The sequence below is a fragment of the Rhizobium sp. rho-13.1 genome (assembly GCF_007000305.1).
Classification (GTDB): Bacteria; Pseudomonadota; Alphaproteobacteria; order Rhizobiales; family Rhizobiaceae; genus Rhizobium; species Rhizobium rhododendri.
The window spans coordinates 1-57,671 of record NZ_SCFL01000007.1; the positions used below are offsets into that span (position 1 = coordinate 1).

Below are 57,671 nucleotides of genomic sequence, written 5' to 3' on the forward strand. Positions count from 1 at the left end.
ATTCGACACCCTCGAGGATCACCCACCCGTCAAGCCGCAGGCAATAGGCAAACCATACCGTAAGTACACAAAGGCTGGAGTCGACCAGGAGTGCAAAGGCGCGCTTTGTTACGCGCGGCAAAGCCAAAAAGGGCATAACGAGCCGATCGGCAGGTACCATCAACAATTTCCTCAGGCGCCGGTCATCCCAGTCCGCAATTGCATTTCTTCCGGGCGTATTCGCCCGTCTCCAGCACACCTAGTATGTCTTGCTGCTTCCAACAGCAAAAGGCAATTGCGCGAGACAGCCGCGCTGCGTCTTTCGCAACGCTATAGCGCAAATTCACCACTCGCGGCAAAAGGAAAACCTCTGGCGCGATTATTGTTTTGAAAGGGATAATCCCAAGTCCTTAAACGGGTGGCAGATCTGCGGCTGCCTATCTCTGGACCTGCCGTGAACCTGTCTGTATGCAGAGAGTATAAACGCGCGGCGAGACCGCTAACCCGTGGGCGACTGATATGAAAATCTCGATCGCTGGCATGGCGCGCAGGTTTGCGATGCTATCGACGGCCCTCATAGGGCTCGTGACCTTCGCCGGCAGCGGCGAGGCAGCGGGGCTTTGCTATCGCGGGATCAATCTTTCGGGCGCTGAGTACGGTGATCGCGATGGCGTCGCAGGTACGGACTACATCTACCCTACGGAAGCAACCGTGCATTACTTTGCCGGCAAGGGCATGAATGTCGTCCGCCTGCCCTTCCTCTGGGAGCGGCTGCAGCCCGAGTTGAACGAGAAACTCGATGACGAAGAACTTTCGCGCCTGAAGGCGGCCGTCGACCGGATCCACAAGAACGGGATGACAGTCGTTCTCGACCCGCACAACTACGCCCGTTACGACAAGGTGACGATTTCGCAGGATCCGGTCACCGATGATGCATTCGGTGATTTCTGGTCGCGGCTTGCCGGGGCCTTCGCCAACCAGCCGAGCACAGTCTTTGGCCTGATGAACGAGCCGCACGATATCAAGGCACCGGATTGGCTTAAAGCGGCGAATACCGCGATCGGCAGGATCCGCGCGATCGGTGCCCGTAATCTCATCCTCGTTCCCGGGACGATCTGGACCGGTGCCCACTCATGGAGCGAGGAAAGGCTCGGCGGCGGCTCGAACGCCGAGATCATGCTTGGCGTAACGGACCCGCTCAATTTCTACGCCTATGAATTTCACCAGTATCTAGACGCTGACTGGTCAGGAACCCACGCTCTCTGCGAAGGCACCGAGAAGGCACGCACCGGTATCACTGACGTCACCAACTGGCTGAGGCAGAACCATAAACGGGGATTTCTGGGCGAGTTCGGCGCCGCCGGCAATCAGCCCTGCCTTGACGGGCTTCAGAGTATGCTCGACATCCTCGGCAAGAACAGCGATGTCTGGCTCGGCTGGAGCTACTGGGCGGCGGGCGACTGGTGGCCGGAGAGCGAGCCGCTCAACGTGCAACCGCGCAAGACACCGGACCGGCCGCAGATGGCGCTGCTGGCAACTGCGGCCAAGAACCAGCGTATGGCGAAAGCATGCAGCGCGACCGTAAAATAAGCGAGAGCAAAGACCGGCGATGGTCCGCAGGGACACGACTTCTCTTTCACGGACCGCGCTTCCACTCCGTATCCCTATGGGCGACCGGCTTGGGGCAAACGTGATGCGCGATAGCGAAAGCAGCAATGTCCAGGAAATTGGCTTCATCCTGATCCCAGGCTTTGCGCTGATGTGCTACGCCTCGGCGGTGGAGCCGCTGAGGGCGGCCAATCTCCTCGCCGGTCGGGAAATCTATCGCTTTCGCGTGTTCTCACCGCAAGGTGTATTCGCAGTCGCCTCGAATGGCGTGCAGGTTCCCGCAGAACCTCTGCCGGGTCGCGGTGAACGGCTGCACACGGTCTTCGTGGTTGCCGGCGGCCACCCTGACGAATGGAACTGGCCGGGCGTCTATAGCGCGCTCCGGGCCCTCGATCGCGACGGGGTACGCATCGGCGGCATCTCTGGTGGGCCGTACCTGCTGGCCGCAGCCGGACTTCTCTCCGGCGAGCGCTTCACCATCCACTGGGAGCATGCCCCGGCGCTAATCGAGGATTTTCCCGGCATGACGCCGTTGCAGGCGCGCTACATCATCGACGGCAAGCGGTTGACCTGCGGCGGTGGCGTTGCGCCGCTGGACATGCTGCACGCGATCATTGCGGCCCGCATGGGTGCAGATTTTGCCCGCCGGGTTAGCGACTGGTACCTGCACCGGCATGTCAGTTCGGCCGCAGAGCCGCAGCGGGCTTCCGAGGCCGAACGCCATGGCACGCACCATCCTATCCTGCTTGCGGTGATCGAGAAGATGGAGACGACGATCGAGCAGCCGCTCGATCGCAAGGCGATGGCGACCTTCGCGCGGATCACGCCACGCCATCTCGACCGGCTATTTGCAACCAGGCTAAACTCGACATTCCTGGCAGAATACCACCGAATAAGGCTGGCCCATGCGCGAAAGCTGCTGCAGCAAAGCAGCCTATCCATCTCCGAAATCGCCTTTGCCTGCGGCTTCTCCAACCCCGGACATTTTTCTCGCTGCTATCGGCAGGCTTATGGCGGACCTCCGAAAACTGCCCGTAAAACAAACTGACACGATCAGACAATCTTTCTTTAAGGGAAATTTATTTTCTTCCTAGTTGAAGTATTCCAAGATTCTTGCTAGGCCTTTTTCGCAACGATCATTCGGAGGATTTCATCATGTGCGGCATTGTCGGCCTGTTCCTCAAGGACAAAAGCCTGGAACCCCAGTTGGGCGCGATGCTGTCCACGATGCTGGTGACGATGACCGACCGTGGGCCGGATTCGGCTGGTATCGCGATCTACGGGGGCTCTCAAGGGCGCGACGCCAAGATCACCGTGCAATCCGCGACGCCTGCGAAGGATTTTGCCGGACTTCAGGCAGAGCTGGAAGAGGCGCTGGGACAGACGATTGCGGTCGAGATCAAAAGCAGCCATGCCGTCATTACGCTCCCGAAAGACAAGCTGGATGATGCCCGCTCGGCGCTAGGCGAAATTCGCCCGGATATCCGCGTGATGAGCAGCGGCGATTCGATCGAGATTTATAAGGAAACCGGCCTGCCGCGCGATGTCGTGGCGCGCTTCGGCGTCGCCGACATGTCCGGCACGCACGGCATCGGCCACACCCGCATGGCGACGGAGTCTGCGGTCACCACGCTCGGCGCCCATCCGTTTTCCACAGGCTCGGACCAGTGCCTGGTGCACAACGGCTCGCTCTCCAACCACAACAACCTGCGCCGCACGCTGAAGCATCAGGGCATGCGCTTCGAGACAGAGAACGATTCCGAAGTCGCGGCCGCCTACCTGACGGCCGAAATGGCAAAGGGCAAAAACCTTGGAGCGGCACTGGAAGGTGCTGTCGACGATCTCGACGGCTTCTTCACCTTCGTCGTCGGCACCAAATCCGGTTTCGGCGTGCTGCGCGATGCCATCGCCTGCAAGCCCGCCGTGATGGCCGAGACCGACCAGTATGTCGCCTTCGGTTCGGAATACCGGGCGTTGGTCAGCCTGCCCGGTATCGAGGCTGCGCGTGTCTGGGAGCCGGAGCCGGCGACCGTTTATTTCTGGGAGCACTAAACTGGCTCTACGCCGGATGCCTCTATCCCCTTCCAAGTTACCAATTGCAGGACAGAACATGCCCACCTTCGATCTGGCGATCACGCCGCTCCGCGATCTCAATCAGGCCCTGCATGACATTGCGCCGGGATCCAACGATCTGCATTTCGAGGTGATCAACCCGCGCGGCAGCCATGCCGTCGCTTGCGGCGTGCATGCGCCGGTTGCCATCGATGTGCAGGGCAATGTCGGCTATTATTGCGGCGGCATGAACGAAGACGCCACCATCACCATCCACGGATCGGCCGGCCCCGGTGTCGGCGAAAACATGATGTCCGGGACGATTGTCGTCAAAGGCGACGCTTCGCAATATGCCGGCGCGACGGCCTGCGGCGGCATGCTGGTCATCGAGGGTAACGCCTCGTCGCGCTGCGGCATCTCGATGAAGGGCGTCGATATCGTCGTGCGCGGCAGCATCGGCCATATGTCGGCCTTCATGGCGCAGGCGGGTAACCTGGTGGTGCTCGGCGATGCCGGCGATGCCTTGGGCGACTCGCTCTACGAAGCGAAGATTTTCGTGCGCGGTACGGTGAAAAGCCTGGGCGCGGACTGCATCGCCAAGGAGATGAAGCCAGAACACCTGAGGTTGCTGGCCGAACTGCTCGAAAAGGCCGGCATCACAGACGTCAAGCCGGAGGAATTCAACCGCTACGGCTCGGCGCGCAAGCTCTATACTTTCAATGTCGACAATGCGGACGCCTATTGAGCGTCAGACCAAGGCAGTCAGCGGGGACTTTCCGCTGCGACAAAAAAACAATGCGATCAATCGAGGTCCGCCATGAGCTACCAGAACCCGCCGACCACGCCACGTTCCTCGGCAACCTTCGACGAATATACGATGTCGGAAATCCGCCGGGCTGCGGCAACCGGCATCTATGATATCAGAGGCGGCGGCGCCAAGCGCAAGCTGCCGCATTTCGACGACCTGCTGTTTCTCGGCGCTTCGATCTCGCGCTATCCGCTGGAAGGCTACCGCGAAAAGTGTGAGACCAATGTCGTGCTTGGCAGCCGCTTCGCCAAGAAGCCGATCGAACTCAAGATCCCGATCACCATTGCCGGCATGAGCTTCGGATCGCTATCAGGCCCGGCCAAGGAAGCGCTCGGACGTGGCGCGACGATCGCCGGGACTTCGACCACAACCGGCGACGGCGGTATGACGGAGGAAGAGCGCGGCCATTCGCAGATCCTCGTCTACCAGTACCTGCCATCGCGCTACGGCATGAACCCCAAGGACCTGCGCCGCGCCGACGCCATTGAGATCGTCATCGGACAAGGCGCCAAGCCCGGCGGTGGCGGGATGCTGCTCGGCCAGAAGATATCGGACCGGGTCGCCGACATGCGCACCCTTCCGAAGGGCATCGACCAGCGCTCTGCCTCGCGCCACCCCGATTGGACCGGGCCCGACGATCTTGAGATCAAGATCATGGAGTTGCGCGAAATCACCAACTGGGAAAAGCCGATCTATGTGAAGGTCGGCGGCGCCCGTCCCTACTATGACACGGCACTTGCGGTAAAAGCCGGCGCCGATGTCGTGGTCCTCGACGGCATGCAGGGCGGCACGGCGGCAACGCAGGAAGTCTTTATCGAGAATGTGGGCATGCCGACGCTCGCCTGCATCCGTCCCGCAGTACAGGCGCTGCAGGATCTCGGCATGCATCGCAAGGTGCAGCTGATCATCTCCGGCGGCATCCGCAATGGTGCCGATGTTGCAAAGGCTCTGGCGCTCGGCGCCGATGCCGTCTCGATCGGTACGGCAGCGCTGGTTGCCATTGGCGAAAACGACCCGCGCTGGGCAGCAGAATATGCGGCGCTCGGCACGACAGCCGAAGCCTATGACGATTGGCACGAAGGCAAGGACCCGGCGGGCATCACCACCCAGGATCCGGAACTGATGAAGCGCGTCGACCCGGTTGCTGCCGGGCGCCGGCTTGCCAATTATCTGAAGGTGATGACGCTGGAAGCGCAAACCATCGCCAGGGCCTGCGGAAAGAACCACGTACACAATCTGGAGCCGGAAGATCTGTGCGCGTTGACGATCGAGGCGTCGGGCATGGCGCAGGTGCCGCTGGCCGGCACCTCCTGGATCCCCGGCAAGGGCGGCTTCTGACATGGCCGTCTATACTGCGACCATCTTGTGGGAGCGGGGCGCGGCAGAGCCGTTCACCGACAATCGCTATGGTCGCGGACATTTCTGGTCGTTCGACGGCGGCGTCAGCGTTCGCGCCTCGTCCTCGCCGCACGTGGTACCGCGCTACTCGGATCCATCCGGCGTCGATCCGGAGGAAGCCTTTATTGCCAGCCTTTCGTCCTGCCATATGCTGACGTTTCTCTACCTCGTGGCCAAGCGCGGCTTCGTGGTCAACCGCTACGAAGATGTCGCCGAAGGCGTGATGGCAAAGAACGAGAGCGGTCGCATGTGGGTCGCCAAAGTCGTGCTGCGTCCGCGCATTGTCTGGGAGGGCAATGGTCCGGACGCGAAGGCGGCTGCCGAACTGCATCACCTGGCCCATGACGAATGCTTTATCGCGAATTCGGTGCGCACGGAAGTGGCCTGCGAACCCGTAGACTGACAGGCCGGAAAGGCCGCAGCAAAAACCAAATGGGGAACTGAACGATGACGATCAATCTCGAGACGTGGGCGAAGGAACGCGGCGTCAAATACTTTATGATCAGCTACACTGACCTGTTCGGCGGCCAGCGGGCAAAGCTCGTACCAAGCCAGGCGATTGCAGGCATGCAGGCCGATGGTGCCGGTTTCGCTGGCTTTGCCACCTGGCTCGACATGACGCCGGCGCATCCGGATCTGTTTGCAGTGCCCGATGCCTCGTCGGCCATCCAGCTGCCGTGGAAGAAGGATGTTGCTTGGGTTGCAGCCGATTGTGTGATGGAGGGCAAGCTGGTCGAGCAGGCGCCGCGCAACGTGCTGAAGAAGCTGATTGCCGAGGCCAAGGCGCTTGGAAAGCGCGTCAAGACGGGTGTGGAGGCCGAGTTCTTCCTGATCACGGCGGACGGCGAACAGATCTCCGACAAATACGATACGGCCGACAAGCCCTGCTACGACCAGCAGGCGGTCATGCGCCGCTATGACGTCATCACCGAGATCTGCGACTACATGCTGGAACTCGGCTGGGGCCCGTACCAGAACGACCACGAGGATGCCAACGGCCAGTTCGAGATGAACTGGGAGTTCGACGACGCGCTCATCACCGCCGACAAGCATTCCTTCTTCAAGTTCATGGTCAAATCCGTTGCAGAAAAGCACGGGCTGCGCGCTACGTTCATGCCCAAGCCCTTCAAGGGCCTGACCGGCAACGGCTGCCATTGCCACATCTCGGTCTGGGATACCGACGGCAAGACCAACGTCTTTGCCGACAAGAGCATGGATTTCGGGCTATCGTCCGAGGGCCGCCAGTTTCTCGGCGGTATCATGAAGCATGCCTCGGCGCTGGCGGCGATCACCAATCCGACCGTGAATTCCTACAAGCGCATCAATGCGCCGCGCACGACCTCCGGCGCCACCTGGTCGCCGAACACGGTGACATGGACCGGCAACAACCGCACCCACATGGTGCGCGTACCCGGGCCGGGTCGCTTCGAGCTGCGGCTGCCCGATGGCGCGGTCAATCCGTACCTGCTGCAGGCGGTAATCATCGCTGCCGGCCTCGACGGGCTCAACACCAATGCCGATCCCGGCAGGCATTACGACATCGACATGTATGCCGAAGGCCATCTCGTGAAGGACGCGCCGCGCCTGCCGCTGAACCTTCTCGATGCCTTGCGCGAATACGACAAGGACGAGGGACTGAAGCAGGCGATGGGCCTCGAATTCTCCGCCGCCTTTGTCAAGCTCAAGCACCAGGAATGGAATAGCTATGCCTCGCACTTCACGCAGTGGGAGCGCGATACGACGCTGGACATCTAGGACGGCGGCATTTGGAAATCCCGCGCAAGCACTTCCCTGCCAACGGCGGGGATACGCGTTCCGACGACGCAATGGGAACGGGATTTTCGCTTGCCTGCCGTAATCTGCAAGCGAATGGGCTGCGGGCTTGCAAGGTGATCTAGGCGCCGGTAGGCCCTGGCTTTGCGGATTGCGCTGCGCATCCGGCTATCCGGCGCCCATGCTTTGATTTATGCAGGTCCAAAACCTGCGAATGAGGGAACAGACATGAAGAGCTACGTGCTGACGGTATCCTGCCAATCAACGCGCGGGATCGTTGCTGCCATTTCAACCTATCTGGCCGCCCAGGGTTGCAACATAGTCGATTCATCGCAATTCGACGACCTCGATACCGGCAAGTTCTTCATGCGCGTCAGTTTCATGTCCGAGGAAGGCATCGCGCAGGAGGCGCTGGTCGAGGGCTTCAAGCCGATAGCCGCGACCTTCAAGATGGATGCCGAAATCCACGATGCGACGAAGCGCATGAAAGTACTGCTGATGGTGTCGCGCTTCGGCCATTGTCTCAACGACCTGCTCTATCGCTGGAAGATCGGCGCTCTACCGATCGACATTGTCGGCGTCGTATCCAACCATTTCGAATACCAGAAGGTCGTCGTCAACCATGACATTCCCTTTCACCACATCAAGGTGACCAAGGAAAACAAGGTGAAGGCCGAAGCGGAGATCATGGACGTGGCCGAGCAGACCGGCACGGAGCTGATCGTGCTTGCCCGCTATATGCAGATCCTGTCGGATGACATGTGCCGCAAGATGTCGGGGCGGATCATCAATATCCACCACTCCTTCCTGCCTAGCTTCAAGGGCGCCAACCCCTACAAGCAAGCCTATGAGCGCGGCGTCAAGCTGATCGGCGCCACGGCGCATTATGTCACTGCCGATCTCGACGAAGGCCCGATCATCGAGCAGGATACGGCACGGGTCACCCACGCGCAGAGCGCCGAGGACTATGTGTCCATCGGTCGCGACGTCGAGAGCCAGGTGCTCGCCCGCGCCATCCACGCCCATATCCATCACCGGACCTTCATCAACGGCAACCGAACAGTCGTCTTCCCGGCAAGCCCCGGCAGCTATGCTTCGGAGCGCATGGGTTAGCCGGACATAACGGCGAGCAAAATCGACATTCTCGGCGTTTGCGCCCCGGCGGATTGCATCTTTGTCTTGTGGCTGCCAGGATTTGCCGTATCTGCTTCTTGCAGTAAGTGATCCGGGGGGTGTCATGACCGACCAAGCGCTCGTCAACCGCATGCAATTGCCGAGGCCCGAAGTCACGGTGGCAGACGCTGCCGAAATTGCAGCGACCTATTATGGTCTCTCGGGCGAGTTCATCGAACTCGGCAGCCAGCAGGACCGGAACTTCCGGCTCGATACCGGCGAAGCGCGCTACGTGCTGAAAATCTGCTATGCGGATTATGCCACCGTCGAGCTCGAAGCACAGAATGCCGCGCTTCGCTATCTTCGCGCGATGGACGGGGCACCGCGCGTTCCGGAGATCATCCCGACAGTCGGCGGTGCCGAGATCGTCGCTTTGAGCATCAACGACCAGGACCTCCAGATCCGGCTCCTGAGCTATGTCGAGGGCCAGGGCCTGACGCGCCGCAAGCATCTGCCGACAGCGACGGTGGCAGCGCTCGGGTCGCTTTGTGCCAGGTTGGCAAAGTCGCTTTCCGGTTTCGACCATCACGGGCTCGACCGTACCCTGCAGTGGGATCTGCGCCGGGCCGGCCCGGTGGCGGTGCATTTGTTGTCTGCGATCACAAATCACGAGGCCCGCGACCGCATCGCCAAGGCCATGGTGACGGCAGTCAAGCGCATCCAGCCGCTGGCGGCGCATCTGCGCGTGCAGCCGGTGCACCACGACATCACCGGCGACAATGTCGTGGCGCGGCCGGATGGTCATGGCAATCTCATTCCCGATGGGGTGATCGACTTCGGCGACATCATCAAGGGCTGGGTGGTCGGCGACCTCGCCGTGACATGCGCCTCCCTTCTGCATCATGCGGATGGCGATCCGCTGTTTATCCTGCCGGCGGTTGCCGCCTACCATGCCGTGATGCCGCTGAGCGGGGTCGAGTTGCAGGCTCTGTGGCCGCTGATCGTCGCGCGCGCCGTGATCCTGGTGGCGAGCAGCGAGCAGCAGCTGGCGATCGATCCCGACAATAGTTATGTCCGTGACAACATTGTCCTCGAGCGCGAGATCTTCGAGGTCGCGACGTCCACCAATGCCGATTTCATGGACGCTGCCATTCTGAGGGCGGTCGGCATCGATCCGCAGCCCATCGACACCTCGGCGTGGATGCCGCTGCTTGCAGGCATCGACACTGCGGATATTCTTTCGCTCGATCTGTCGACAACGAGCCCGCTGCTGGACGATGGCAACTGGCTGGAGCCTGATATCGATTGGCGACTGCTGGCGAAGGCAGCCAGCGAGACGGGATTGGCAGCGACGCGGTACGGAGAGTTCCGCCTGTCGCTGACGGAACCGCTTGCCCTGCAACCGCCAAAGAATTTTGCCCTGCACTGCGACGTCTGCCTGCCCGCCGGCACCATCGTCAACGCGCCCTTTGCCGGCAGCATCATCAACGACGCCCAGCATCTGGTGCTGGTAGGACAGGATGTCTGCCTGCACCTCGACGGCATCGCCTGCAGCCTGGAAGACGGCGCCGAGATTGCTGCCGGCCACGTTCTCGGATCGATAGCCGGAGAAGAAGGCGCGGTCGGCGGGTTGCGGGTGCAGCTTTGCCGCAGTCCCGCGCTGGTGCCGCCGCTGCTGTGTGCCCGCCATGCGGCCCCGGCCTGGTCGGCGCTTTGCCCTTCACCGTCTGCGTTGCTCGGGCCCGGGATCGAAGCCCCCAAGGCAAGCGGCGCCGAAAGGCTGGCCTGCCGGATGCGCCATCTTGCGGCCTCGCAGAAGCACTATTACGCAAACCCGCCACAGATCGAGCGCGGGTGGCGCGAATATCTCTTCGACGTCGAAGGCCGCACCTATATCGACATGATCAACAACGTCACGATCCTCGGCCATGCCCATCCACGCCTCAACGCGGCGATTGGCCGGCAGTGGTCGCTGCTCAATACCAACTCGCGTTTTCACTATGCGGCAATCGCAGATTTTTCAGAGCGGCTGGCCGCACTTGCGCCGAAGGGCCTCGACTGCGTGTTCCTGGTCAACAGCGGTTCGGAGGCGAACGATCTCGCCCTGCGGCTTGCCTGGGCCTATACCGGCGCCCGCAACATGCTCTGCCTGAAGGAGGGCTATCATGGCTGGTCGGTCGCCAGCGACGCGGTCTCGACTTCGCTTGCCGACAACCCGCAAGCCCTGACAACGCGGCCAGACTGGGTGCATGCAGCACCGGCGCCGAACAGCTTTCGTGGGCAGTTTCGCGGACCCGACGCAGGCAACGCCTATCTCGAAGCAACGAGGCCATTGATCGATGCCGTCCGTGAAAGTGGCGAGGGCCTGGCTGGCGTGATTGCAGAATCACTCTGCGGCAATGCCGGCGGTATCGTGCCGCCCGAGGGCTACCTCAGCCAGATCTATGCGCTCGTGCGCGACGCTGGCGGCCTCTGCATCGCCGACGAGGTGCAGATCGGTTATGGCCGGCTCGGGGATTTTTTCTGGGGGTTCGAGCAGCAGGGCGTGGTCCCCGACATCATTACGATCGCCAAGGGCATGGGCAACGGCCACCCTCTCGGTGCTGTCATCACCAGCAGGCCGATTGCCGATGCGCTGGAACGGCAAGGCTATTTCTTCTCCTCGACAGGTGGAAGTCCGGTGAGTTCGATCGTCGGCATGACCGTGCTCGACATCCTGGAGGACGAGGCGCTGCAGAACAATGCTCGAGTTGTCGGTGAACACCTGAAGGCCCGGATGGTGTCGATGATGGAGCGCTTTCCCCTGATCGGCGCGGTACATGGCATGGGACTATATCTCGGCCTGGAACTGATCACCGACCGTGATTCGCTCGCGCCTGCAACCATGGAGACGGCGGCGCTCTGCGATAGGCTGCTGGAACTCGGCGTCATCGTGCAGCCGACCGGCGATCACCTCAACGTGTTGAAGATCAAGCCGCCACTTTGCATCAGCAGGGAGAGCGCCGAATTTTTCCTGCAAGCCCTGGAAAAGGCGCTCATCGAGGCTTCGGAGAACCTGGGTTTGGCCGTTAACCATTAGGGTCATTTGGCGACCCGGCTGATTTTCAACCGTTGGGGGATTGTCCGGCTGATCCCAAATTCCTATCTCTGGCGCGTCGGAGAAGGAGCGAATCCCGGCGTCGGGTATATACGGAAGAACGAATTATCTTTCGCAGATATGCTCGATAGCCGGAACGATATTTCGACAACAGGCAAATTTTTGACATCGACCAGAATATGTTTGCGATGGAAACCAGGCTATAATCTACTAACTGAGTAGACAAACTTGGCTCCATCGTCCGGTACCCCGGATATCGCGGGGACCTCAAAAGTGCAACGCCAACGCAAGGGAAGTGACATGAGAAAAGACACACTTATCGCATGCCCGCCTTGGGAGCTTGTGCTGGACCAAGACTGCTCGGGCTTTCGCTCCGGCCCGCGCTGTCGAATGTGACGTTCGTCCCTTTCGGAACAACATCGTCATTTTTCCATAACCGTGCATAGCGCGGTGGGAGTATCGCATGAAGAAGCAAGTTATCGAGTATGCAGGCGTGCCTGTCGGTATCGTCGTTCCTGACGACAATCAATTGCGGTTCATTGCCGTGAAATACCATGTCCATGACCTGGATGAGCGCCGCTTCGGCAGCGCTGACGAAGTCAGGCTCGCCATTCGCGACCTCTTGGCACGCAGCCCTGCAAAGCCCATTCACGTCTAGGCTCAGTTAAGGGCCAAAGTCGGCATTGTCGTCCAAATCCTGCCAAGCAAGACCGGTTCAGCGGAAGCTGTGCCGGTCTTGTCTTTTCCAATGCCTTGCGATCCTATCGCCATCCGACCATAGCGACAGGATATTCCCGTGACCGTTTCCCGCAATCTGCTGACTGACATAGAGGGTGTTTCCGTCGGCCACTGCACCGACCTAAAGCTCGGGTCCGGTGTCACCGTCATCGTCTTCGATGCACCGGCCGTTGCTTCCGGCACGGTGATGGGCGGCGCGCCCGGCGGGCGGGATACGGCGCTGCTCGATCCGTCGATGTCGGTGGGCGCAGTCGATGCGCTCGTGCTTTCAGGAGGCTCGGCATTCGGGCTGGATGCGGCGGGCGGCGTACAGGCGGCGCTGCGCGAGATTGGACGCGGATTGCAGGTCGGCACCACGCGCGTGCCGATCGTACCACAGGCGATCCTGATGGATCTGCTGAACGGAGGAGACAAGGACTGGGGCCTGCATTCCCCCTATCGCGACATGGGCTATGAGGCATTCGTCGCAGCGACCAAGGGCGAATTTACCCTCGGAAGCATCGGTGCCGGCACTGGGGCCACGACGGCAACGTTCAAGGGAGGCCTTGGGTCGGCGAGTGCTGTCACAAGCGGCGGACACCGAATTGCCGCGCTGGTCGCAGTCAATGCGCTGGGCACGCCTACCATCGGAGACGGTCCGCATTTCTGGGCCGCGCCGTTCGAGGAGAACAACGAATTCGGAGGTCTTGGCATGCCTCCCGCCATTTCCACGGCAGACCGGGCGATGCGCTTGAAGGGGGTCAATATCACGGCAACCACCATCGGCGTCGTCGTCACGGATGCCATCGTCACCAAAGTGGAGGCACACCGGCTGTCAATCATGGCGCAGGACGGACTGGCTCGCGCCCTGTTGCCGGCCCATCTGCCATTCGACGGCGACACAGTCTTTGCAGCATCGACCGGCGCCCGGCCGATGGAAGGCATGATTGACTTTCTCGAACTCTGCCAACTCTCGACGACGGTGATGGCACGCGCTATTGCACGTGGCGTCCATCAAGCAACTGCCCTGCCCTTCGACGGCGCACAGCCAGCCTGGGGTGACCTGTTCGGATCCTCGAGGCCCTGATGCCCGAGAGGAGCGTATATTACCTGTGTTGAATTTTCATACTCTCTAATTCTATTAATAATTGTATGCAACCATTTCGATCACTCATTCGTTGTGTTGTATGGATATGAAAATCTGGGACGTCATGGTGACCGTCGAGGCTCCTAAAGCTGGTGAATTCAGGCACGTTGGAAGCGCGCTCGATGCCGTAGACTGCCTCTATTCCTGCTGGCCAGGCCCACAGGGGGATACCCATCGCATGGCTATCAACATCTGTCTTGCAGTGCTCGACAACGATAAGCCGACCAGCGCGTCACGCGAAGCCTTCATTGCTGCAGCCAAGGATGCAGATATTTTCGTCGACTACTGACGAGCAATCAATCCGGAAAGCGATAGACGACGTCACCGAAACGTCCAGTCGGGAATACATAAAATAGCCTGACCGGCGCATCCGTCTCATTCCTCAATCCGTGCTCCGCATTGCCGGGAATAAAGATCACATCACCCGCAGCGACGAGCGTCTCGGTCCCGTCGATGCTCATGACGCCAGTGCCTTCGAGCATATAGTAGATCTCCGGTTCGGCGTGGCGATGCAGTTGCCTCGAACCGCCGCCCGGCGCGATTTCGGCGACGCCGGCGCACATGCTGTCGGTGGGGGTGATGTCGCTGCTGAGCAGTGTGTAGAAGGCGACGCTGCCGCGTACGGGATCGTCCCATTCCTCTCTTGGCCGATACTCGACCCGGGTTATCACAGCCTGAGGTATGTTCATTTTAGTGCTGGCCTTGAGAAACTGGGCGGACGTCTCACCTCAGCGTGAGGCATGCGGATAGTTCAGACACGCGGCATAGGCCGCGTGTCGTCTGCAAGGCTCAGGCCGGAAGCTGGAAGATGACATTTGCGACGAGCACCACCGCAAGTCCTGCTGCCAGCGCTACATATGGCAGGATACCGGCTTTCTTCACACCGAGGTCCTGGCCGACGAGACCGAGGTCCTCCATCGCGCCTTCCGGAAATTTCCCGCCGTCCCTGACGAAATGGCGGTAGGCGAAGACCGGCAGGATCAGGGCTGCGAAGATGAAGCCGACCCAGAGCGCATTGGAGTATCCCCAGACCTTGGCGCCGGCACCAAGAAACAATGCGTTGACGAACGCCAGTATCGTGTTGAGACCGATCAGCCATGTCGGCGCCTTCCAGGGGCGCTCGATGTGGCCGCTATCCATACGGTGGATCCAGCCGGCATTGAGATTGAGAAAATTGAAGATGATGTAACCGACATTGGATACCGCCAGTACGAAGAAGTACCCGGCCGTGTCAGAGGCGATCGCCAGCAGGAACAGGTTGAAGGCAAAATCCGTCCACATGGCGCGCGTCGGTGCGCCGTGCTCGTTGACGTGATCAAGATACTTCGGCAGCCAGCCGTCCTTCGAGCCTTGATAGAGCGTCCGCGAGGAGCCGGCCATCGCTGTCATGATGGCCAGGAAGAGCGCCATGATCATCAGGATAACCAGTAACTGCGTGACGATCTTGCCGCCATGCACCAGCCCGCCAAGCGCCTCGCCGACGCCCGTTCCATCGACGATCCCCGGTGCCAGCATGCCCGTCTGGCCAAGTACGGCCTGGAACGTGAATGGAATGAGGAAAAAGAACAGGCAGCAGAGCAGGCCGGAATAGAAGATCGCCTTGAACGTATCTGTCTTCGGGTTTTTCAGTTCGCGCGTGTAGCAGACGGCGGTCTCGAAGCCGTAGGTCGACCAGGCGGCGATATAGAGACCGCCAAGGAACAGTGTCCAGCCGCCATTGCTCCAGGTGCCATCGACGCCGGAATAGGCAGCCGTGGGCGGCAGCAGGCCGGTGACGTTGAGCGTGTCGATCTGACCGCTGAAGATCGGATAGAGGCCGATGATCAGCAGCGGGAGGAGAACGATGATGGCCAGCCACTTCTGAACGCTGGCAGTGCCAAGAATTCCGCGGTGCTGGATGGCGAAGATGATCAGCATCAGAATGCCGCCGATGACAAAGGTGGCATTGAGGCTGGCCTTGGCGAGGAACGGAATGTTGAAAGTCACCAGCGACCAGCTTCTGATCCATGGCGTATAGGCAGCGATGCCATCGGCGGATATCAGCGCGGTAATCGCGTCTGCCTGGGTCTTGCCGGTATTGGTCGCCAGCCATTCGGCAACCCTCGGGCTATCGGCCGTGATGCTGCCGGCATGGGCGGCGATCCAGGAGACGACAAGTTGCGAATCGGCGCCCGGGATCGGGAAGAGCGCATTGAGAATGTAGCCCGCAGCAATGGCGCAGCCGAGCGACAGCACCGGCGACCAGGCAAACCAGTTGCACCAGACGGATAGCGGCGCGATGAACTTCGAATAACGCAGCCAGGCGGTGGCGCCGTAGACGGATGCGCCGCCGGACTTGTTGGCGAACATGCCGGCGATTTCGGCGTAGGTGAAGGATTGCAGGAAGCCCATCACCATGGAGATGATCCAGACGACGAAGGCCAGCTTTCCGGTTGTGCCGGCAATGCCGCCGATTGAGAACAGCACAAGCGGCGGGACGCCGGCGGCAACCCAGAAGGCGCCCTTCCAATCCAGGGATCGGATCAGCCCGCCGCTTGACGCGGCTTCGGACCCTTCGGTTTCAACGAAAGCTACCATAGCAGTCTCCTCGACCAGTTTTTGCGTCGCGCGGTATGCGCGTTCCCTTGTATTTTTGTTGGATCGTGGCGGCGCTTTTGTTCGGCAGGGCGCTTTTACAGCGTCTCCTGATCGATCCCAGTCTCAAGCGGTCGCGTCACTTATTTCTCATAGTGAATTTTTTTTCATGAGGGTCAAGTCTCTCTTTGTGTTCCATCCCAAAATTTGGATATATAAGAACATGCAGATCAGGCGGCCGATGCTCGCCGGAGGTTCGAATGCCCCATTCCGCCAACGTATTGCAGCCGCCCCGCGCCAGCCGGATCATCAGGCCCGGAATGCCGGCACTTGGGCCCGGCGGCGAGCGCTACCGGGTGAAAGGGCGAGGCTCGACCGTGATCAGGGTCAGCGCTGGCGACACAGTTGTCGTCACCGATACCGAAGGCGGCCAGCTCTGCGAGATCACGTTCATCGACGGGGCAGGCCAGTTCAATGCGGCGGGACTTGGCGTGGCGTTTTCGCGAACTGCATCAGGCCTGCAGGATATCCTCTCCGAAGGTGGCGATAGCGCCAGCCGAACGCTCGCAGCGCTGAGGCGACGCGGCGCAGACCTCAGCAAGGCCGCTGCACTGACAGTTTTCGGTGGCGGCTCTGCACCAGGGTCTTCGGCCGCGCTGACCATGACAATGGATGGATTGCTGGTCGTCGCCGCACCCGGCGCTCCCATGGATTTCGATCGGCAGGACACATCGACGGCAATCTCTGTCATGGTACAGCGCGCACGCCTGTCGCGCAGCTACGAGGAGACGCTGCCGGAGCCTATGGCCGATCCGTTGCAGGACCTGCGCATCGCGGCGGCATCGGCATCAGCCTATTTTGTCCGCGCCGGCGAATTCATCCAGATCATCGATGTCGCCGGCCGCCAATGTACCGACTTCCAGGCTTTTGCCGCCCGCAAGGTCGACAAGGGGCTCGACCGGGCCATCGACGCCACGGTCACACGGACGCTGCTCAGCCGCAGCTATCCGACACCCGGTCTTCCCTCAAAATGTTTTGACCGAGACTTCGAACCGCTTGTCGAAATCGTCCAGGACACGGTCGGAAGGCACGACGCCTTCGCCACCGCCTGCAATTCCCGCTACTATGACGACATGGGCTATCCCGGCCATGCCAATTGCACCGACAATTTCAACGATGCATTGTCGCCCTTTGGCATTGCTCCCCGCAAAGGCTGGGAGGCGATCAACTATTTCTACAACACCAACATTGACCACCAGAACCAGCTCTACCTCGACGAGCCCTGGTCGCGGCCGGGCGACTATGTGCTGATGCGGGCACTGACCGATCTCGTTTGCGTCTCCTCGTCATGTCCCGACGATATCGATGCCGCCAACGGCTGGGACCCCACAGATATCCATGTCCGTACCTACTCCGCTGACCGAAAATTCTCTCGAGCCGTGGCGACCAGAATGACTCCCGATGCAGAGCCGGACATGACCCAGGAAACCGCCTTCCATCCCCGCCTGTCCGCAATGACGCGGAATTACGCCGAATATCGCGGCTATTGGCTGCCCAACCGCTTCAACAACGACGGACCGACCGAGGAATACTGGGCCTGCCGCGAACGGGCTGTGGTGATCGACCTGTCGCCACTGCGGAAATTCGAGATCACCGGGCCGGATGCCGAGGCCCTGCTGCAATATTGCATGACCCGCGACATCAGAAAGCTGTCTCCCGGCCAAGTCGTCTACACCGCCATGTGCTACGAAAACGGTGGGATGATCGACGACGGTACCGTCTTCCGGTTGGCGGAGAACAATTTCCGCTTTATCGGCGGCGACGATTTCTCTGGCGTCTGGCTGCGCGAGCAGGCGGAAAAGATGGGCTTCAAAGCCTGGGTGCGCTCGTCCACCGACCAGATGCACAATATCGCCGTGCAGGGGCCGAAAAGCAGGGACATCGTTGCGGAAATCGTCTGGACCGCGCCGACGCAGCCAGCGATCTCCGAGCTTGACTGGTTCCGTTTCGCAGTCGGCCGGATCGGTCATTTCGAAGGCGCACCGGTGGTGGTGTCACGAACCGGCTATACCGGCGAGCTCGGCTACGAAATCTTTTGTCATCCGAAGGATGCCATCTCCGTGTTCGACGCCGTGTGGGAGGCCGGCCAGAAGCATGGCATCAAGCCGATGGGGCTCGAAGCACTCGATATGGTGCGCATCGAGGCCGGACTGATCTTCGCGCATTACGAATTTTCAGACCAGACCGATCCCTTTGAAGCCGGCATCGGCTTTACCGTGCCACTGAAGTCGAAGACGGAGGATTTCATCGGACGCACCGCGCTGCTCGCCCGCAAGGAAAATCCCCGCTACCGGCTTGTCGGCCTCGATATCGATGCCAACGAGACGGTTGGGCATGGAGACACCGTGCATATCGGGCGGGCGCAGGTCGGTGTCGTCACCAGTGCGACCCGCTCGCCGCTGTTGAGGAAGACCATTGCCTTGGCGCGGATGGACGTAGTGCATGCCGGGATCGGAACCGAGGTCGAGATCGGCATGCTGGATGGCCAGCAAAAGCGCCTTCCAGCCGTGATCGTGCCTTTCGCCCATTACGATCCGCAGAAGCTCAAGCCGCGCTCGTGAGGGACGCGTTTTTCGGCAGATCAGAGCCAGGAGCCAGCGACGTCATTTACTTTTACGCCGAAAATTAAGGGCAGTCGCGACATAGGATGTCGACCGCTCCTTCAGGGTGCGAGATAGCCGAATAAAAAGGCGGCAATCGTCAGTAGGATAATGAGCAGCAATGGCCAGGGCACAAAGCGCTGCTCAATGTGACGACAGAGCGCAACGACGGGTTTAAAAGGGTTCATGAATTGCTCCGCTCGCCAGACAATCCTGCATGCTGGACATTTTCAATGCCCTGCCACAGCGGCAGGCCGATCGACTCCGACACCGATGGGTCAGTGGTAAAAACGGGATAACCCTGCTGCATCAGTCTCACAAGGATCTCCTGATCCATTCGAACATGCTGACGCGATAAATTCACCTGATTGTAGGCATGCCCGCCCGAGTTGGGGTTGATGCCGGTGATGATCACTGCCGTGGCGCCGTTGTATAGGGCAAAGAGCACGGCGTTGATACCATTGGAACACTTGGAATCGGTATCCATCTCGAAACTCTTGCGGCCGACAACGCGGTCCAGCAAAGCCATTCGCTCGTACCGATCGACGATCGTCAGCGTGCGCGGCTTGTAATTGAACGCCTGCAAACCCCTTTCGAGCCGTTCGCGCTCATCCTTGCGCCAGAGCAAGACGAACAAAGCTCCAGTCCGCTTGCCGTTGAGCACGCGACGAACCTCTACAGCGTTGGTGTTGGTGCCCTCGATCTGGTTGAATTGCACGAAGGTAACATCCGGCTCCTCGATGCCCCAGGCCTCAGTCACCGCCTGCGAACCGTTGATCGTCACGACGCGAAACCTGTCGTCGAAATCGGCCGGTTTATGGGAGACCGGCGCAGAACCGACGACAAGCACGGGGCCTGCGAAGCGCGGTGTAACTGTCGGCGGCGACGGGCGCGTCAGCCGGTATTTGATGTTCCGGTAAAGAAGTTTTTTGAGGTCGGAAAATGAGCCGGGCATAGCCATCTTTTTTGGGAGGAATACCGTCTCAGCGTCGCTTTAGAAAACGCGGCCGCAGGCGACGGAAGAAATTATCGATGTCGCGAATGACATTGGTGAGGGATATCAGTTTGTCGATCTCGGCATTGGCGTTGCCGAGACGCTCGGACAAGACATCGGCAATCGCCATTGAAATTTCCGACGACGGAATATCCGGGAAACGTTTTGCCAAGGCTGCGTAGGCATTTTGTGAGATGCCGCCATGGACAGAGATTTTCCCCATGCGCGCAAAAAGGCGCAAGAAGACTTGCTCGAAACTCCAGTCGTGAACGGAAACGACCTTCCATTGCTGACTGCGACGCGCGGAAAACCCGGCAAGGACAATGGTGCCGGGCAATTTCAGGTCGCTGAGCCACAGGGCAATGGCAAAGCCGCTGGTCGGCACCTTGTCCTCGGGATAGAAGTCGTTGCAGAACCCGCTCAGATCGAGATGGCCGGTGGGCGTGTTTTCAAATTCGGCGGCGGTATTGAATTTCTCCTCGGTGTTAAGCCGAATATTCATGATGCCGAGGAAACGATCCCGAGGGAAGAACTTGACGACGTCGCCAACTTCTCGCCGGTAGACAATGTTGGCACCTTTGGAGCTGCCGCGCGATATCAGCAGCGCGTTGCCTTGAAAGGGCGCGTCCAGCACCTTGTAGACCTTGTTGAAAAACACGAAGAGGGTGCTGGGCGGATATTGCTTCTGAAGCCCGGCGATATCGACCGTATCGCTGTTGGCAACGAGAACGACATGGGAGAAGGCCGCGAAAATCGCTTGCCAATCCTTGACCTCGGTGATCCCTGAAAGAGAGCCGGCCGCTGGCAGAGAACTGCCAGGCGCTTGTTCATTGCCTGAAACGGGTTCCACGAATACTTATTTCTGCTGAACGGAGAGGACGCGGTCGCGCATCGCGAACCATTCTTCCGAGTAATCGTCGTTGCGGTGTTCGTCGAAATAAGGGCCGCCGTCGGTGAAGTGGACGATCTTTGCATCAGGGCGGTGATCGTATTCGTTGACCAGGTAATTCCAGGTTACCGGCAGTTCGCCGATCTGGTCGTCGCTTTCCAGCCATTTGAACTGGTGCAGTTCGAGGCCGGTCGCTGTGTTGACGAATTCCTTCGTCAGCGCGCGGCACTTGGCGTTGTTGAACATGATCAGGCTGGACCAGTTTTTCTTCTCGTACTTGGTCTGGGTCTGGCCGAGAAACTTGGTTTCAACCTTGGGCTGGTAATCGTGCTTGACGCACATCGCTGCATAGCGGTCGTCGCGCAGGTTCCAGAGCTCGGCGATGTCGGTACGCGCCAGCATGTCGCAATCCATGAAGATGCTCCAGCCTTCGTAGTTGCAAAGGTGCGGGACCAGAAAGCGCGAGAAGGAAAACTCGGTAGACTGCAGGGCATTGCGTTCGCGGGTAAAGAGGTCGCCGAGATTGCTCAGCACGATCGGCGAGAACGCCACAGGAATGGATGAATGTTCGACGATGCTCTGCGTGAGAACGTGGTAGGCTACGACTTCCTTGGAATCGAAGCCGACGAAAATACGCGCTAAATTATCGATCATGATCTCTCCGCTATCGTCCATGTGCCAGGTGCTAGGCCAAAAAGCCGTCACCTCGCAAAGCAACAGATATTGTTACAGTAGCCACCGTTATCAAAACTACGGCCTGATGCTTGTAACTCCCGCTTTCGAAAGTCAAGTTGCAGCTTCGACGCGAAATAGGACGGATATCGCATTTGTCGACAGAATTGCGACGCTATTTTGTTAGTAAGCATCATCGGCAGCGCGACTTGCCCTAGGGGGCTGGCGGGTGGATATGCTGTCGCAACAGCGCTGCGATTCGGCAGTCCCATTCGCGAAAAGAGGCCTCAATGGGTTGGTTCAAGTCGGCAAGGCCGCTCACACGAAAGCTTTCGATCGTACCGCCGGCGCCTGCTCCCGGCCGCCATGGCATTGCGATCATGGCCTGCGTCAAGAACGAGGCAGTCTATATCGAAGAGTGGATCCGCTTCCATCGTGCCGTTGGCGTGGACCATTTTTATATCTACGATGACGGCTCGACGGACGGTACGCGGGCGCTTCTGTCGGATCTCCTTCCAGCCAATGCCCTGACAATCGTTCCTTGGATCGCCCGCATGTCGGATACGGCAAGTGGACAGTTGCTGAATGGCCAGACGATTGCCTTTGCTCACGCTATTCTCAACTTCGGCAGCCTTTACAGCCGCATGGCGTTCATCGATGTCGATGAATTCCTGTTGCCCAAACAGGGCTCGACCATCGAGCAGGCGCTGGAAGGCGCCGGCGGCTTTCCGAATGTCTCCCTGCCCTGGCATATGTTCGGCACATCAGGTCATGTCGTAAAGCCAGATGGACCGCTGCTTTCCAACTACACGATGCGCGGCGCAGATCCGCTGACACGGCAGGAAAACGTTTCCAACTTCAAATGCATCGTCGATCCCTGCGAAGTGGTCGAAGTCAGCGTCCACCAATTCAGGACGCGCCAGCATGGAGAGCTCACCGTCAACGATGCGGGCCAGCAATTCACCCGCTCCGGCCGCAAGTCGCCGGCCTTCTATTCCAATCGTTTCTTGCAGCTCAACCACTACTACAGCAAATCACGCGCCGAACTTCAGGCGAAGGTGACGCGCGGGTGGTCCTATGATGCGGAGCGAACGAAGTACGAGCGCAAAGTCTTCGGCGTCGTCGAGGCAATCGAAAAAGACGCCGTCGAAGACCGGGCAATGGTCGATTTCATCGCGCGACATGGCATCGAACTCGGCTAGTTCTGAGGCTGGCATCTTGGCCACAGCTTCGATTTCCTGTAAGTTTGGAACCGACGACAATCGAGATCTGACTGAAATTTGCGATTTTTATCGCGCGATTTCAGTGACTTGCGCGGCAATCGGTACCAGATGTGGCTATGTTGCGATAGCAGCTGGTATCCGTATGAACACAAGTGAGGGCCTATATGGCGTATGATGTCGCTGTCGTTGGCTCGGGGTTTTCGGCTATAGCCGTTACGATCAATCTGCTCAGGCTACTGCCATCATCGGCACGTATCGCCGTGGTAGGAGACGATCCAGGGTTCGGGCGTGGGACTGCTTACAGAACGGAATTCTATCTACACCGCCTGAATGTGCCGGCGGGTCGCATGAGTGTGTTCCCGGACGAACCGGACGATTTCGTCGCGTGGCTACGCGCCGAGAACCGACTGGTCGATACCCACGACTTCGCCTCGCGGGGGGATTACGGGCGTTATCTGCGCGATCGGCTGGCTGCATTGTTGCGCGACAGACCAAACCGTGCGGGTGTCGATTTCATCAAGGCGAAAGCGAGGGCCTGCGTCGAGTGTGCAACTTCGGGCGTGATCTTCCATCTCGACAACCAGACGGAAATGACCGCACGCAACGTCGTCCTCTGTCTCGGCGTCGGAAATGCCGAGCTGCCGCTTGGATCGGGCAGCCTCGATGCTGCCGCAAAACCCAGGATCGTGCGCAACCCATGGCGACTGGGCTGGCTTTCGAAGGTCGCGCCTTCGGACGAGATCTGCATTCTCGGCTCGGGCCTCACCATGGTCGACCAGGTGCTTGCGCTCCGGGCGCATGGGCATCGTGGGCCGATCCATCTGCTTTCGCGGCGCGGGTTACTGCCGCATTCGCACCGCGCCGGGCATCATTCTCCGGCGAAACCGGACCTCCCGACAGACACGATGGCGATGAGTGCCGTCCTGCACGCGTTGCGAAGGCAGGTGCGCGATGGAACGGACTGGCGCGACGTGATGGACGGCCTGCGCTCGCAGACCCAAGCGCTTTGGCAGAGGCTGGACAAAGACCAGCGAGCGCGGTTTCTACGCCACGCACTTGCCTGGTGGAATATTCACCGCCACCGCATCGCGCCCGCCGTGTTCAGCGAGTTCGATGGATTGGTGAAAGACGGGACGGTGACAGCGCATGCAGGGTTTCTGCAGGCGATCCGCCAGTCGGAGGTTGGACTGGACATTCACTACCGGCCACGCGGCCGCCAGGAAGAGGCCTGCTTGCGCGCAGACTGGGTCGTCAACTGCACGGGCATGGAGCGGGCCGGCATTGCCCATTCGCCGCTGCTCCGCGAAATGCTGGAGAAAGACATGATCGCAGCCGATGAACTGGGGCTGGGCATCGTCGTCGACCGGCATTCGCGGGTGCTCGATGCGGGCGGTCGTCAACAGGACGGACTGTTTGCAATCGGCGCGCTGACGGCAGGACAGTTCTGGGAGATTACGGCGGTGCCCGATATCCGCATGCAGGCGCGGGACGTGGCAAGGTCCATCGCCGGTGTAGAGGGGTAATCTTCAGATCGGCGCGCCTACGGCGGTGGCGGTGTGCTGAAATAAATGCGGCGTCGATCGCTCCACGGCAACACAGGTTTTCCTGTCCTTGCGCCAACAACAGATGATCGTGCTTGGTATAGGGATCTCCCATTTGCGATTGTCTCGGCGTGAAGGGGCGGAAAGCCCCGCGATTTTGACGGGATGAAACAATGACCAAGACATTCAAATTCAATCTTTTGACCTCCAGCCTGTCGCGTCGCGCTGGCCTTGCCGTGATGATTGCGTCGGCGGCAGCCATCATTGGAGTTGCGGCCTTGCCGCAGTCTAGTCTGGCCGCAGACAAGTCGATCAAGGTCGGCATCATGAGTGGCGAGGACGAGGACGTCTGGCGTGTTGTGACCGCCGAGGCAGCCAAGAAGGGCCTGAAGATCGAGACCGTAGCCTTCAACGACTACACCCAGCCGAACGAGGCGCTTGAGCGCGGCGAGATCGATGCCAATGCCTTCCAGCACCAGCCCTATCTCGACAACCAGATCAAGACGCATGGCTACCATATCGTCCGCGTCGGCTACACCGGCGTCTGGCCGATCGGTCTCTACACCAAGAAATACAAGTCCGTCGGCGAGATCCCGAATGGCGCCGTGATCGGCGTGCCGAACGATCCGTCGAACGAGGGCCGCGCGCTGCGCGTGCTGCAGACCGCCGGCCTGATCAAGCTTAAGGACGGCACCGGGATTCTGGCCACTGTCGCCGACGTTTCCGAGAACCCCAAGAAAATCGAGATCAAAGAACTCGATGCCGGCATCGTCGGCCGCTCGATCGACGATCTCGATGCCGCTGTCGTCAATACCGACTGGGCGCTGAAGAGCGGCCTGTCGGCCGATGACCGCATTACCCAGGAGCCTGTCTCCGACAATCCCTACCGCAATTTCATCGCCGTCAAGCAGGGTAACGAGAACCAGGAATGGGTGAAGACGCTGGTCGCCTCCTACCAGAACCCTGACGTCAAGGCCGAGTTCGACAAAGTCTATAAGGGCACCGGCATCAGCGCCTATTGATATCTGCGCGACAACAGCTATCGACCAAGGCGGCCCGGGTCATTCCGGGCCGCCTTGACGTGAAGGCATGAAGGAAAAGACAATGAACGATATTCCGACCGCAGCCGAGGCGCAGTCGCTAGCAACCACAGAGGAGGTTGTCCGGCTGACAGATGTCGCCCGTCGCTTCGGCACCACGCCGGCGCTGGACGGCATTTCGCTCACCGTCCATCGCGGCGAGATCCTCGGCATCATCGGTCGCAGCGGCGCCGGCAAGTCAACGCTGATCCGCTGCCTCAATGGATTGGAGCGAGCCGACAGTGGACGGATTGAGATCGAAGGCCGCGACATCACCGGACTGGCGGAGCAGGATCTGCAGCCGATGCGCCGGCGGATCGGCATGATCTTCCAGCATTTCAACCTGCTTTCGGCAAAGACCGTCGAGGAAAACGTCGCACTGCCGCTGAAGATCGAAGGCATCGGCAAGACTGAGCGCCTGAAGCGCGCCGGTGAACTTCTGGATCTCGTCGGCCTGGCCGACAAGGCGAAGGCCTATCCCTCGGAGCTCTCCGGCGGCCAGAAGCAGCGGGTCGGGATCGCCCGGGCGCTGGCGGCACGACCGGCACTGCTTCTCTCCGACGAGGCCACCTCGGCGCTCGACCCCGAGACAACGCGGGCCATACTGGCGCTGCTCAAGGACATCAATCAGAAGCTCGGCCTGACAATCCTGCTGGTCACTCACGAGATGGAAGTCGTCCGCTCAGTTGCCGACCGCGTTGCCGTCATCGATGCCGGCCGGATCGTCGAGGAGGGCCGTGTCTGGTCCGTCTTCTCGGATCCGCAGCAGCCGATCACCCAGAGCCTGCTTGAAGGCATTCGCCCGCAACTGCCGGATCATATCCTGCAGCGCCTTTCTCAGACATCGGGAACGGAAGCGATCATCAGCGTCGATGTTGCCGGACCCGCAGCGCAGGGAGCCGTCTTCAACGACCTGTCGACGGCACTGCCGAATTCCTACCGGCTGGTGCATGGCGGGATAGACCATATCCAGAACCAGCCGGTGGCGCGGTTCTTCATTGCCGTGCCGACCCGAAATCCGGCGCTTGCCGGCGACGTACAACAGTTTCTAAAAACCCGCTCCGCGCGGGTGGAGGTGCTTGGCTATGACACCGATCATGCTTGAACTGCTCGGCCGCTCCATCTGGGAGACGATCGTCATGACTGTCGCCTCCGGGCTGATTTCCCTCATCGTCGGTCTGCCGCTCGGGCTGGCTCTGGTGACGACGGGGCAAGGCGGCATTGCCGAACACCGCTGGATCAACAGCATTCTCGGCGCCATCATCAACGGCTTCCGGTCAGTGCCTTTCATTATCCTGCTGGTGGCATTGATACCTCTGACACGCCTGATTGTCGGTACGGCGCTCGGAACGACGGCTGCCATCGTGCCGCTCGCCATCGCGGCTATCCCGTATTACGCCCGCATTGCGGAAGTTTCGCTACGCGAGGTCGATCACGGCCTGATCGACGCCGTGCGGGCGATGGGCGGAAACCGCTGGACAATCGTCCGCGAGGTACTGGTGCCGGAAGCGATGCCGGGCCTGGTTGCAGGCTTCACGGTGACGCTGGTGACACTGATCGGCGCGTCGGCCATGGCCGGTGCGATCGGGGCCGGCGGGCTTGGCGACCTTGCCATCCGCTATGGCTACCAGCGGTTCGAGACCAGTGTGATGGTCGCCGTGGTTGCCGTGCTGATTGTCATCGTCTGCGCCATGCAGTGGTTCGGGGACCGGCTGGTCGCCAAGCTCGACCACCGCTGAGATTGACGCGTCGCTAGGCGGCGGGCGCGTCTTCTTCGTCCGGCCGCTCACGAGCGCCGGGCGGCATCCAGCCGCGCTCCGTCCTGTCGTGCAGGGCGCTACGGTCGCCCAGCATGGCGGCATCGAGGATTTCGCCGATCTCCTTTGACCGGGCGATGTATTCGGGGTTGTTGAAGACCTCGATATCCTCTCGCCACAGGGGCGCCAGCTGGCGAAGGCCCCATCGGTCCTGCTTGACGAAGACGGCCTTGCTCTTCTCGACTTCGTAGGCGTGCATGCCGAGCGCCGATAGCGCGTAACCGCCGGCCCGCACCGAACTGTCGAACATTTCCCGCACAATGTCGTTCGCACCGGCCTGGTAGAGACGGTAGACGTGTCCGCGGTCAAAGGCGCGGGCAATGATGTGCAACTGCGGATTTTCCCGGCGCGCATGCTTGACGATCTCTATTGTCCGCTCGACATCGTCGATCGCGACGATCAGCAGCTTGGCGCTCGACAGACCTGCAGCGTGCAGCAGATCCGGACGCCCGGCATCTCCGAAAAACGACCGCACACCGAACTTGCGCACGCCTTCGACGACATCGGCCCGATGGTCGAGAACTACGGTCTTGTAGCCATTGGCCAGCAGCAGCCGATTGATGATCTGGCCAAAACGCCCGACGCCGGCAATGATAACCGAGCCAGGCTCGGTGATCTCGTCGGCCTCTTCCGCCTGCTGCCGATTGTAGCGCGGCAGGATGACCTTATCGAGCATGATGAACAACGCCGGCGTCAGCATCATGGACAGCGCGACCACCAACAGCAGAACGGCAGCGATATCCGGTGGAAGAACGGCATTCTGCACGGTGAAGGACAAGAGCACGAAGCCGAACTCGCCCGCCTGCGCCAGGCCGAGCGCGAACAGCCATTTGTCGGAGCCGCGCAGCTTGAAGGACTGCGCCAGGCCATAGAGCACGCCGACCTTGACTGCCATCAGCGCCACCGTCAGGCCCAGGACGACGCCAAGATGAGCCCATAGCAACGCAAAATCGATACTGGCACCGACGGTGATGAAGAAGAGGCCGAGCAGCAGGCCCTTGAAGGGCTCGATGTCGCTCTCCAGCTCGTGGCGGAATTCGCTGTTGGCCAGCACCACGCCGGCAAGAAAAGTGCCGAGCGCCGGCGACAGGCCGACGACAGACATTAGCAGGGCGATGGCGATGACCAGCAGCAAGGCTGCCGCCGTGAAAATCTCGCGCAGCCTGGCGGCAGCGATGATCCTGAAGATGGGCCGCGACAGGTAATGCCCGGCGACGACCACGAAGGCAACGGCGGCAAGGGTAATGATCGCCACCTGCCATGCCGGCAGGCCGTCGAGGAGACTGACGCTTTCGTGGCCGCCGGAGGCTGCAGCGACATCCTGCGCATGATGACTGAGTTCAGGCAGCGCCAACAGCGGAATGAATGCCAGCATGGGGATTACGGCGATATCCTGGAACAGCAGGACGGAAAAGCTTGCCTGGCCACCGTCGGATTTCAGAAGGCCTTTTTCTCCAAGGGTCTGCAATACGATTGCGGTCGACGACAGGGAGAAAATGAAGCCCACAGTGAGTGCCACACTCCAGACCTGCCCGAACGCCATGCCGATCGCCGTAACGATCGCCGCAGTACCCACCACCTGAAGACCGCCGAGGCCGACCAGCTTTGCCCGCATTTCCCAAAGCGCGCGCGGCTGCAGCTCGAGCCCGACGAGGAACAGCATCATGACGACGCCGAACTCCGCAAAATGCTGCAGATCCTTCGTCTCGTTGCCGATCAGATGAAAGACCGGCCCGATCAGCACGCCGGCGATGAGGTAACCCAGCACCGAACCAAGGCCGAGACGCTTGGCGACCAGCACCGAGACGACGGCGGCGAGGAGATAGACGAAAGCCTGGAAGACAAAGCCGCTCATCGCGCACCACCTTGAATGGGAAGAGTATCGTGGTGCAGCACATCGACATGGCGCGCCGCTTTGTAGTCGAACCGATCGTCGCGCAGCGATTCCAGCAAAGCGCGGTAATCCGCGACATGCCGCGCCCCTCGGCCGTCGGAGGCACCTTTACCCGCCGAAAACAGCACGAATGGTGCGACGAACTCCATCTGGCAAAGATTGGCTGTCTGCTCGAGTGGGGACAAAAGAGTGCGGAAGCCGAAATGATTGCTTCCCTGCGGATGGTAGGCCTGTTCATCCCCGCCGGCCGTTGCGGCCACCAGGAAGCGCTTGCCCTTCAGTCGATCTCCGTCGTGCCCATAGGCAAAACCGTATTCCAGCACCAGATCCTGCCATTCCTTCAGAAGAGACGGCGTCGAATACCAGTAGATCGGGAACTGCAGCACCAGGACATCGTGCTCCAGCAGCCGCGCCTGTTCCAGGTCTATATCGATATTGAAGGTCGGGTATTCGGCATAGAGATCAACGAAGGTGATGCCTTCGATGGACCGCGCGGTCTTTGCCATTGCGACGTTGATCTTCGAATGGCGCTGGCCGGGATGAGCAAACAGAACGAGCACGCGGGCCATGGAACCTCGGTGGGCAAGTGCGACAAAGGGAGCGTTGTCCTGCCAGTAAGCCAGGGAGATGCCTGGAACCAGGCTTCGCGAGGCTGACTTTGGGCCATGAACCGGAGATTTTCCAGTGCTGATAGCCGGTGTTCCAGATTATCTTGCGACAATACAGGATCAGTGTGGGGAGCCGTGAAGTCCGGCAGCAATATTGGTTGTTTATCAGCGTCGCTGCGGCCTGCCTATCTCGAGGATCGCAGGCCGACGCTGTGCCTTGACGTCGTGTTGTCGGAGTTACTTGTCTTTCTTGCCGAGCTTCAGGCTGCTTTCCGCCTGCTTGACCTGCGAGCCGACAGGCGTTGCCGACTTGACATCCGCCTTGTCCTTCTTTGGCTTGCGCGTTTCGCGGTTGCTCTTCATCTGACCTTTAGCCATCGTCATCTCCGTCTGTTGTGCCTGGGTGACCTATCGGAAGGATAGTCTGGCGGGTCGAAAACCTCTCACATTGCGATCGCCCACGCGGCTGAGGCCGATGGTGATTTCTCGACAGCAAATACGACTTGTCCGAGGCGCCTCCTCCATGGAAAAGACCTACTATCTCGCAAAGACGAAGGCAAGCGAAACGCAGAAAAACGCTTGTCGCGCGCACGACAAGCGTCTCAATTCTATTGGCAAAAGGAAGAAGGACGTCAACGACTAGCGTCGTGCCCGACGCATAGCTGCACAGAGGTGCAAACCGTTCAGTCGGGCCGAGATCCAATCGTCAGGCAATTAAGCCTTGTTGGCGCCAGCGCCGGCTTCGCCGCCGCGTGTGTATACAGCCTTCTTAGGACCTGGGATCAGACCTTCGCGCTGCAGCTTCTTGCGGGCAAGCTTGCGGTGACGTGCAATACCTTCAGCCTTTTCGCGAGCGCGCTTTTCCGATGGCTTTTCGTAAGCCATGCGTGCCTTGATTTCGCGGAAGAGACCTTCGCGCTGCATTCTCTTCTTGAGGACGCGGAGAGCCTGATCGACGTTGTTGTCTCTAACTAGAACTTGCAAACTTCTATCCTTTTGTTGACATTCGCGGTCGCTGCTGGCGCGTGACCTGCGCTTGTTTATTCGCATTCGGCAGCAGATCGTCATGCGAAAGGAAATATTCCCTATTTCGCAAGGCCGCTGCGCTGTCGTAATTCTCGGCCGGCCCTTTCAATAAAGGTCGGCGACGACGCGTCATATACTGACGCGATCGCTTTGCCAACGGCGTCCTATCATATCATGGCGTTTTCGCCATAGAAAAAAGCAGCTGAAGCGAATTTTTGCGTCATTGCGCCAGCCGGGGCCACTCGATGGGACCCACATGATAACCGTCAGGCGCCTTTAGATGTGTTGGTGCGGCGTATTTTCAAGGGAACAACGGTCAAGTTCGGGCTGGAAAGTCGCGTGGCCAATGCCGAAGCGACGCTGCAGGCCCCTGGCTGCCTCCTCCAGCACCTCGTCGCCAGGATGGCCGGCAGGCGTGACGAGATGGCAGGTAAGCGCCGTATCGGTCGTGCTCAGCGACCAAACATGCAGGTCGTGTACCGAAGCCACGCCGGGCAGTTTGCTCAAGAACGCACGGACCTCGACTATGTCGATGCCAGCAGGAACGGCATTCAATGTCATGGTGATCGAGCCGGTAAGCAGGCTCCAGGTGCCGACGATAATGACGATATTAATCGCCACGCTCATGACGGGGTCTATCCAGTGCCAGCCGGTCAGGAGGATCAGCAGTCCGCCGATCACCACGCCGAGCGAAACCAAGGCATCCGCTGCCATATGCATGAAGGCGCCGCGCACGTTGAGATCGCCTCCGCCGGAGGAGAACAACCAGGCGCAGAAGCCGTTAATCGCAATGCCGCAGGCTGCGACGATCATCACCGTCTTTCCGGCGACAGGCTGCGGCTCGAATATACGGCCGATCGCCTCCCAGCTGAGACCGCCGACCACCACAAGCAGGAAGACCGCGTTGAACAGCGCGGCAAGGATGGAGCTGCCGCCGAGCCCGAATGTGAAACGCTGGGTGGGATTGCGCTTGGCAAGGATAACCGCCGCCCAGGCAACGCAGAGCCCGAGCGCATCGGAAAGATTGTGCCCGGCATCGGCCAGCAACGACACCGAATTGCTGGCGATACCATAGATCACTTCGACCAGCACGAAGGCGATATTCAAGCCGACGCCGATCGCAAATGCCTTGCCGAAGTTTGCCGGCACATGACTGTGGCCGAGGCCGGAGACATGCGAATGGCTGTCGTGCGCGTGATCATGGGAGTGGTCGTGGTGGTCATGATGATCATGCGCCATTGATATGTCTCTCTAAGCCAATGTCCAAAGAATGGCGCCGCAGTCTGATGGTTCTCTGACCTTCTATCTAACGTCAAGTCTTGCTTTTGTCAGAATTTTCCTTCGGCGCTTTGTTGGTAAAGCGCGCATTTCCGAGCCCCGTGCCAATGGTCACCACACCCCATTTTTTTGTATCCTGCATGAAAGGCGTTTGCGAAAGACCCTGCACGACGGCGTCGTTGTGGATAACCACCAAAGTATCGTGGCTGCCGATCTGCGGGATAGCCTTGGTCAGGGCCTCGCCCAGATTGAATTTCTCGCTCTCCCAGTTGCCGCCGGGCAAGTTCTGCCCGCCACGGGCAATAGAGCCGTCACTTTCTATAACCCCTGGGCACGCAATGCCAATGACGGGCGCCAGTGTCAGCTTGGCCTTTTCAGCCTTTCTGATGAGACTTTCCAGCATGCCGGCCAACCTTTCAACCGTGGCACTGCGCTTCGGTGCCTCGTCTGCGTGCCGCCAGAGGTCGAACTTCCAGACACTGGCCCTGGATAAATCAGGATGGTCCTTGAGACGCATTTCCACGATGCCGGCCCGGATGTTGGTGCCGCCGATATCGACCGCGAGGATCGCATCATAGCCTTCGAGCATCCATCCCGGCATCAGGTGCGCAGCGCCTATCAGACCGGCTTCGTCAGGGTGGTGGGCGATCGGGGTGAGCTCGACCTTGAAACCCTCGCTTTTCAGCAGCACCATGGCGCGGGCAATTGCCAGTTCGCCGAAGCCGCTCTCCTTGAGGCCGCCGCCGACGACGATTCTCTCGGTACCCTTCCAGCTATCTTGTTTCAAGAACTTCCCGAGCACATGGCCGAGTTCGCCAGCAAAGTCCTCGACGGCGCCCATGACCAGCGCAGCTGCTTCCTTGTTGTCTCCAGTCAGCAATGCGTCGATCTGCTTCTTCGACATGTCTTTCGTCGCGACATCGCCGAGCGGGTCATCCCCACCGTTGCGGATGCGCTGGCGCCACTCGTTGAGCTTTGCCTGGAAGGCGGACTTGCTAGCCCGGTCGCCGATAAAGCCGTTCTTGTCGCGCAACTCGAGATTATAGCCGTCGATCGTCACCGAGGGCAGGCTCGCCGATCCGTGGGTGATCAGGGTTGCGTTGTCGCGGCTTGCGTCGTTCTGCTTCTTTTCCATAGGGCTCCAATCCGAAGTCAGACATCGGCTCCATACAACCGGAGAGACCCGTCTGACCAGAGCGAGGACAACGCAAGAGAGACGCGGATGTTCCTGTCCACTACCAAGCCGGGAAGCACTTGCTCATACCACCGTGAGCAAGCGGATATAGGCGGCTACTTCATGCGCATGGATCCTGGTATCGCGGACGAGATCGTCGAAATGCCTCTGCATCATGCGGACCGAATCGACATTGTGCAGGACGAGATACATCCGCCCGACGAATACCGCTGCCCGCAGGGAGCCGAAGACGGTGTAGGGCACCGAAAAACGGGCCCGACCGTCGAAAAGGAACAGCCGGAATGATGGATAAAGATCGTCGATAAGGTCTGCCATATGCAGCAATTGCCCCTGACGCGCAGCCTTCGGAAGCCCCTGCCAGATGCCTTGCCCAGCGGCAAAAGCCTCCAGCGTCTGCAGCGGCATGCAGGACTCCATGTCGGTGCCGGGCTCGCGATTGTAATCCAGCCGGAACGCCGTTCCCGCCACCTGCGTCGCGGCGCTCTGGTGCGCCTCCGACGCCTCATAGGCAATAACTTCGGGTGTCCGCAGGAGATCGGGAATGCGAGCCGGCACATAGCGGATTTTAGAGCCGGTGGCCTCGGCATGCCATTTGATCAGGAGCCCCGCCCCTTCGTCGTCGCTGGTCTCAATTTCGAGGCTTGGCAGAAGCGCGCCCATCAGGCCCTCGTCCTGCGAAATGCCGAGCAGCCAGTCCAGCGAAACCTGATGGCGCTCGGCGATGCTCAGCAGGGTTTCCACCCTTGGAAGCCGGGCGGTTTTCCCCGACAGCAATTGCGATAATGCCGACCGGTCGATGCCGACATTATCCGCGAACGCCGATTGGCTCTCCTGGGAGCGGTCGAAAAGCAAGCGGAGACGCTGCTGAAACAGGACTGCCAGCTTGCGTTTATCCATCATATCGTTCCGTTTGGTGACAATTATCACCATCATGGCAATTCCGTGCGCAATGTCAACGCATCGTCACCATTATCGCGTTGCACAAAATGCAACTTGCGCGGAAGCTGATACGGGGGCAACGAATCGCAGCGAGATCAAGGGCATGATCATAAAATTGAGAACTGGTGAGCGTTCAAAGCGGCGAAACCGGCGACTTAGGATCGAGTGGGTGACACTCGGAATGATTGCAGGTTGCTACCTCATATGGTTTGCTGCCGGCATGATGTACCAGTCACTGCCGTGGATAGGGGTCCTCGCGATTCCCGTCATGGCGACATTTCATTCGTCACTGCAGCACGAAGCTCTTCACGGTCACCCGACGCGCAATGCGCTAATAAACGAGGCCCTGGTTTTCCTTCCGATCGCGCTGTTCTATCCCTTCAGGCGCTACAAGAACCTGCACCTGCGACACCACGCAGACGAGCGACTGACGGATCCCTACGACGATCCGGAGAGCTATTATCGGGGGCTGACTGAGTGGAAAAGATTTCCCGCCTGGTTGAAGAGCATGCTCCACGCCAACAACGCGCTGCTTGGCCGGGTGCTGATCGGACCCGCGATCGGGGTTATCGGCTTCGCTCTGACAGAAATCAAACTCCTCTCGGCAGGCAGCAGGGCGCAGCGTCTCGCCTGGGTGCTGCACCTGGCAGGCCTGGTACCGGTTCTGACGATTGTTCATTTCCTGTTCGGCATGCCGCTTTGGCTCTATGGGCTGCTGGCCTATGCCTCGCTGTCGATCCTCGCCATCCGCTCCTATTGCGAGCACCAGTGGTCGGAACATCCGGACGGCCGGACCGTGATCATCGAAAAATCCGTTCTCGGGCTACTGTTCCTCAACAACAACCTCCATCTGGTGCACCACAAGCAACCAACGGCGGCATGGTATAGATTGCCGCGCCTCTACCGCGAACGGCGCGAGGAATGGCGGCAGATGAACGACGGCTATGTATATTCCAGCTATCTCGAGGTGCTGAAAGCCTTCGGCCTCAGGCGCAAGGAGCCTGTGCTGCATCCCACGGCACACCTCGTTAACACGCCGGACGGGTCTTCCTCGCTTGGATCAGCCGAACAGCGACGTTCGCTTGCCACTTGGCCAAGCGTAACTGCGGCCGATCCCAGCCTCTCGATCCGGTAGCGGACCCGCCAGCAGCAGACTTGCGCATCGCCAACCCGATCACCATCTGCACCGCACGCTCCGTGGTCAACCTTCGGAAACCCCCGAGCCGAAAGGCCGACACAATCTTGCCCTAGTGCAATCCTGTCGGGAAGTTTCAAAGGGTTTCGCATGCGCAATTTGGCATTCTTCTACAGGCTCAAGGCGCTGTTCTCGCGCGGTTCGCTTTTTCTGGCGGCTGACATTCGGTTGCCATGGACTGCGAAAATCATCTGGAAACACGGTGCGGTTTCAGTCGGCACCCATAGTGCCATCAGGGACGGAGTGATCCTCGATGCCCAGCACGGCAGCATCGAGATCGGCAACAATGTCTCCTTTAACGACTATACAATCGTTCTTGGCCACGGTGGGGTGCATATCGGCCATGATGTGAGAATTGCCGCGCAGGTGCTGATTACGTCTTTCGAGCACAATTTCGACGATCCGACGCGCCCGATCAGGACGCAAGGCAATACCAACAAGGCCGTCATCATCGAAGACGACGTATGGATCGGCGCGGGTGCCAAGATTCTCGCCGGGGCCCATATCGCCAAGGGTTGCGTGATCGGCGCCAATGCAGTGGTCAAGGGCAAGACATTGCCATTTGGCGTCTACGGCGGCGTTCCGGCCAGGCTATTGAAGATGCGGGGCGGCGAACGACTGGCACAAAACGTCTCTCTCATCAGCCGCAAGTAAACCAGAACTCCGCCGTCTAGATTTTACGATGCGCGGCCAATGCCTGCATCCGGCGCCTTGTCTCGACCCGGTGTCGCCTCCATATGTGATATAGCAAGCCTGCCTTGCGATCGGCCAACGATCGCCGGATTGCGTCTCAAACCAGGAGCAGCGCCATGACCGCCTTGTCCATTCTCGATCTTGTCCGCGTCACCGAGGACACAGATGCCCGCGGCGCTCTCGACAACGCGCGCGATCTCGCAGCGCATGCCGAGACGTGGGGCTATGAGCGCTTCTGGGTTGCCGAGCACCACAACATGATCGGTATCGCCAGTGCAGCCACGTCCGTCGTAATTGGCCACATCGCTGCTGGCAGCAAGACCATCCGGGTCGGCGCCGGGGGCATCATGCTTCCCAACCACTCGCCCTACGTCATCGCCGAACAATTCGGCACGCTCGCCCGGCTGTTTCCAGGCCGCATCGACCTCGGCCTCGGGCGCGCACCCGGCACAGACCAGATGACACTGCGCGCCCTGCGACGCACCAACGAGGCGTCCGAAAACTTCCCACAGGATGTGCTCGAGCTGCAGGCCTTTCTTGCGCCCGCCGGTGATAACCAGCGGATACAGGCAGTACCGGCGGCGGGCACCAACGTCCCGCTGTGGATTCTCGGCTCAAGCAATTTCGGCGCGATGCTCGCTGCAGAATTCGGCCTTCCCTATGCCTTCGCCTCGCATTTTGCGCCTGACATGCTGATGCAGGCCCTGCAGATCTATCGCACCCGCTTCAAGCCATCGGAACAGCTTGCAACGTCGCACGCCATGGTGGGCGTGAACATCATCGGCGCCGAGACGGATGCCGAGGCAAAGCGTCTGGCAACAACGCAACAGATGTCGTTCACAAACATGTTTCGCGGAACGCGTGGCCTCAGCCAACCGCCGATCGACGATATCGAGACTTACTGGTCGCCGAGGGAGAAGGCGCAGGCTATGCAGATGCTGGGCCGGTCGATCGTCGGCTCTCCCGAAACTGTCCGCGCGGGCCTACAGAAGCTGGTGGCCGAGACCGGTGCAGATGAACTGATGATCGTCTCTGATATCTTCGACCATAAGGCACGCCTGCGCTCCTACGAGATAATTGCCGAAGCCGGAAAGGGTCTGGCTGCCGAGCCGCTCGCTGGCAGCGGCAGCGCCTTTCGCGAGCAGAGATACGCCTCCGCAGCATCGCTCTAGGAGGCGCGTCTTGATGAAGCTGACCGAAGAGGGAAACCGCGCCCTGGCCGACATCGCCGGGCGCCATGGCATCAGCCGAGGCGCAGCCGAACATCTGTTGGCTGCGGTCGTGTCTGGCGGAGGGTATCAGGCACAGTTCAACCATCCGGAACTCGGCGGCATGGGGCAATGGTCTACGGGCGGCATGACGATGATCGGCGACATGTTCAACAACCGCCTCAAGGCCCAGGTGGCCGATGTCTGCCGCGACCTTGCCGAACTCAGCCGCGACGGCAGGCTTCAACAACCCGACGTCGCGCATGTTTCGCAACAGGGCCAGACCCACCCGGACCACGCGGGCAATCAGTCATCTACGGGCGGCGGGCATTGGTGGCCGCACGGGCTCGGCGCCGCCGGCTCGACCGGGTCGCAGAACGATATGCGTTACGCAATATTTCCCGCAACCAACCGGCTTGCGATCCGCAAGGACGGTCAGGTGACGATCTACGACACCGGCGATCACCGGATTACCGGCTTTTCCCAGCAGCAGGGCTACGACCAGTCCCTCTCATTTACCTCCCAACACGGGCCGGTGAGCGTCAAGGAGCTACAGGAAGTTCACGCGGGCGGAGAGATTGAAGCAGGCGTCTCGAAATCGGCTTCTGAACCTGCACCGTCAACTGGTCCGGCCCCGCAGCAATCCACCGATGCGCTTTCGGTTTCTCCGGAGCACGACATATTCACCAAGATCGAGCGCCTGGCAGCGCTTCATGCCAAAGGCATTCTGGGTGACGAGGAATTCCACGCCAAGAAACGCGAACTGCTCGACCGCCTGTGAAAACCCCTCTAGTTTGACAGCTGACAATTTGCTGCCCCAATCGGCAAGCCCAGCCTCGAGGATAGATCATGAGCGATGCCACTGCCGGAAAATCCGTGTCCCAGTTGTCTGCGCTGCTGCAAGCCGGTGTGCTTGACCCGCAGACACTCGTCGAGCAGACGTTCGATGCGATCCGAACCTACCCGGACCAGGCGATCTTTGTCAGCCTGAGCGAGGCCCGGGCCAAGGCAGAGGCCGCCGCCGCCTCGCGTCGCATCCGCGAAGGTCGCTCGCTCGGCCTGCTCGACGGCGTACCTATTGCCTGGAAGGATCTGTTTGCCGTCGAAGGCCTTGCAACCACTGCTGGCTCAGTCGTGTTGAAAGATGCTCCCCCGGAGACTAATGACGCCGATGTCGTCACGGCACTTGCCGCAGCCGGGATAGTCAGTGTCGGCCGCGTCAACATGAGCGAGTTTGCCTTTTCCGGCCTCGGCATCAATCCGCATTACGGCACTCCTTACAACCCGGCATCGAGAGACGTTCCGCGCCTGCCCGGAGGTTCGTCATCCGGTTCCGCAGTGGCGGTAGCAGCAGGGCTCGTGCCCGTTGCGATAGGCACCGACACTGGCGGCTCCATCCGCATTCCGGCCGCTTTCAACGGCATCGTCGGCTACAAGGCGACACGCGGGCGATATTCGATGAAGGGCGTCTTTCCCCTGGCAACGAGCCTGGATTCGCTCGGCCCTCTCTGCCGCACAGTCCAGGACGCAGTCTGGATCGATGCAGCGATGCGCGGTCTGACAGCACCTGTAATCACGCGCGGGTCGATCGACGGGCTGGTGTTGATCGTTCCGGAAACAGTCGTCTTCGACGGCATTGAGGATGGAGTTCTGGCGGCGTTCGAGGCCGCACTGGCGCGGCTGGTCAAGGCGGGCGCCGTCGTCAGGCGCCAGGCTTTCCCGATCTTTTCGGAGATTTTCGATCTGCAGCAGCAGCATGGCCCGTTAGTCACCGCGGAGGCCTTCGCACTGCACCGTCACCGCCTAGCGGGAGCCGACACCGACCGTATGGACCGCCGCGTCGTTGCGCGCGCCCGTCTCGGTGCCAATATCAGCATGACCGGCTATATCGACCTGCTCAGTGCCCGCGAGAGGCTGATTGCCGCAATGGCGGCTCTGGTCGGACCGAAGGATATCCTCGTTTTCCCGACGCTTCCGCATGTTGCGCCACCCATCGCATCTGTTCTCAATGACGACGATCTGTTTTTCCAGACGAACGGCAAGACGTTGCGCAATACGCTGATCGGCAATTTTCTGGATGGCTGCGGCATTTCCATTCCCTGCGGGACGGGCGATGCCGGCATGCCCGTGGGGCTGCTTCTCTCGGGCATGCCGCGCACAGACGATCACCTGTTAGGCGTCGGTCTTGCAGCGGAAGCCCTTGTGCGCGAAGAAGGATAGGGCCGCTTTCGTTCAGCCGGCTTTTCAATTGCATGTGCAAAGTCCACACTGGACAGTAAATCGATGCGGCTTTGCTCCATGTGGGCATGCAAGCCAATGACCCAATGGAGTGCCGCCATGTCATCGCCGCAAAACGCTGGTCTCGATTCGAAGCCGCCGGCCGGCCACCTTTCGCTCGCGCATGGGAAAATACTCGAATGGCTGATTATGGAGACCCGGACGCAGCCCTACATCGATAATATCTTTGTCGAGATGTGCGATCGGCTGGTGGCGGAGGGTGTGCCGGTGGCCCGCGCGACCCTGCATTTCAGCACCCGCAATCCGCAATGGCTGGGCGCCCGCATCCTCTGGGAGACCGGCATGACCGAAGCGGAAATCCGGACTTTCGACTATGGCGTCGAATTGACTACGCAATATCTCGGTAGCCCGATGTATGCCATCAGTGAAGGTGCCGACCAGGCGCGCCAGCTGCTGGAGGGCAAGGACGGTAAGGGCGTCTGGCATCCGATCTACGACGATCTGAAGCTGGAGGGATACACAGAGTACGTGGCCTGGCCGATCGACCACACGCACGGAAAACGTCACGTCACAAGCTTTGCGACCAAAAAGCCCGGCGGCTTCAGCGACGCCGACATCGCCGTGCTCAAAGGTCTTATACCGGTGCTGGCGCTTGTAAGCGAAATCCGGTTGAAAAATCGCCTGGCGCGGACGCTGCTCGAGACCTATGTCGGTCCGCATGCCAGCGAGCAAATCCTGGCGGGTGCCACCACGCGGGGCAGCGGCGTCACCGTCGGTGCGGCGATCATGATCTGCGATCTCAGGGATTTCACCAAACTCTCCGATATCTGGCCGCGCGACGATGTGATCGAGCTACTCAATGGCTATTTCGACGCCATGTCCGAGCCCATCGAGAAGTTTGGGGGCGAAATTCTCAAATTCATGGGTGACGGGCTGCTGGCAATCTTTCCGCTGAGCAACCCCGACGCCTGCCGCAACCTCATGCGGGCTATTGCGGAAGCGCAATCCGCCATGACGGCGCTCAACGTCCACAATATGGCACGCGGCTATGAAGCCCTTGGCTACGGCATCGGGGTCCATGTCGGCGATGTCATGTATGGCAATATCGGCTCCAAACGGCGTCTCGATTTCACCGTGATCGGGCCAGCCGTCAACGTCGCCTCGCGGTTGGAAAGCCTGACCAAGGAAATCAAACGCCCTGTCCTGTTGTCGCGCGCCTTCGTGGAGATGGCTAGCTGCTCTGGCGTGCTGGAGAACCTCGGCTCCTATCCGCTGCGCGGTCTGGGCGATCCCATCGACGTGTTCGCCTTCTCGACGGCCTGCGTCTAGCCTCGGATATCCTCAAGAATCATGGCGGCTCCCTTTTCTGCCACCATCATCGTCGGCGCATTGATATTGCCGGCGGTGATCGTCGGGAAAATCGAGGCATCGACAACCCGCAGCCCCCTGAGGCCATGCACCCGCAAGCGCGCATCGACCACCGATCTGCCGCTATCCGGCCCCATCGCGCAGGTGCCGCATGGATGATAGATCGAGCCGCTGTTGGCGCGGAAATAGGCGAGCAGATCCGCATCGCTTTCGACCGCAGCAGAAGGCGAGACTTCCGTGTCGGTGATCTCTGAAAATGACGGCGCCGAGGCTATGCGACGCACAAGGCGGCTGCCCTGCAGGACTTCGGCGACGTCGCGCTCCGTCGACAGGTAGTTCGGCTGGATCAGAGGCGCCCTCGAGGGATCGCTAGAGGCGATCTGCACCTTTCCCCGGCTGGTGGGGCGGCAGGCATTGAAAGCAATCAGAAACCCCGGATAGGGCTCCGGCATGAGCCCGGACTTGGAAGTGGCAGGAATCCGGTAGGAAAGCGGATTGAAATAGAGCTGGATGTTGGGCTTTTCCTCCTGCGGACTGCCACGAAAGAAACCGCCCGCCTGATTGACGCTCATGGCGAAGGGGCCTTTGCGCGTCAGAACATAGCGCAGACCGAGTGCCGCCTGGCCGAATTTACTGCCGAAGACGCCGTTCAGCGTCGGGCGGTTGGCGCGATAGTAGAAGCTGGCGCAGAGATGGTCCTGCAGGTTTGCTCCGACCCCCGGCAGGTGATGCCGCATCTGAATTCCGAGTTGCGTCAAGGAAGCGGCGTCGCCAACGCCCGACATCTGCAAGAGCTTCGGGCTATCGATGGCGCCGGCCGCAAGGATCACCTCCCGGCGGGCCATGAAACGTCGAGACAGACCGTTCTGCACCACCTCGACGCCCTCGACCTTTCCATCGACAGCGAAGAGCAACCGCTGTGCAAAGGCATGGCGCTCTATCGTCAGGTTCGGTCGTCTAAGGGCGGGACGCAGATATTCAGCACTGGAGTGGGAACGCTGGCCGTTGCGGGTGTTGATGTCGTAGACACCGGCGCCTTCGATCGAAGCGCCGTTGAAATCCGGGTTGGCGGGCAAATTCACTTCGCCGCAGGCTTTGAGAAAGGCATCGCTGATCCCGTGGGTCATTCCGCGCATCGGCGTGACGTGGATCGGTCCTTCGCCTCCATGCCACCGGGACGCCCCCTGTGCGTGGGTTTCCAGCTTGCGGAAATAGGGGAGCACGTCACTTGCGCCCCAGCCGGGGTTGCCTGCCGCCTGCCAGTCGTCGAAATCGGCTGCAGCGCCACGCACGAAGATCATGGCGTTGATCGAGCCGGAGCCCCCTTGCACCTTGCCGCGCGGGACATAGATCCGGCGTCCATTCAGTTCAGGCTCCGGTTCCGTCGAATACATCCAGTTGACATCGGGATTGTAGAAGCTCTTGGCGTATCCGACGGGGATCTTGAACCAGAAGGAATTGTCCTTGCCGCCTGCCTCGATGAGCAGCACGCTATACTTTCCGTTTTCGCTGAGGCGGCTAGCCAGGATGCAGCCGGCCGAACCCGCGCCGACGATGACGAAGTCGTAGATCATGGTTTGTCTCTATCGTGATCAGCCACGCGCGGGGGCAAACGCTTTGATATCGGCGGGTTCGGCAGCCATCTGCAAATGCAGACGGTCGCCAGTGTAGGGCGAATGACGCTCGATCACGTCGAGATCCAGCTCGATGCCAAGGCCGGGCTCGCGCGACGGAATGAGATAGCCGTCATCGAACTGCAGCTTGGTCTTCAGCACCTCGGCGTGGAAGCCGCCGAAATCCATGATCGCCTCGTGAATGAGGAAATTCGGGGTGGCCGCCGATAGCTGGATACTGGCGGCAGCACCGACGGGACCGTTGTAGAGATGCGGAGCGATCTGTGCGTAATAGGCCTCTGCCATGCCGGCAATCTTCTTGGCTTCCAGCAATCCGCCGACGCGTGCCACGTTCATCTGCAGGATAGAGGCCGCACCCAGCTGCAGGACGCGCTGAAATTCATACTTCGTGGTCAAGCGCTCGCCGGTCGAAATCGGGATCGACGTAGCACGGGCCACTTCCGCCATCGCGGCCTCCTGGCCGGGCGGCACCGGCTCCTCGAACCATAGCGGATCGTATTTCTCCAGCCGCCGGGCAAGGCGGATGGCGGAGGATGGCACCATCTGGCCATGGGTTCCGAACAGGATGTCGGCGCTGTCGCCGACGGCTTCGCGGATCCTTGCGCAAAAAGTCTCGCAACGAGCCATGACGCCCATGGACAACTGGTGGCCCGAATAATTGGTGTAGGGACCGGCTGGGTCGAATTTGACAGCCGTGAAGCCCTGGTCGACCATGTCCACGGCGCATTCGGCAGCAAGATCGGGGTCGTTGAAATCGAACTCGCCGGCGGCGTTCTTCGGATAGAGATAGGTATAGGCCCGCAGCTTCTCGTTGACCGTGCCGCCCAGGAGATCGGACACCGGGCGACCCGCCGCCTTGCCGATGATATCCCAGCAGGCGATTTCGAGGCCTGAGACGATGCCCATCATCGTCGGGTCCGGCCGCTGGGTGAAACCGCTGGAATAGGCCGCCCGCCAGAAACGCTCGATACGGTGGGGATCGTGATCCAGCAGATAGCGCTGGAAGACGTCGTCTATCAGCGGAACCATGGCCGAGGGGTGGAAGGACGTCGCATAGATCTCCCCGACGCCCTCGATGCCGCATGCCGTCTCGAGCCGGACGAAAATCCAGTACATGCCGCCGACATGGGGCGGCGGTACGGCAACGATATGGGTCTTGAGCGAGGCGATCTTCATGGCGGTTTCCTCAACGATCCAGCGCCGGGATGGCGCGGCGTCAGTGCTTCAGGATGACGAGGCGGGTCTGGGTGAATTCGAGCATGCCGTGCTTGCCGTCGTCGCCGCCAAGGCCGGATTTCTTCCAGCCGGCATGGTAGCCCTGATAGGGATCGGCCGGGAAACGATTGATATAAAGTTCGCCGGCTTCGATCTCACCTGAAGCTTGCATCACCTTGTGGTAGTTCTCGGTGAACAGTACCGAAGAAAGACCGAACTGGTGATCGCTGGCCAACGCCAGCGCCTGTTCGAAGGTCTCATATCTGAGCACTGCCAAGACAGGGCCGAAAACCTCGTCGCGGACGATTTCCATTTGCTGAGTGCATCCGGACAGCAGCGTCGGAGGATAAAAGAAGCCGGGGCCTTCCGGCAGCACGCCACCCGTCTCCAGCGTCGCGCCCTCCGCCTGCGCCCGTTCGACCATTGCATGTAGTTTTTCCCGGGCGGCGGCTGTCGCCAGCGGCCCCATTGAGCCGGCATCGACGGCGCGATTGCCGAAGCTGCGAGCCGCAAAGCCCACGCGCAGCTTTTCAAGAAGTGCGTCATGCACCGACGCATGGATATAGAGCCGCTCGGCCGCAGTGCAGATCTGGCCGCAATGGGCGGTCTTGGCGGTGATGATCGCAGCTGCCACGGCGTCGAGATCGGCATCAGGTTCGACGATGACAGGTGTCTTGCCGCCGAGCTCCAGAGACGGTTTGGCGATATTGGTTTTGCAGAAATCGAGCACCGCCTGGCCAGCAGCGACGCTACCGGTCAGTGTGATCATGCCGACGGCAGGCTGGGTGCAGAGCGTCCGGCAGACGTCATGGCTCATGGCCATGATGTTGACCAGGCCGGGCGGCAGGTCGGCGTCAAGTATCGCGTCGGCAAACGCAAAGGCGGAGGTCGGCGTGGTGTTGCTGGGGCGAACCACCACGGCGTTTCCGGTGATCAGCGCGGGCGCAATCTTGCGCACCAGCGTGTAGATCGGAAAATTGAACGGGATCAGGCAGGCGACGACACCGATCGGCTCACGCTTCAGCAGCAGGGTCTCGTTGGGCGTATCGCTCTCGATGATCTCGCCTTCGACGCGGCGCGCCCACTCCGCATGGTAGCGCATAAGCTCGGCACCGTAGATCGCCTCGCCGGTCGCGTCGGCAAGACTTTTGCCGGATTCGCGTGCCAAGGCTTCGCCGATCTGCCTTGCGTGTTTCTCGATCGCATCGGCCAGACGGCGCAGGGCGTCGCCGCGCTGGATCGCCGGCAAGACCCGCCACAGCTTCTGTGCTGCCGCTGCCTGTGCAACGGCATCGATGACAGTCTCTTCGTCGGCTTCGGCTACAGCTGCAAAAACGGCGCCATCGGCAGGATTGCGGACCTCGATCCGCGAGGCCGTCGTCGGCTCGCAAAATTGGCCCCCGATGAAATTGCGGTAGTGCTGCATCTTCCGTCCCCGATATCGCGACAAAGCGTCGGAGGTCGACGCCATCCTCGCCATTCGACCGGCAGGTTAGGACGCGCGCAAGCGTGTTATTGTCGGGCAAAGCATTCCAAAATGGAATGCTTCCAACGGCAACAGTCAGACCCTGGCGCCAGTCAGCGAGAGTTCGTCGAACAGCCACTGCCTGAAGGCCTTGAGATGGTTGCCTCCGGCGACGCCCGCCCTTTCGACAAGCCAATAGGATTCATGGCCCTCGATCTCGACATCGGACAATTGCACGAGCCTGCCGTCTGCAAGGTATTCGCCGACCATGAAGCGATCGACCACGGCGACGCCGAGGCCATTGCAGGCGGCTTCGATCACCAGATCCAGCAGATCGAATTCGAGGCCGCCGCTCGTGTCGATATCCGCAAGGCCTGCGGCATCCAGCCAGTGCTGCCAGGTCATATAGCGCCGGTCTGGGGAGGCGAGGACGTGCAGAAAGGTGAGGCCGGAGAAGTCCATGGGAGACGTGTCGCGCCGCCCGTTCAGCAATGTCGGTGCGCAGACGGCGATATGGCGTTCGGTCATCAGGAGATGGGCATTCAGCATCGGCCACTCGCCATCGCCGAAGCGGATCGCGCAGTCGAGCAGACTGCGCTCGGCAAGGCTGTCGCGCAGTTCCGTGCCGATGCTGATCCCGACGTCCGGAAGTGCCACGCGCAACCGTCCCATCCGCGGCATCAGCCAACGCTTGGCAAAGGTCGGTGGCACATTGATGCGCAGACGATTGCCGGCGCTCTTGTCGACGATGCCGCGCACGGCCAGTTCGACGCTGTGAAAGGCATGCTGCAGGGTGGAAAACAGCGCAACGCCCGCCGGCGTCAGTTCCAGGTCATGATGACGCCGGATGAGGAGCGGTTCGCCGAGTTGGTCCTCCAGGTTTCGCACCTGTCGGCTGACGGCACTCTGGGTAAGATTGAGCCTTGCGGCTGCTTTGGTGAAACTGCGCGTCTGGCCGACGACCTCAAACACCTTCATGGCGGACAATGCCGGCAGTTTGCGCATGCGCTGGTTTCCATCCAATCTGCGATCGACCTTCAATAGCACTTTATGCCAGCCAAAAAAGTTGAGATCGCCTGAGCACGACAGCAATCCGCCAGCAGGTGGTTTCCCACGATAGCTCCAACATTGTCTCGCGGGGTGTCCAGATTACCCTTGCCGTTCGCGTCCACACACATATAATCAGGAATAATTATTTCCACATAGTGAAATATTGAAGGGGAATGGCATGGCTTTGAGTTGGCGATTTTCTGCGCTCGCGGACCGGCATCGGGCGCTCGGATCCAAGCTCGAGGACTGGAGCGGCATGGGAACCGCCTGGACCTACGACAAGGATATCTACGAGGAACACATCGCCATCCGCACAAAGGCGGGCCTCATGGATGTGTCGGGACTGAAGAAGGTCCACCTCGTCGGTCCGCACGCGATTGCAGTGCTAGAATACATCACCACCCGCGACATGAGCAAAATCTATCCGGGCCGCTCGGTCTATGCCTGCATGCTCAACGATCGCGGCCATTTCACAGACGACTGTATCGTCTATCGCACCGGCCCGAACTCCTGGATGCTGGTGCACGGTTCGGGAACCGGTCACGAGGAGATCACGAAACAGGCCGCAGGCCGCAATTGCGCTGTGCTGTTCGACGACGACCTCCACGACCTGTCGCTGCAGGGGCCGCTTGCCGTCGACTACCTGTCGAAATATGTGCCGGGCATCCGCGAGCTCAAATACTTTCACCACATGCAGACGACGCTGTTCGGGGCGCCCGTGATGATCTCTCGCACCGGCTATACCGGCGAACGGGGCTATGAGCTTTTCGTTCGCGGACAGGATGCCGGGATGATCTGGGACCGGATCGTCGACGAGGGCAAGGAGATGGGCATCATCCCCTGCTGCTTTAGTGTTCTCGACATGCTGCGTGTCGAAAGCTACCTGCTGTTCTTCCCCTACGACAATTCGCAGATGTACCCGTTCGACAATGAGCAGCCGGGCGACAGCCTGTGGGAGCTGGGGCTCGATTTCACCGTCAGCCCCGGCAAGGTGGGCTTTCGAGGCGCCGAGGAGCATGCGCGTCTCAAGGGCAAGGAGAGGTTCAAGATTTTCGGCCTGCTGGTCGATGCGGATGGCCCGACCGATCTCGGCGACGAGGTCTGGGCCGACGGTCGCAAGGTCGGGGTCATAACCTGCCCCAGCTATTCCAAGCTGACCAACCGATCCATGGCGATCATGCGCGTCGAAGTGCCTTATGCGTCGCAGGGCGTGAAGCTCGAGGTCAAGGGCAAGACTGTCAATGCGCCGGCGATTGCCCACACCATCACCTTCGACGATCCGGAGAAAAAGAAGCGGACGGCGAAAGATTGAGGGGCGAGCCCGATGCTGGTTGCAGGGATCAAGAGCAGACCGGAATATAAGGGGCTCGACATCGACCCCCATGCGAAGCGCCACCTCTTTGTGCTTGAGGGCGAAGGCGCATTGGCTCTTCTCGATCGCGCCGGGAGCGATGGCGGGGCATTTCTACCGAGGGCCGAAATCCTTTATCTGCCGGGTGGCTCGGCTGGCCAGAGCCACGTCGCCGATCTCGCAGCACTTGGCGCCGACGTCACCTGGACGGCCGCCGGCTTGCAGCCGCTGCTGGGGCGTCTTCGCGTCTGCCTCGACAATGCGACCATGGGGATGCGGATCTACATCGCCGGGACGGAAGGCTTTATTGGTCAGGCGATCCAGGTGGCCCTCGATTTCGGCGTCGACTTCAACTCGCTGAGGACGGAGCATCGGGGATCGCTGGCCCGGCGTGTGCAGTGCGTCCATTGCAAGGGCGTGACCGACAACGTCACCACGACGCCCTTCGTCTGCTCGCACTGCGGCCTGAAGCTTCTCGTTCGCGACCATTATTCGCGACGGCTCGGCGCTTTCCAGGGCGTCAACGTCGATGCCGAAGAGCCGGGCACTGCACCGGAGCCGGAGGAAATTTTCCTGTGAGCATCAACACAGAGATGACCGTCCAAGTGACAGCCGTGACGCAGGTGGCGGCAGCGGTCAAAACCTTCCGGCTGGAGCGGCCCGACGGCGCCCCTTTGCCGGTGTTTTCGGGCGGTTCGCATATTGTCGTCTCAATGAACGACGGCGAGCAGCTGCGGCGCAATCCCTATTCGCTGATGTCGTCACCGGACGATACATCAGGGTATGAAATCAGCGTGCTGCGGGTAGCCAATTCGCGCGGCGGCTCGGCGTTTCTCCACGACAGGCTTCGCGTAGGCGACCAGCTCACGATCAGCCAGCCGGTCAACCTCTTTCCCGTCGATCATCGCGGCCGCAAGCATATCCTGTTTGCCGGCGGCATCGGCATCACGCCGTTTCTGGCGATGATGGAGCAGTTTACGCGCGATAACGCCGCCTTCGAACTGCACTATGCCATGCGCTCTCGCGAACACGGTGCCTTCTGGCAGCAACTGCTTGAGCGCTACGGACCGCGCAAGGTCAAACTCTACTTCGACGACGAGAAAAGACTCATTCCGGTGGAGACGATCGTCGATAACCAGCCTCTCGGCACGCATCTCTATGTCTGCGGACCCTCCGGCATGATCGACGGTGTGCTGCTGACGGCGCTGGAGGCCGGCTGGCCGAAGGAAAACCTGCATGCGGAGCGCTTTCTTGCACCTCCTGCCGGCCTGCCGTTCCAGGTGATGCTGGCAAAGGCAGATCGGGCGATCACGGTCGGTGAGCATCAGAGCATCCTCGAGGCGGTGGAGGCTGCTGGCTGCGAGGCGCCCTACATGTGCCGCGGCGGGGCCTGCGGGCAGTGCGAAACCGTCGTCCTCTCCAGCGATGGCGAACTCGAGCACAACGACGTCTACCTCTCGGACGCGGAAAAGGCCGAGGGGCGGAAAATCATGATCTGCGTGTCGCGCTTCAAGGGCCAGCAACTGTTGCTTCAACTTTAGCCTCGAGGAAGGATCGGACGGATGACCATCAAGTTCAGGCAGGAAACATTCCGGGACGATTTCACCTTTCGCAACAGCCCGGAAAACATTCGCCGATTTCCATTTCCCTTCGACCGGGACGCCTACATGTACGCGGTCAACATGGAACCGCACGTGCGAGGGCCGGCCAATAGCGTCTTTGAAAACCTGATCGACGTCGACGAACATTACGTCGCCGAGATGCATGACCGGGCGCTGGTGCTGAAGGAGGATCCGCTGCGGTGCCAGGCACTGCCGCATATGATGACGGCCCAGTGGGATACGCTGGAACTGATCATGGAGCACCAGGCCTCCGATTATCCGGAGCATTTCTCCCTCACCAAAGACGGTGACAAGTGGCGCTGGATAAATCGGCCGCTCGGCATCGATGACAGCTTCACCTTCGGCGATGCCTCGACCCTCCCCTATCAGCCGATGGAATATATCACCCGCCAGGCGCAGGGCGATTTCTGCATTGTCGATCAGCGCGACGGCAATCTCTGGATGGATGCCGGCATGGTCACGACGCAGGCCGACTGGTCGCTCGATTTCGACATCGGCATGAACTTCATGGAATGGCATGGCCCGGTGCCGCTGGCCCACCAGATCGGCGTCTTCGAGCGGGCGCTGAAGTTCCTCCTGAACCTGCAGCAGGGCAAGCCGACGCGGCGGCTGAACTGGACGATGACGGTCAACCCGCGCCTCGACACCAGCCCGGAGAATTACCACAAATGGGGGCCTGACCGCCTGACGGTCACGCCGGAAAACGTCGGCCGGAAAATGCATCTTCGCGTCGAGCTGCAGAGCCTCTGGCGCCTGCCCCGCTCTAACGCCATCCTGTTCGTGATCCGCTGCTATCTCATCAGCCTCGATGAACTGGTCACCGTGCCTAAATGGGCACGCCGCCTGCCGCGTGTGCTGGCGAGCCTGCCGCCCGAGATCGTCGACTACAAGGGTCTGACGCGCAATCGCCCGATCATGATCGACTGGCTCAGCACCTACGATGACGGAGCGCCGACCAGCCCGGGCATTTTTCCGGACTGACCGACCGATCATACCAAGCAGATCAATAAAAATGAGGGAACTGACATGACGAGAGTTGCCGTGATCGGCGCCGGACCATCGGGACTGGCGCAACTGAGAGCGTTCCAATCGGCCGCAGCGAAAGGCGCAGAAATCCCCGAAGTCGTCTGCTTCGAGAAGCAGGCGGATTGGGGCGGCTTGTGGAACTACACCTGGCGCACCGGGCTCGACGAATATGGCGAACCGGTGCACGGCAGCATGTACCGCTATCTATGGTCGAACGGCCCGAAGGAATGCCTGGAGTTTGCCGATTATTCCTTCGAGGAACACTTCGGCAAGCCTATCGCCTCATACCCGCCGCGCGCCGTGCTCTGGGACTATATCAAGGGTCGCGTAGAGAAAGCCGGCGTCCGCGACTGGGTGCGTTTCAGCACGCCCGTGCGGATGGTGACCTTCGACGAGGTGAGTAAAAAATTCACGGTGACAGCCCATGACCGCGTCAACGACCGGATGTATGACGAGGTCTTCGACTATGTCGTGGTGGCATCAGGCCATTTCTCGACGCCTAATGTTCCCTATTTCGAGGGGGTCGCCAGCTTCGGCGGTCGTGTCATGCATGCCCATGACTTTCGCGATGCGCTGGAGTTCAAGGACAAGGATATCCTCATCGTCGGTCGCAGCTATTCGGCCGAGGACATCGGCTCGCAGTGCTGGAAATATGGCGCCAAATCGGTCACCGTCAGCTATCGCAGCAAGCCCATCGGCTTTGCGTGGCCGCAGCGTTTCGAAGAGAGGCCGCTGCTACAGAGGCTGGACGGCAAGACAGCACATTTCAAGGACGGCACCACGAAGGAAGTCGACGCGCTGATCCTATGCACCGGCTACCTACACCATTTTCCGTTCCTGCCCGACAGCCTGCGCCTGAAGACTGCAAACCGCCTGTGGGCCGACGATCTCTACAACGGCATCGTCTATGAAAAAAACCCGCAGCTCTTCTACATCGGCATGCAGGACCAGTTCTACACGTTCAACATGTTCGACGCGCAGGCCTGGTACGCTCGCGACATTATCCTCTGCCGCATCGCATTGCCGGACGCAGACGGGATGAAAGCACATTTCGACACATGGCGTGCCCGCGAGGAAGGGCTCGAGGACGCCGAGCAGATGATCTGGTTCCAGGGCGACTACGTCAAGGAGCTGCTTGCCGCCACAGATTACCCCGATTTCGATATCGAGGGCGTCAACCGGACTTTCATGGAATGGGAGCATCACAAGGCAGAAAGCATCATGAGCTTCCGTGACAACGGCTATCGCTCGCTGATGACCGGAAATATGGCCCCGAAGCACCACACGCCCTGGATCGAGGCCATGGACGACAGCCTCGAAGCGTATCTGCGGAACTAGGTTGCCCCACGAAATCTGCTGATTTCAGGAAGGGCCAGTATCCAAAATTGGCCCTTCTCTGGTGGCAACTTGACAACCAAAGACGCAGCTTTGGACGCTCGCCTGTTTACTCTTTACTTACCAAGAAAGCAGACCACATCGAACTACCTCAGGATGCAAGCGTTTCCTTACTACAGTCTTGAGGAGTTCTCATTATGACTTTGTCAAACATCCCGTTCATTGGTATCGGTTTCCTCGCCTGCGGATTCGTCGGCTTCGCGGGCATTGCAATCGCCCTGAACGAGCATTTCGATCTGTTTGCCATTATCCTTTGCTGGTACATCGTCATGATATCCTTCGCCGCATTCGCGCTTCGAAGAGGTGCCCGCCGCCGGTCGATTTTCCGCTTTCTAACCTTGGCGTCTGCCAAGGCGTGGCGTCATCGCCAGGTTGGCAAAGGCGGCCAGAACTTCAAACATGTTTCAACTTAACTTGCTCTTCCAGCCCTGTGACGTCGCGTGTTAGAACGTTCCAGCAAGCGATTTGCACGGGGAGATTTCGCGGAGTGGATGGTCCTGAGCGACGGATAGCTCGGTTGACGTCAAAGTCGGCCGTAGTGCTCGTCAGCCTGTTTCTTGTTGCCGTCCTGAGCCTCTCCGGCCTCATGATCTGGCAAAACTACAAGGCCACGATAGCGGCCGGCGAAGCTCGGGCGCAATCCTCTGCCCACGTGGTTGCCGCTCATCTGCAATGGATGATTGAAGCCAGCGACCAGGCGCTGAGGCGCATCGATGCAAAGCTCGACGAACAGCCGATCGAGTCCAACGCCAATACGATTTCCGACATCTCGCAGGCGGTTGGTGATCTGCCCTCCGGGTTTCAATATTCCGTCTACGATCAAAACGGCGCGCTGCGTCTTTCGAGCGTACGGCAGGCAACGGGCATCACGGTGGCCGATCGCGAGTATTTCCAGCAGTTGAAGGCCGGTCGGGAAGTGGTCATTTCCGAGCAGTTGCAGGAGCGGCTGAGTGGGAAGCAGGTTTTCATCATTGCAAGACGCATCGAGCGCGACGGGCAGTTCCACGGCGTGGCGAGCATTGCCATTCCGACCGAGAAGCTCGACGAGTTCTGGAACTCCATGGAACTCGGACCGAAATCGAGCGTCGGCGTGATCCGCTCCGACGGATGGCTGGTGGCGCGCCACCCGACCTTCGACAAGCCGATGGATTTCAGCCAGACTCCGCTTTTCACGGTCCACCTCCCGAAAAGTCCGCAAGGCTATTATCGCAGCGGCGCCTCGCCGGTGGATGGCGTGGCGCGGATCGTCGGTTACTGGCATGTGGATGGATGGCCGCTGATCGCCACTGCGGGTATAGATACCGCGCAGACGTTGCAGATGTTCTGGTCAGGCCTCGACACGCAACTCATCTTCGGGCTGCCGATCATCCTGATGATCATCGCAAGCGCCATCTGGATTGTCGCCTTGTTGAATGCCTTTGCCGAACGCAACGCCGTTCTCGAGCGGCTGCTGGAGCGCAACCAGTTTCTGTTCCGGGAAATTCATCATCGCGTGAAGAACAACCTGCAGGCCGTATCGGCGCTGATCCGCCTTCAGCCTATCTCCAAGGAGGCGCGCGGCGATATGGAACGGCGGATCGCAGCCATGATTGCGGTTCACGAACAGATCTACCAGACGGACCAGTTCGACCGTGTCGATGTCGCCCCCTATACGGAGCGACTGGTCGGGGAGATCGCCGCCTCCTACGACGCGGCGGTCACGATCGAAACACGGCTTACCTCAATTTCCGTGGACCGTGACCAGGCTCTCCCTATCGGCATGATCATCAACGAGGTGGTCTCAAACGCCTTCAAATACGCCTTTATCGGCCGCTCCGACGGGCATCTCGTTGTGGAACTGGAAAGCGAAAGCGACGGTATGGCAGTTCTGACAGTGCGTGACGATGGGCCCGGCATCGATCCGGAACTGACGCACAAGGGCATGGGCAGCCGGCTGATCACTGGTTTCGTTGCCCAGATCAATGGTACTTTTTCCTATGAGAATGCGAACGGAACCGCATTCACCATGCGCTTTCCGGCAAATCCACTCTCGTGAACCTGAGCGTGCCTCCAGCCACAGGCGTCAGTTAAAGACGGCGCGGTATCCCTGGCTCGAGACGCAGGACATATATTTCATGCGTGCCGCAGCCTCTGCCTGGCTTTCCTGGGCCGGCACCTCGCTTGGCAACACTCCTGGGCCATTCATGCGGGCGCGGTAGGCAAATTCTTCCTTCTGCCGGTCGTAGGCAGCGTCGGCATCGCCAACGCACATGACATGCACCACCCCGGGAAACTGCGCCGGGGTACCGACCGGCAGCAGGAGGGGTTTGCCGATATGATCTACGCAGGCGGACAAGGAGATGGCAACGCTCAAGATGGCGAGCAGACGGTGGTGGCTTTTCATCATGCGTCCAGAGATTTCGGCGTGAACTGATCGGTGGCGGACCCTATCGCCCGCAAGCTTGCCGCAGGCTTGTTCCGAGCGACGGCGCAGCAATTATCATCCGATTATCTTCGGTGCCGGCAACGACAGGGCACATAGCGATCGTCACTTGCCCTGCGCCGGTTTCCTGGAAACATTTGCCCCGGCATCGGGAGCGAGACGCCAGCAGTCGACGGTGGCCAACAGCGCCACGAGACCAAGCAGGACGAAGGCAAGGCGGAACTCGATGGCCGGCAGGGCCAGACCCAGCGGGGGTGCCAAGACCTGACCGATGCGAATACCGATGGCACCGAGTGCAATGCCCATGCCCATCGTCAGCTGGAAGGCGGTGCTGAACAGCGTGTTGGCGCCAGTCATCTGCGGCTTGGGAATATCTGCGAAGGCGATGGTATTGAGAGCCGAGAAATGCATCGAGCGGCACATCCCGCCGATAAACAGCACGGGGATGATAAACGCCAACGACGATGTCGGCGAGAACAGCGCGCAGGCGGCGATGAAGAGCGCATTGAGGATGCCGTTGACCAGCAGCACACGGCGGAAGCCGTATCGTCGCAAGATCGGCGTCGTTGCGGGCTTTATCAGGAGATTGCCGGCAAAGACCGCAAGCGTCATCATCCCCGCCTCGAAGGCACCAAGCCCGAACCCGACCTGGAACATCAGCGGCAGCAAAAACGGCACCGCGCCGATCGCCATGCGAAACAGCGAGCCCCCCCACAAGGCGACGGCAAATGTCGGCTTGCTCAGGCCTGAAAAATCGATCAGCGGGTGGGCGCTACGACGGAAGTGGAGAATTGCCACGGTCAGCAGAACAAGTCCTACCGCCAGATAGGTGCCTGCTGACAGCCATTCCGGCTTTGCTCGACCAATCAGTTCCAGACCATACATCACAGACGCCAGGCCAAAACCGCTGGCGACGAAGCCGGTCCAGTCGAAGGGCCGCTTCTCCTGATGCTGCCCCTTGGGAATCAGAATCAGGGCAAAGACGAAGGCAAGGATGCCGAGCGGCAGATTGAGGAAGAAGATCCAGCGCCAGCTGGCATGATCGGTGAGGAACCCGCCAAGCGGCGGGCCGAGCACGGGGGCCACCAGCGCAGGCCAGGTAATCGTCGCGATGGCCGAAATCAGCTTTTCTTTCGGCGTGTTGTTGAGCACAAGCAACCGGCCCACCGGCACCATCATCGCACCGCCGATACCTTGCAGGATCCGCATGGCAACGAACGTCCCGATGCCCTCCGCAAATCCGCAGAGTACGGATGCCAGCGTGAAGACGACCACGGCAGACGAGAACACCAGCCGTGCGCCAAACCGGTCGCTGATCCAGCCGCTGATGGGAATGAAGATGCCGAGCGTCAACAGGTAGGCGCTCATGCCGATATTGAGATCGACGGGCCGTACGCCAAAGGACGTGGCCATCTGCGGCAGGGCAGTGGCGATCACCGTGCCATCGAGGTTTTCCATGAAGAACGCGCCGGCGACCAGCAGTGCAAGCAGCAGCGACCGTGCTTTCGGTGCTTCTGCGAGATCGGTCTTTTGCCGCGTCGATACGTCTGCCATTCAACAACTCCGGGCCGGCTTTGCCGATCAGTGTGATATCGCTTCCTTCGCATCGACCTTCGCCGCTGCGCCACCGGCGCGATGGCTGACCGGAATGAGCCAGGTGGTGAGAAATGTCAAAGCAGCGACCACGAAGACCCCCCAGAAACTCCAGTGCAGCGCAGAATTGAAAACGGCCCTGATGGCAGGATTGGAAGAAAGATCTGAGAGGCCGGTCGGCTGGTTCAAGACGTCATGAAGCTTCTCGGCTAGCGCTCCGCTGCCGAAGTGGGCAATGCCGAGATTGAGGATCGAACCTAGCGCCGTGGCGCCAAGCGTATTGCCGAGGCTGCGTGAAAACAGGATCGAGGCCGTTGCACTGCCGCGCTCCGACCAGTCGACGCTGTCCTGCACCAGAACGATGCTGGTGAGGCTGATCAATCCCATTCCGAAGCCCATCAAAAAAGCGCCGACACCGGCGGGTATGGGGGTGCTTTCGGGGGTCAGGAACAGCAGGAATATCGCCCCGAACGGAAACAGCAGGCTGCCGACTCTCAAGGTGCGGCGGATACCGAAAGCGCGAAACAGTTTTGGCGACATCACCACCGCCAGGGGCCAGCCGACGATCAGCATCGTCAGCGTGAAACCTGCCTCGAGTGAAGAGCGGCCGAGCACACCCTGGACGTATATCGGCAGCACCGTCGTGAGCCCGATCAACGCCATGCCGGCCAGCAGCGTCGCGGCATTGCTGGTGGCGATCAGTCGCCGGCTCCAAAGGGCGATCGAAATCAACGGCTCCGGCGCCCGTCCTTCCTGAAGCAGGAACAGCACGCCAGAGACAAGGAACAGCAGGCCAAAGCCGCCGAGGACGGCGGCGCTGGCATCGGTTTCTGTCAGGATAAACAGCAACGAAACGATGGAAACAGAAAACAGCAACGTGCCGAGATAATCGATGTGGACCACGCGAGGCTCGATCTTCTCCTTCAGGAAAAGCACGAACCCGGCAATAGTCAGCACGCCGAGCGGCAGGTTGATCCAGAAGATCCAGGCCCAGGAGAGATGATCGACGATAAGCCCGCCGGCAAGAGGTCCGACCACAGCCGAGATAGCCCAGACGCTGGCAAGCACGCCCTGGACCTTGGCACGCTCCTCGAGCTTGTAGAGATCGCCGACAACTGTCGTGGTCACGGGCTGGATGGCGCCGGCACCGACACCCTGGACAAGTCGGAAGACGATCAGCGAAGTCATCGACCAGGCGAAACCGGCAAGTGCGGAGCCAAGGAGGAAGATCAGGATGCCAACGATCAGGATCGGCTTGCGGCCAAAAATATCCGACAGCTTGCCATAGATCATTGTTGTCGTAGACTGGGCGAGCAGGAAGGCCGAAAATACCCAGCTGTAGTAGGTGAAGCCGCCCAACTCACCGACGATGCGCGGCATCGCGGTAGCGACGATGGTCGCCTCGATCGCCACCATAAAAGTCGCAAGCACGATGGCGCCGACAACCAGCGGCCGCTTCGATGGATCGACGAAGTCGGTCATCGACATTCCTTTCTCACGCATACGTCCGGATGAACACGGCGGGTGACCTGTCTACGGCATCGCGTTCACAATGGATTTTTAGTAGTTTAATAGGAGGAAAGGCAGGCGAATCTCCTCGTCAATAGGCCTGCCAGAGCGTGTAGGGCATTGAATATTTCCTGGTCTCGAAGTCAAGATCGCAAGCCGGACAAAAGCAAGGGAGACTTCATATTTTCAGCTTCCGACGACCGGTCGCGGGACCTCTTGGCCATCGATGCCCGCGATTGACAGCGCCCCGTCGCCGCCCTCATATCGCGGGCAAGACGGAACGAAGCCTGTTATGGAGAGACCAGTGCCCGAAACCCTGTTCGATATCCCGCTCAAGCGAGCAGACGGCCGTGCTGCAACACTGAACGACTACCGCGGACAGGTCTTGCTGGTCGTCAACGTCGCTTCGAAATGTGGCTTGACCGTCCAATACGAAGCGCTGGAAAAACTCTATGAGGCGAAGCGCGACCGTGGATTTACCATTGCGGCCTTTCCTGCCAATGATTTCAAGGAGCAGGAGCCGGGTTCGGACGCCGAGATCATGACCTTTTGCCAATCGACCTACGACGTGCAATTTCCGGTTTTCTCCAAGATCTCAGTCAAGGG

Annotated in this window: 52 protein-coding genes (1 of these 52 running past the window's edge); 32 read left to right on the forward strand and 20 right to left on the reverse strand. The window is 60.2% G+C overall.

The genetic code is table 11. The features are described 5' to 3' along the window. The first annotated feature begins 498 nt into the window (after positions 1-498). From EQW76_RS17535 to EQW76_RS17590, 12 genes are all read left to right on the forward strand, one after another. Entirely contained in the window at positions 499-1,569 is a 1,071-nt protein-coding gene (locus EQW76_RS17535; protein WP_142830236.1) for a glycoside hydrolase family 5 protein, read from the forward strand. Between the two features lie 103 nt (positions 1,570-1,672). Then, positions 1,673-2,635, forward strand: a complete 963-nt coding sequence (locus EQW76_RS17540; protein ID WP_142830234.1) for a GlxA family transcriptional regulator — start codon at positions 1,673-1,675, stop codon at positions 2,633-2,635. Positions 2,636-2,742: 107 nt separating this feature from the next. Continuing rightward, entirely contained in the window at positions 2,743-3,639 is an 897-nt protein-coding gene (locus tag EQW76_RS17545) for a glutamine amidotransferase family protein (RefSeq protein WP_142830232.1), read from the forward strand. 58 nt (positions 3,640-3,697) lie between these two features. Continuing rightward, positions 3,698-4,384, forward strand: coding sequence for a GXGXG domain-containing protein (locus tag EQW76_RS17550; RefSeq protein ID WP_142830230.1), 687 nt, complete (start codon positions 3,698-3,700; stop codon positions 4,382-4,384). A gap of 72 nt (positions 4,385-4,456) precedes the next feature. Beyond that, positions 4,457-5,785 carry an FMN-binding glutamate synthase family protein gene (locus tag EQW76_RS17555; RefSeq protein WP_142830228.1) on the forward strand — a complete coding sequence of 443 codons (1,329 nt, stop codon included), beginning with the start codon at positions 4,457-4,459 and terminating at the stop codon, positions 5,783-5,785. A 1-nt stretch (position 5,786) separates the two neighbouring features. Beyond that, complete coding sequence (locus tag EQW76_RS17560; RefSeq protein WP_142830226.1) at positions 5,787-6,248, forward strand: OsmC family protein; 462 nt, start codon at positions 5,787-5,789, stop codon at positions 6,246-6,248. Between the two features lie 44 nt (positions 6,249-6,292). Next, on the forward strand, positions 6,293-7,600 hold the full coding sequence (glnT, locus tag EQW76_RS17565) for a type III glutamate--ammonia ligase (RefSeq protein WP_142830224.1): 1,308 nt from the start codon (positions 6,293-6,295) through the stop codon (positions 7,598-7,600). A 246-nt stretch (positions 7,601-7,846) separates the two neighbouring features. After that, positions 7,847-8,731 (forward strand): formyltetrahydrofolate deformylase, encoded by an 885-nt coding sequence (purU, locus tag EQW76_RS17570; RefSeq protein ID WP_142830222.1) that lies wholly within the window; start codon positions 7,847-7,849, stop codon positions 8,729-8,731. 124 nt (positions 8,732-8,855) lie between these two features. After that, entirely contained in the window at positions 8,856-11,810 is a 2,955-nt protein-coding gene (locus EQW76_RS17575; RefSeq protein WP_142830220.1) for an aminotransferase, read from the forward strand. Positions 11,811-12,291: 481 nt separating this feature from the next. After that, a complete protein-coding gene (locus EQW76_RS17580) occupies positions 12,292-12,486 on the forward strand; it encodes a hypothetical protein (RefSeq protein WP_142830218.1) in 195 nt (64 codons plus the stop codon). Between the two features lie 138 nt (positions 12,487-12,624). Then, positions 12,625-13,632, forward strand: coding sequence for a P1 family peptidase (locus EQW76_RS17585; RefSeq protein ID WP_142830216.1), 1,008 nt, complete (start codon positions 12,625-12,627; stop codon positions 13,630-13,632). A gap of 124 nt (positions 13,633-13,756) precedes the next feature. Next, complete coding sequence (locus EQW76_RS17590; protein ID WP_224140323.1) at positions 13,757-13,981, forward strand: DUF982 domain-containing protein; 225 nt, start codon at positions 13,757-13,759, stop codon at positions 13,979-13,981. Between the two features lie 7 nt (positions 13,982-13,988). Here the strand turns inward: EQW76_RS17590 and EQW76_RS17595 are convergent, their stop codons facing one another. Together EQW76_RS17595 and EQW76_RS17600 are read right to left on the reverse strand one after the other, a co-directional pair. Next, on the reverse strand, positions 13,989-14,381 hold the full coding sequence (locus EQW76_RS17595) for a cupin domain-containing protein (protein WP_142830212.1): 393 nt from the start codon (positions 14,379-14,381) through the stop codon (positions 13,989-13,991). A 100-nt stretch (positions 14,382-14,481) separates the two neighbouring features. Then, positions 14,482-16,269 carry an APC family permease gene (locus tag EQW76_RS17600; protein ID WP_142830210.1) on the reverse strand — a complete coding sequence of 596 codons (1,788 nt, stop codon included), beginning with the start codon at positions 16,267-16,269 and terminating at the stop codon, positions 14,482-14,484. 257 nt (positions 16,270-16,526) lie between these two features. Here EQW76_RS17600 and EQW76_RS17605 point away from each other — a divergent pair, with 257 nt between their 5' ends. Further along, complete coding sequence (locus EQW76_RS17605) at positions 16,527-18,887, forward strand: aminomethyltransferase family protein (protein WP_142830208.1); 2,361 nt, start codon at positions 16,527-16,529, stop codon at positions 18,885-18,887. 101 nt (positions 18,888-18,988) lie between these two features. On the opposite strand, the gene EQW76_RS30165 is transcribed toward EQW76_RS17605, so the two are convergent. Genes EQW76_RS30165 through EQW76_RS17620 form a run of 4 tightly spaced genes read right to left on the reverse strand, consistent with a single transcriptional unit; the run spans position 18,989 to position 21,460 of the window. Continuing rightward, the gene (locus tag EQW76_RS30165; RefSeq protein ID WP_257625651.1) at positions 18,989-19,114 is read right to left on the reverse strand and encodes a hypothetical protein; all 126 of its coding nucleotides are present in this window, start codon (positions 19,112-19,114) and stop codon (positions 18,989-18,991) included. Continuing rightward, positions 19,111-19,881, reverse strand: coding sequence for a membrane-anchored protein (locus EQW76_RS17610; RefSeq protein ID WP_142830206.1), 771 nt, complete (start codon positions 19,879-19,881; stop codon positions 19,111-19,113). The genes EQW76_RS30165 and EQW76_RS17610 overlap by 4 nt, the downstream gene beginning before the upstream one ends. A 28-nt stretch (positions 19,882-19,909) precedes the next feature. Next, positions 19,910-20,770: a 3-deoxy-manno-octulosonate cytidylyltransferase gene (locus EQW76_RS17615; protein WP_161990964.1), complete on the reverse strand. Its 861-nt coding sequence runs from the start codon at positions 20,768-20,770 to the stop codon at positions 19,910-19,912. A gap of 6 nt (positions 20,771-20,776) precedes the next feature. Further along, positions 20,777-21,460, reverse strand: a complete 684-nt coding sequence (locus tag EQW76_RS17620; protein ID WP_142830262.1) for a glycosyltransferase — start codon at positions 21,458-21,460, stop codon at positions 20,777-20,779. A gap of 311 nt (positions 21,461-21,771) precedes the next feature. On the opposite strand from EQW76_RS17620, the gene EQW76_RS17625 reads away from it, so the two are divergent. The 5 genes from EQW76_RS17625 (at position 21,772) to EQW76_RS17645 (ending at position 27,063) form a co-directional block, all read left to right on the forward strand. Then, positions 21,772-22,683, forward strand: coding sequence for a glycosyltransferase family 92 protein (locus tag EQW76_RS17625; RefSeq protein WP_142830204.1), 912 nt, complete (start codon positions 21,772-21,774; stop codon positions 22,681-22,683). A 185-nt stretch (positions 22,684-22,868) separates the two neighbouring features. Then, positions 22,869-24,227, forward strand: coding sequence for an FAD/NAD(P)-binding protein (locus EQW76_RS17630; RefSeq protein ID WP_142830202.1), 1,359 nt, complete (start codon positions 22,869-22,871; stop codon positions 24,225-24,227). 191 nt (positions 24,228-24,418) lie between these two features. Then, positions 24,419-25,267: a MetQ/NlpA family lipoprotein gene (locus EQW76_RS17635; protein WP_142830200.1), complete on the forward strand. Its 849-nt coding sequence runs from the start codon at positions 24,419-24,421 to the stop codon at positions 25,265-25,267. Between the two features lie 82 nt (positions 25,268-25,349). After that, complete coding sequence (locus tag EQW76_RS17640; RefSeq protein ID WP_142830198.1) at positions 25,350-26,429, forward strand: methionine ABC transporter ATP-binding protein; 1,080 nt, start codon at positions 25,350-25,352, stop codon at positions 26,427-26,429. Beyond that, entirely contained in the window at positions 26,410-27,063 is a 654-nt protein-coding gene (locus tag EQW76_RS17645) for a methionine ABC transporter permease (protein WP_142830196.1), read from the forward strand. The genes EQW76_RS17640 and EQW76_RS17645 overlap by 20 nt, the downstream gene beginning before the upstream one ends. Before the next feature lie 13 nt (positions 27,064-27,076). On the opposite strand, the gene EQW76_RS17650 is transcribed toward EQW76_RS17645, so the two are convergent. The 7 genes from EQW76_RS17650 to EQW76_RS17675 all read right to left on the reverse strand — a co-directional run bounded on the left by EQW76_RS17650 (position 27,077) and on the right by EQW76_RS17675 (position 34,039). Then, positions 27,077-28,996 carry a monovalent cation:proton antiporter-2 (CPA2) family protein gene (locus EQW76_RS17650; protein WP_143123041.1) on the reverse strand — a complete coding sequence of 640 codons (1,920 nt, stop codon included), beginning with the start codon at positions 28,994-28,996 and terminating at the stop codon, positions 27,077-27,079. Continuing rightward, positions 28,993-29,604 (reverse strand): NAD(P)H-dependent oxidoreductase, encoded by a 612-nt coding sequence (locus tag EQW76_RS17655; RefSeq protein WP_142830192.1) that lies wholly within the window; start codon positions 29,602-29,604, stop codon positions 28,993-28,995. Before EQW76_RS17655 ends, EQW76_RS17650 begins: the two co-directional genes overlap by 4 nt. A 276-nt stretch (positions 29,605-29,880) precedes the next feature. Beyond that, complete coding sequence (locus EQW76_RS29430; RefSeq protein WP_162854774.1) at positions 29,881-30,021, reverse strand: hypothetical protein; 141 nt, start codon at positions 30,019-30,021, stop codon at positions 29,881-29,883. Positions 30,022-30,357: 336 nt separating this feature from the next. Further along, on the reverse strand, positions 30,358-30,627 hold the full coding sequence (gene rpsU / locus EQW76_RS17660) for a 30S ribosomal protein S21 (protein ID WP_142830190.1): 270 nt from the start codon (positions 30,625-30,627) through the stop codon (positions 30,358-30,360). Positions 30,628-30,945: 318 nt separating this feature from the next. Beyond that, on the reverse strand, positions 30,946-31,908 hold the full coding sequence (locus EQW76_RS17665) for a cation diffusion facilitator family transporter (RefSeq protein WP_142830188.1): 963 nt from the start codon (positions 31,906-31,908) through the stop codon (positions 30,946-30,948). A 73-nt stretch (positions 31,909-31,981) separates the two neighbouring features. Then, positions 31,982-33,082: an ROK family protein gene (locus tag EQW76_RS17670; RefSeq protein WP_142830186.1), complete on the reverse strand. Its 1,101-nt coding sequence runs from the start codon at positions 33,080-33,082 to the stop codon at positions 31,982-31,984. Between the two features lie 123 nt (positions 33,083-33,205). Continuing rightward, the gene (locus EQW76_RS17675) at positions 33,206-34,039 is read right to left on the reverse strand and encodes a helix-turn-helix transcriptional regulator (protein WP_142830184.1); all 834 of its coding nucleotides are present in this window, start codon (positions 34,037-34,039) and stop codon (positions 33,206-33,208) included. Positions 34,040-34,250: 211 nt separating this feature from the next. Here EQW76_RS17675 and EQW76_RS17680 point away from each other — a divergent pair, with 211 nt between their 5' ends. From EQW76_RS17680 to EQW76_RS17705, 6 genes are all read left to right on the forward strand, one after another. Beyond that, complete coding sequence (locus tag EQW76_RS17680; RefSeq protein WP_224128625.1) at positions 34,251-35,216, forward strand: fatty acid desaturase; 966 nt, start codon at positions 34,251-34,253, stop codon at positions 35,214-35,216. 150 nt (positions 35,217-35,366) lie between these two features. After that, positions 35,367-35,930 carry an acyltransferase gene (locus EQW76_RS17685; RefSeq protein ID WP_142830180.1) on the forward strand — a complete coding sequence of 188 codons (564 nt, stop codon included), beginning with the start codon at positions 35,367-35,369 and terminating at the stop codon, positions 35,928-35,930. 155 nt (positions 35,931-36,085) lie between these two features. After that, positions 36,086-37,141 carry an LLM class flavin-dependent oxidoreductase gene (locus tag EQW76_RS17690; protein WP_142830178.1) on the forward strand — a complete coding sequence of 352 codons (1,056 nt, stop codon included), beginning with the start codon at positions 36,086-36,088 and terminating at the stop codon, positions 37,139-37,141. Positions 37,142-37,154: 13 nt separating this feature from the next. After that, entirely contained in the window at positions 37,155-37,958 is an 804-nt protein-coding gene (locus EQW76_RS17695) for an SHOCT domain-containing protein (protein ID WP_143123042.1), read from the forward strand. A gap of 68 nt (positions 37,959-38,026) precedes the next feature. Further along, entirely contained in the window at positions 38,027-39,397 is a 1,371-nt protein-coding gene (locus EQW76_RS17700; RefSeq protein WP_143123043.1) for an amidase, read from the forward strand. 207 nt (positions 39,398-39,604) lie between these two features. Beyond that, complete coding sequence (locus EQW76_RS17705; protein WP_224128634.1) at positions 39,605-40,744, forward strand: adenylate/guanylate cyclase domain-containing protein; 1,140 nt, start codon at positions 39,605-39,607, stop codon at positions 40,742-40,744. On the opposite strand, the gene EQW76_RS17710 is transcribed toward EQW76_RS17705, so the two are convergent. The 4 genes from EQW76_RS17710 to EQW76_RS17725 all read right to left on the reverse strand — a co-directional run bounded on the left by EQW76_RS17710 (position 40,741) and on the right by EQW76_RS17725 (position 46,102). Beyond that, positions 40,741-42,357, reverse strand: coding sequence for a GMC family oxidoreductase N-terminal domain-containing protein (locus EQW76_RS17710; protein WP_142830173.1), 1,617 nt, complete (start codon positions 42,355-42,357; stop codon positions 40,741-40,743). The two genes, EQW76_RS17705 and EQW76_RS17710, sit on opposite strands and share 4 nt — an antisense overlap. An 18-nt stretch (positions 42,358-42,375) precedes the next feature. Further along, positions 42,376-43,593, reverse strand: a complete 1,218-nt coding sequence (locus tag EQW76_RS17715) for a mandelate racemase/muconate lactonizing enzyme family protein (protein ID WP_142830171.1) — start codon at positions 43,591-43,593, stop codon at positions 42,376-42,378. Between the two features lie 40 nt (positions 43,594-43,633). Beyond that, positions 43,634-45,058: an aldehyde dehydrogenase family protein gene (locus tag EQW76_RS17720; RefSeq protein WP_142830169.1), complete on the reverse strand. Its 1,425-nt coding sequence runs from the start codon at positions 45,056-45,058 to the stop codon at positions 43,634-43,636. A gap of 135 nt (positions 45,059-45,193) precedes the next feature. Then, positions 45,194-46,102, reverse strand: coding sequence for a LysR substrate-binding domain-containing protein (locus EQW76_RS17725; protein WP_142830167.1), 909 nt, complete (start codon positions 46,100-46,102; stop codon positions 45,194-45,196). A 223-nt stretch (positions 46,103-46,325) separates the two neighbouring features. Between EQW76_RS17725 and EQW76_RS17730 the strand changes: the two genes are divergently transcribed. The 7 genes from EQW76_RS17730 to EQW76_RS17760 all read left to right on the forward strand — a co-directional run bounded on the left by EQW76_RS17730 (position 46,326) and on the right by EQW76_RS17760 (position 53,576). Then, the gene (locus EQW76_RS17730) at positions 46,326-47,459 is read left to right on the forward strand and encodes an aminomethyltransferase family protein (RefSeq protein ID WP_142830165.1); all 1,134 of its coding nucleotides are present in this window, start codon (positions 46,326-46,328) and stop codon (positions 47,457-47,459) included. 12 nt (positions 47,460-47,471) lie between these two features. After that, the gene (locus EQW76_RS17735) at positions 47,472-48,077 is read left to right on the forward strand and encodes a dimethylamine monooxygenase subunit DmmA family protein (protein WP_142830163.1); all 606 of its coding nucleotides are present in this window, start codon (positions 47,472-47,474) and stop codon (positions 48,075-48,077) included. Further along, complete coding sequence (locus tag EQW76_RS17740) at positions 48,074-49,039, forward strand: PDR/VanB family oxidoreductase (protein WP_142830161.1); 966 nt, start codon at positions 48,074-48,076, stop codon at positions 49,037-49,039. Before EQW76_RS17735 ends, EQW76_RS17740 begins: the two co-directional genes overlap by 4 nt. Positions 49,040-49,060: 21 nt before the next feature. Further along, complete coding sequence (locus tag EQW76_RS17745; protein ID WP_142830159.1) at positions 49,061-50,101, forward strand: DUF3445 domain-containing protein; 1,041 nt, start codon at positions 49,061-49,063, stop codon at positions 50,099-50,101. 45 nt (positions 50,102-50,146) lie between these two features. Further along, positions 50,147-51,484 carry an NAD(P)/FAD-dependent oxidoreductase gene (locus EQW76_RS17750; protein WP_143123044.1) on the forward strand — a complete coding sequence of 446 codons (1,338 nt, stop codon included), beginning with the start codon at positions 50,147-50,149 and terminating at the stop codon, positions 51,482-51,484. A 194-nt stretch (positions 51,485-51,678) separates the two neighbouring features. Then, positions 51,679-51,954 carry a hypothetical protein gene (locus tag EQW76_RS17755; protein ID WP_142830155.1) on the forward strand — a complete coding sequence of 92 codons (276 nt, stop codon included), beginning with the start codon at positions 51,679-51,681 and terminating at the stop codon, positions 51,952-51,954. Between the two features lie 104 nt (positions 51,955-52,058). Beyond that, the gene (locus EQW76_RS17760) at positions 52,059-53,576 is read left to right on the forward strand and encodes a histidine kinase dimerization/phosphoacceptor domain -containing protein (protein ID WP_142830153.1); all 1,518 of its coding nucleotides are present in this window, start codon (positions 52,059-52,061) and stop codon (positions 53,574-53,576) included. A gap of 27 nt (positions 53,577-53,603) precedes the next feature. On the opposite strand, the gene EQW76_RS17765 is transcribed toward EQW76_RS17760, so the two are convergent. From EQW76_RS17765 to EQW76_RS17775, 3 genes are all read right to left on the reverse strand, one after another. Continuing rightward, positions 53,604-53,924 (reverse strand): hypothetical protein, encoded by a 321-nt coding sequence (locus EQW76_RS17765; RefSeq protein ID WP_142830151.1) that lies wholly within the window; start codon positions 53,922-53,924, stop codon positions 53,604-53,606. A 144-nt stretch (positions 53,925-54,068) separates the two neighbouring features. Then, entirely contained in the window at positions 54,069-55,517 is a 1,449-nt protein-coding gene (locus EQW76_RS17770; RefSeq protein WP_142830149.1) for an MFS transporter, read from the reverse strand. Positions 55,518-55,544: 27 nt separating this feature from the next. Next, complete coding sequence (locus tag EQW76_RS17775; RefSeq protein WP_143123045.1) at positions 55,545-57,038, reverse strand: MDR family MFS transporter; 1,494 nt, start codon at positions 57,036-57,038, stop codon at positions 55,545-55,547. Positions 57,039-57,369: 331 nt separating this feature from the next. Here EQW76_RS17775 and EQW76_RS17780 point away from each other — a divergent pair, with 331 nt between their 5' ends. Next, positions 57,370-57,671 carry the 5' portion of a glutathione peroxidase gene (locus tag EQW76_RS17780; protein WP_142830145.1) on the forward strand. It continues 250 nt past the right edge of the window, so 302 of the gene's 552 nt are visible here — the first part of the coding sequence; it begins with the start codon at positions 57,370-57,372; its stop codon lies beyond the right edge, outside the window.

Excerpts from the sequence above, each read along its gene's own strand:
- EQW76_RS17745 (WP_142830159.1), top strand. The coding sequence starts at position 49,061 with ATGACCATCAAGTTCAGGCAGGAAACATTCCGGGACGATTTCACCTTT.
- EQW76_RS17545 (WP_142830232.1), top strand. The coding sequence starts at position 2,743 with ATGTGCGGCATTGTCGGCCTGTTCCTCAAGGACAAAAGCCTGGAACCC.
- EQW76_RS17645 (WP_142830196.1), top strand. The coding sequence starts at position 26,410 with ATGACACCGATCATGCTTGAACTGCTCGGCCGCTCCATCTGGGAGACG.
- EQW76_RS30165 (WP_257625651.1), bottom strand. The coding sequence starts at position 19,114 with ATGAACCCTTTTAAACCCGTCGTTGCGCTCTGTCGTCACATTGAGCAG.
- EQW76_RS29430 (WP_162854774.1), bottom strand. The coding sequence starts at position 30,021 with ATGGCTAAAGGTCAGATGAAGAGCAACCGCGAAACGCGCAAGCCAAAG.
- EQW76_RS17605 (WP_142830208.1), top strand. The coding sequence starts at position 16,527 with ATGCCCCATTCCGCCAACGTATTGCAGCCGCCCCGCGCCAGCCGGATC.
- EQW76_RS17635 (WP_142830200.1), top strand. The coding sequence starts at position 24,419 with ATGACCAAGACATTCAAATTCAATCTTTTGACCTCCAGCCTGTCGCGT.
- EQW76_RS17625 (WP_142830204.1), top strand. The coding sequence starts at position 21,772 with ATGGGTTGGTTCAAGTCGGCAAGGCCGCTCACACGAAAGCTTTCGATC.
- EQW76_RS17765 (WP_142830151.1), bottom strand. The coding sequence starts at position 53,924 with ATGAAAAGCCACCACCGTCTGCTCGCCATCTTGAGCGTTGCCATCTCC.
- EQW76_RS17770 (WP_142830149.1), bottom strand. The coding sequence starts at position 55,517 with ATGGCAGACGTATCGACGCGGCAAAAGACCGATCTCGCAGAAGCACCG.
- EQW76_RS17695 (WP_143123042.1), top strand. The coding sequence starts at position 37,155 with ATGAAGCTGACCGAAGAGGGAAACCGCGCCCTGGCCGACATCGCCGGG.
- EQW76_RS17750 (WP_143123044.1), top strand. The coding sequence starts at position 50,147 with ATGACGAGAGTTGCCGTGATCGGCGCCGGACCATCGGGACTGGCGCAA.
- EQW76_RS17675 (WP_142830184.1), bottom strand. The coding sequence starts at position 34,039 with ATGGATAAACGCAAGCTGGCAGTCCTGTTTCAGCAGCGTCTCCGCTTG.
- EQW76_RS17575 (WP_142830220.1), top strand. The coding sequence starts at position 8,856 with ATGACCGACCAAGCGCTCGTCAACCGCATGCAATTGCCGAGGCCCGAA.
- EQW76_RS17540 (WP_142830234.1), top strand. The coding sequence starts at position 1,673 with ATGCGCGATAGCGAAAGCAGCAATGTCCAGGAAATTGGCTTCATCCTG.
- EQW76_RS17690 (WP_142830178.1), top strand. The coding sequence starts at position 36,086 with ATGACCGCCTTGTCCATTCTCGATCTTGTCCGCGTCACCGAGGACACA.
- EQW76_RS17710 (WP_142830173.1), bottom strand. The coding sequence starts at position 42,357 with ATGATCTACGACTTCGTCATCGTCGGCGCGGGTTCGGCCGGCTGCATC.
- EQW76_RS17720 (WP_142830169.1), bottom strand. The coding sequence starts at position 45,058 with ATGCAGCACTACCGCAATTTCATCGGGGGCCAATTTTGCGAGCCGACG.
- EQW76_RS17630 (WP_142830202.1), top strand. The coding sequence starts at position 22,869 with ATGGCGTATGATGTCGCTGTCGTTGGCTCGGGGTTTTCGGCTATAGCC.
- EQW76_RS17650 (WP_143123041.1), bottom strand. The coding sequence starts at position 28,996 with ATGAGCGGCTTTGTCTTCCAGGCTTTCGTCTATCTCCTCGCCGCCGTC.
- EQW76_RS17640 (WP_142830198.1), top strand. The coding sequence starts at position 25,350 with ATGAACGATATTCCGACCGCAGCCGAGGCGCAGTCGCTAGCAACCACA.
- EQW76_RS17580 (WP_142830218.1), top strand. The coding sequence starts at position 12,292 with ATGAAGAAGCAAGTTATCGAGTATGCAGGCGTGCCTGTCGGTATCGTC.
- EQW76_RS17600 (WP_142830210.1), bottom strand. The coding sequence starts at position 16,269 with ATGGTAGCTTTCGTTGAAACCGAAGGGTCCGAAGCCGCGTCAAGCGGC.
- EQW76_RS17610 (WP_142830206.1), bottom strand. The coding sequence starts at position 19,881 with ATGCCCGGCTCATTTTCCGACCTCAAAAAACTTCTTTACCGGAACATC.
- EQW76_RS17590 (WP_224140323.1), top strand. The coding sequence starts at position 13,757 with ATGGTGACCGTCGAGGCTCCTAAAGCTGGTGAATTCAGGCACGTTGGA.
- EQW76_RS17560 (WP_142830226.1), top strand. The coding sequence starts at position 5,787 with ATGGCCGTCTATACTGCGACCATCTTGTGGGAGCGGGGCGCGGCAGAG.
- EQW76_RS17715 (WP_142830171.1), bottom strand. The coding sequence starts at position 43,593 with ATGAAGATCGCCTCGCTCAAGACCCATATCGTTGCCGTACCGCCGCCC.
- EQW76_RS17550 (WP_142830230.1), top strand. The coding sequence starts at position 3,698 with ATGCCCACCTTCGATCTGGCGATCACGCCGCTCCGCGATCTCAATCAG.
- glnT (WP_142830224.1), top strand. The coding sequence starts at position 6,293 with ATGACGATCAATCTCGAGACGTGGGCGAAGGAACGCGGCGTCAAATAC.
- purU (WP_142830222.1), top strand. The coding sequence starts at position 7,847 with ATGAAGAGCTACGTGCTGACGGTATCCTGCCAATCAACGCGCGGGATC.
- EQW76_RS17685 (WP_142830180.1), top strand. The coding sequence starts at position 35,367 with ATGCGCAATTTGGCATTCTTCTACAGGCTCAAGGCGCTGTTCTCGCGC.
- EQW76_RS17725 (WP_142830167.1), bottom strand. The coding sequence starts at position 46,102 with ATGCGCAAACTGCCGGCATTGTCCGCCATGAAGGTGTTTGAGGTCGTC.
- EQW76_RS17535 (WP_142830236.1), top strand. The coding sequence starts at position 499 with ATGAAAATCTCGATCGCTGGCATGGCGCGCAGGTTTGCGATGCTATCG.
- EQW76_RS17775 (WP_143123045.1), bottom strand. The coding sequence starts at position 57,038 with ATGACCGACTTCGTCGATCCATCGAAGCGGCCGCTGGTTGTCGGCGCC.
- EQW76_RS17735 (WP_142830163.1), top strand. The coding sequence starts at position 47,472 with ATGCTGGTTGCAGGGATCAAGAGCAGACCGGAATATAAGGGGCTCGAC.
- EQW76_RS17555 (WP_142830228.1), top strand. The coding sequence starts at position 4,457 with ATGAGCTACCAGAACCCGCCGACCACGCCACGTTCCTCGGCAACCTTC.
- EQW76_RS17755 (WP_142830155.1), top strand. The coding sequence starts at position 51,679 with ATGACTTTGTCAAACATCCCGTTCATTGGTATCGGTTTCCTCGCCTGC.
- EQW76_RS17655 (WP_142830192.1), bottom strand. The coding sequence starts at position 29,604 with ATGGCCCGCGTGCTCGTTCTGTTTGCTCATCCCGGCCAGCGCCATTCG.
- EQW76_RS17665 (WP_142830188.1), bottom strand. The coding sequence starts at position 31,908 with ATGGCGCATGATCATCATGACCACCACGACCACTCCCATGATCACGCG.
- EQW76_RS17730 (WP_142830165.1), top strand. The coding sequence starts at position 46,326 with ATGGCTTTGAGTTGGCGATTTTCTGCGCTCGCGGACCGGCATCGGGCG.
- EQW76_RS17595 (WP_142830212.1), bottom strand. The coding sequence starts at position 14,381 with ATGAACATACCTCAGGCTGTGATAACCCGGGTCGAGTATCGGCCAAGA.
- EQW76_RS17700 (WP_143123043.1), top strand. The coding sequence starts at position 38,027 with ATGAGCGATGCCACTGCCGGAAAATCCGTGTCCCAGTTGTCTGCGCTG.
- EQW76_RS17670 (WP_142830186.1), bottom strand. The coding sequence starts at position 33,082 with ATGGAAAAGAAGCAGAACGACGCAAGCCGCGACAACGCAACCCTGATC.
- EQW76_RS17705 (WP_224128634.1), top strand. The coding sequence starts at position 39,605 with ATGGAGACCCGGACGCAGCCCTACATCGATAATATCTTTGTCGAGATG.